The sequence below is a fragment of the Kordiimonas lipolytica genome (genome assembly GCF_042651265.1).
Taxonomy (GTDB): domain Bacteria; phylum Pseudomonadota; class Alphaproteobacteria; order Sphingomonadales; family Kordiimonadaceae; genus Kordiimonas; species Kordiimonas lipolytica.
Map to the genome: position 1 here is coordinate 114071 of NZ_JBHSCR010000013.1, position 47436 is coordinate 161506.

At 58.5% G+C, this 47436-nt stretch carries 42 protein-coding genes (1 of these 42 running past the window's edge); 20 read left to right on the forward strand and 22 right to left on the reverse strand.

What is annotated here, in order from left to right:
* From bufB to ACFO5Q_RS12255, 3 genes are all read right to left on the reverse strand, one after another.
* Positions 1-888: the 5' portion of an MNIO family bufferin maturase gene (gene bufB / locus ACFO5Q_RS12245; protein WP_082719928.1), read on the reverse strand. 84 nt of this gene lie to the left of the window's left edge; the window shows 888 of its 972 coding nt (coding positions 1-888); its start codon is at positions 886-888; the stop codon falls past the left edge of the window.
* On the reverse strand, positions 888-3014 hold the full coding sequence (locus ACFO5Q_RS12250; RefSeq protein ID WP_068149017.1) for a ferritin-like domain-containing protein: 2127 nt from the start codon (positions 3012-3014) through the stop codon (positions 888-890). The genes bufB and ACFO5Q_RS12250 overlap by 1 nt, the downstream gene beginning before the upstream one ends.
* 91 nt (positions 3015-3105) lie before the next feature.
* On the reverse strand, positions 3106-4104 hold the full coding sequence (locus ACFO5Q_RS12255; RefSeq protein ID WP_197421150.1) for a heme-binding protein: 999 nt from the start codon (positions 4102-4104) through the stop codon (positions 3106-3108).
* Between the two features lie 367 nt (positions 4105-4471).
* Between ACFO5Q_RS12255 and modA the strand changes: the two genes are divergently transcribed.
* The 3 genes from modA to modC are packed head-to-tail and all read left to right on the forward strand — an operon-like array spanning position 4472 to position 7013.
* Positions 4472-5230 carry a molybdate ABC transporter substrate-binding protein gene (gene modA / locus ACFO5Q_RS12260; protein ID WP_197421152.1) on the forward strand — a complete coding sequence of 253 codons (759 nt, stop codon included), beginning with the start codon at positions 4472-4474 and terminating at the stop codon, positions 5228-5230.
* Positions 5230-5919 carry a molybdate ABC transporter permease subunit gene (gene modB, locus ACFO5Q_RS12265; RefSeq protein ID WP_068149024.1) on the forward strand — a complete coding sequence of 230 codons (690 nt, stop codon included), beginning with the start codon at positions 5230-5232 and terminating at the stop codon, positions 5917-5919. Before modA ends, modB begins: the two co-directional genes overlap by 1 nt.
* On the forward strand, positions 5916-7013 hold the full coding sequence (gene modC, locus ACFO5Q_RS12270) for a molybdenum ABC transporter ATP-binding protein (RefSeq protein ID WP_082719929.1): 1098 nt from the start codon (positions 5916-5918) through the stop codon (positions 7011-7013). The genes modB and modC overlap by 4 nt, the downstream gene beginning before the upstream one ends.
* Positions 7014-7039: 26 nt before the next feature.
* On the opposite strand, the gene ACFO5Q_RS12275 is transcribed toward modC, so the two are convergent.
* The 5 genes from ACFO5Q_RS12275 to ACFO5Q_RS12295 form a co-directional block, all read right to left on the reverse strand.
* On the reverse strand, positions 7040-7600 hold the full coding sequence (locus ACFO5Q_RS12275; protein WP_068149026.1) for a GNAT family N-acetyltransferase: 561 nt from the start codon (positions 7598-7600) through the stop codon (positions 7040-7042).
* 29 nt (positions 7601-7629) lie between these two features.
* Positions 7630-7980 (reverse strand): DUF6916 family protein, encoded by a 351-nt coding sequence (locus ACFO5Q_RS12280; protein WP_068149029.1) that lies wholly within the window; start codon positions 7978-7980, stop codon positions 7630-7632.
* Between the two features lie 91 nt (positions 7981-8071).
* A complete protein-coding gene (locus ACFO5Q_RS12285; RefSeq protein WP_068149031.1) occupies positions 8072-8695 on the reverse strand; it encodes a phage tail protein in 624 nt (207 codons plus the stop codon).
* A 20-nt stretch (positions 8696-8715) separates the two neighbouring features.
* Positions 8716-9162: a DUF6916 family protein gene (locus tag ACFO5Q_RS12290; RefSeq protein ID WP_068149034.1), complete on the reverse strand. Its 447-nt coding sequence runs from the start codon at positions 9160-9162 to the stop codon at positions 8716-8718.
* 45 nt (positions 9163-9207) lie between these two features.
* Entirely contained in the window at positions 9208-9834 is a 627-nt protein-coding gene (locus tag ACFO5Q_RS12295) for a phage tail protein (protein WP_068149038.1), read from the reverse strand.
* A 478-nt stretch (positions 9835-10312) separates the two neighbouring features.
* Here ACFO5Q_RS12295 and ACFO5Q_RS12300 point away from each other — a divergent pair, with 478 nt between their 5' ends.
* Together ACFO5Q_RS12300 and ACFO5Q_RS12305 are read left to right on the forward strand one after the other, a co-directional pair.
* Entirely contained in the window at positions 10313-17620 is a 7308-nt protein-coding gene (locus ACFO5Q_RS12300; protein ID WP_068149041.1) for a DUF4347 domain-containing protein, read from the forward strand.
* Positions 17621-17715: 95 nt separating this feature from the next.
* On the forward strand, positions 17716-18948 hold the full coding sequence (locus ACFO5Q_RS12305) for a cation:proton antiporter (protein WP_068149042.1): 1233 nt from the start codon (positions 17716-17718) through the stop codon (positions 18946-18948).
* 9 nt (positions 18949-18957) lie between these two features.
* On the opposite strand, the gene ACFO5Q_RS12310 is transcribed toward ACFO5Q_RS12305, so the two are convergent.
* Both ACFO5Q_RS12310 and ACFO5Q_RS12315 read right to left on the reverse strand, forming a co-directional pair.
* Positions 18958-19557, reverse strand: coding sequence for a 2OG-Fe(II) oxygenase (locus tag ACFO5Q_RS12310; RefSeq protein WP_068149044.1), 600 nt, complete (start codon positions 19555-19557; stop codon positions 18958-18960).
* A 4-nt stretch (positions 19558-19561) separates the two neighbouring features.
* Complete coding sequence (locus tag ACFO5Q_RS12315) at positions 19562-19771, reverse strand: hypothetical protein (protein WP_068149046.1); 210 nt, start codon at positions 19769-19771, stop codon at positions 19562-19564.
* A 127-nt stretch (positions 19772-19898) separates the two neighbouring features.
* On the opposite strand from ACFO5Q_RS12315, the gene ACFO5Q_RS12320 reads away from it, so the two are divergent.
* From ACFO5Q_RS12320 to ACFO5Q_RS12330, 3 genes are all read left to right on the forward strand, one after another.
* Entirely contained in the window at positions 19899-20753 is an 855-nt protein-coding gene (locus tag ACFO5Q_RS12320) for a LysR family transcriptional regulator (protein WP_068149048.1), read from the forward strand.
* Between the two features lie 133 nt (positions 20754-20886).
* Entirely contained in the window at positions 20887-23088 is a 2202-nt protein-coding gene (locus ACFO5Q_RS12325) for a TonB-dependent receptor (protein WP_068149050.1), read from the forward strand.
* A gap of 134 nt (positions 23089-23222) precedes the next feature.
* On the forward strand, positions 23223-24698 hold the full coding sequence (locus ACFO5Q_RS12330; protein ID WP_082719930.1) for a TrkH family potassium uptake protein: 1476 nt from the start codon (positions 23223-23225) through the stop codon (positions 24696-24698).
* Positions 24699-24704: 6 nt separating this feature from the next.
* Here the strand turns inward: ACFO5Q_RS12330 and bla are convergent, their stop codons facing one another.
* The 9 genes from bla to ACFO5Q_RS12375 all read right to left on the reverse strand — a co-directional run bounded on the left by bla (position 24705) and on the right by ACFO5Q_RS12375 (position 34287).
* The gene (bla, locus tag ACFO5Q_RS12335) at positions 24705-25454 is read right to left on the reverse strand and encodes a subclass B1 metallo-beta-lactamase (protein ID WP_068149054.1); all 750 of its coding nucleotides are present in this window, start codon (positions 25452-25454) and stop codon (positions 24705-24707) included.
* A 145-nt stretch (positions 25455-25599) separates the two neighbouring features.
* Positions 25600-26607 (reverse strand): Hsp33 family molecular chaperone HslO, encoded by a 1008-nt coding sequence (locus tag ACFO5Q_RS12340; protein WP_068149056.1) that lies wholly within the window; start codon positions 26605-26607, stop codon positions 25600-25602.
* A gap of 64 nt (positions 26608-26671) precedes the next feature.
* The gene (gene argF / locus ACFO5Q_RS12345) at positions 26672-27610 is read right to left on the reverse strand and encodes an ornithine carbamoyltransferase (protein ID WP_068149057.1); all 939 of its coding nucleotides are present in this window, start codon (positions 27608-27610) and stop codon (positions 26672-26674) included.
* A 42-nt stretch (positions 27611-27652) separates the two neighbouring features.
* Positions 27653-28846, reverse strand: coding sequence for an aspartate aminotransferase family protein (locus ACFO5Q_RS12350; RefSeq protein WP_068149060.1), 1194 nt, complete (start codon positions 28844-28846; stop codon positions 27653-27655).
* Between the two features lie 752 nt (positions 28847-29598).
* Positions 29599-29982, reverse strand: coding sequence for a type II toxin-antitoxin system VapC family toxin (locus ACFO5Q_RS12355; RefSeq protein ID WP_068149062.1), 384 nt, complete (start codon positions 29980-29982; stop codon positions 29599-29601).
* The gene (locus ACFO5Q_RS12360) at positions 29979-30236 is read right to left on the reverse strand and encodes a type II toxin-antitoxin system Phd/YefM family antitoxin (RefSeq protein ID WP_068149064.1); all 258 of its coding nucleotides are present in this window, start codon (positions 30234-30236) and stop codon (positions 29979-29981) included. Before ACFO5Q_RS12360 ends, ACFO5Q_RS12355 begins: the two co-directional genes overlap by 4 nt.
* Positions 30237-30430: 194 nt before the next feature.
* The gene (locus ACFO5Q_RS12365; RefSeq protein WP_068149066.1) at positions 30431-32830 is read right to left on the reverse strand and encodes a TonB-dependent receptor; all 2400 of its coding nucleotides are present in this window, start codon (positions 32828-32830) and stop codon (positions 30431-30433) included.
* Positions 32831-33028: 198 nt separating this feature from the next.
* Positions 33029-33397, reverse strand: a complete 369-nt coding sequence (locus ACFO5Q_RS12370) for a hypothetical protein (RefSeq protein ID WP_068149070.1) — start codon at positions 33395-33397, stop codon at positions 33029-33031.
* A 41-nt stretch (positions 33398-33438) separates the two neighbouring features.
* Positions 33439-34287, reverse strand: a complete 849-nt coding sequence (locus tag ACFO5Q_RS12375) for an ABC transporter permease (protein ID WP_068149072.1) — start codon at positions 34285-34287, stop codon at positions 33439-33441.
* Positions 34288-34433: 146 nt separating this feature from the next.
* Between ACFO5Q_RS12375 and ACFO5Q_RS12380 the strand changes: the two genes are divergently transcribed.
* Positions 34434-34850, forward strand: coding sequence for a GcrA family cell cycle regulator (locus tag ACFO5Q_RS12380; RefSeq protein ID WP_068149074.1), 417 nt, complete (start codon positions 34434-34436; stop codon positions 34848-34850).
* 210 nt (positions 34851-35060) lie between these two features.
* The gene (locus ACFO5Q_RS12385) at positions 35061-35531 is read left to right on the forward strand and encodes a c-type cytochrome (protein ID WP_068149077.1); all 471 of its coding nucleotides are present in this window, start codon (positions 35061-35063) and stop codon (positions 35529-35531) included.
* Between the two features lie 67 nt (positions 35532-35598).
* On the opposite strand, the gene ACFO5Q_RS12390 is transcribed toward ACFO5Q_RS12385, so the two are convergent.
* From ACFO5Q_RS12390 to ACFO5Q_RS12400, 3 genes are read right to left on the reverse strand one after another with little or no spacing between them, the layout of a single operon-like run.
* Entirely contained in the window at positions 35599-36231 is a 633-nt protein-coding gene (locus ACFO5Q_RS12390) for a cytochrome b/b6 domain-containing protein (RefSeq protein WP_068149082.1), read from the reverse strand.
* Positions 36232-36240: 9 nt separating this feature from the next.
* Positions 36241-37245, reverse strand: a complete 1005-nt coding sequence (locus ACFO5Q_RS12395) for an alpha-ketoacid dehydrogenase subunit beta (RefSeq protein WP_068149086.1) — start codon at positions 37243-37245, stop codon at positions 36241-36243.
* Positions 37242-38210, reverse strand: a complete 969-nt coding sequence (locus tag ACFO5Q_RS12400) for a thiamine pyrophosphate-dependent dehydrogenase E1 component subunit alpha (protein WP_082719933.1) — start codon at positions 38208-38210, stop codon at positions 37242-37244. Before ACFO5Q_RS12400 ends, ACFO5Q_RS12395 begins: the two co-directional genes overlap by 4 nt.
* A 234-nt stretch (positions 38211-38444) precedes the next feature.
* On the opposite strand from ACFO5Q_RS12400, the gene ACFO5Q_RS12405 reads away from it, so the two are divergent.
* The 10 genes from ACFO5Q_RS12405 (at position 38445) to ACFO5Q_RS12450 (ending at position 47396) form a co-directional block, all read left to right on the forward strand.
* Positions 38445-38915 (forward strand): SUF system Fe-S cluster assembly regulator, encoded by a 471-nt coding sequence (locus ACFO5Q_RS12405; protein ID WP_197421154.1) that lies wholly within the window; start codon positions 38445-38447, stop codon positions 38913-38915.
* 69 nt (positions 38916-38984) lie between these two features.
* A complete protein-coding gene (sufB, locus tag ACFO5Q_RS12410) occupies positions 38985-40454 on the forward strand; it encodes a Fe-S cluster assembly protein SufB (RefSeq protein ID WP_068149098.1) in 1470 nt (489 codons plus the stop codon).
* 15 nt (positions 40455-40469) lie between these two features.
* Positions 40470-41207, forward strand: a complete 738-nt coding sequence (sufC, locus tag ACFO5Q_RS12415; RefSeq protein ID WP_068149101.1) for a Fe-S cluster assembly ATPase SufC — start codon at positions 40470-40472, stop codon at positions 41205-41207.
* A 44-nt stretch (positions 41208-41251) separates the two neighbouring features.
* A complete protein-coding gene (gene sufD / locus ACFO5Q_RS12420) occupies positions 41252-42544 on the forward strand; it encodes a Fe-S cluster assembly protein SufD (protein WP_068149105.1) in 1293 nt (430 codons plus the stop codon).
* Positions 42545-42555: 11 nt separating this feature from the next.
* The gene (locus ACFO5Q_RS12425; RefSeq protein ID WP_068149109.1) at positions 42556-43800 is read left to right on the forward strand and encodes a cysteine desulfurase; all 1245 of its coding nucleotides are present in this window, start codon (positions 42556-42558) and stop codon (positions 43798-43800) included.
* Positions 43801-43826: 26 nt separating this feature from the next.
* Positions 43827-44327: an SUF system Fe-S cluster assembly protein gene (locus ACFO5Q_RS12430; RefSeq protein WP_197421161.1), complete on the forward strand. Its 501-nt coding sequence runs from the start codon at positions 43827-43829 to the stop codon at positions 44325-44327.
* Between the two features lie 26 nt (positions 44328-44353).
* A complete protein-coding gene (locus tag ACFO5Q_RS12435; RefSeq protein WP_068149123.1) occupies positions 44354-44680 on the forward strand; it encodes a HesB/IscA family protein in 327 nt (108 codons plus the stop codon).
* 126 nt (positions 44681-44806) lie between these two features.
* Positions 44807-45487, forward strand: coding sequence for a DUF4433 domain-containing protein (locus ACFO5Q_RS12440; RefSeq protein ID WP_231727275.1), 681 nt, complete (start codon positions 44807-44809; stop codon positions 45485-45487).
* On the forward strand, positions 45488-46534 hold the full coding sequence (darG, locus tag ACFO5Q_RS12445; protein ID WP_068149128.1) for a type II toxin-antitoxin system antitoxin DNA ADP-ribosyl glycohydrolase DarG: 1047 nt from the start codon (positions 45488-45490) through the stop codon (positions 46532-46534).
* 103 nt (positions 46535-46637) lie between these two features.
* Positions 46638-47396, forward strand: a complete 759-nt coding sequence (locus tag ACFO5Q_RS12450) for a hypothetical protein (protein WP_156431986.1) — start codon at positions 46638-46640, stop codon at positions 47394-47396.
* The last annotated feature ends 40 nt before the right edge of the window (positions 47397-47436 follow it).

The following is a 47436-nucleotide window of genomic DNA, read 5'->3' on the forward strand; positions in this document are numbered from 1 at the left end:
TTGGGTTGCGGCCTCGGGCACTGGCTCAATCCCGTCAATATAGGCGCGGGCACGCAACACTTCCGCGTGCACCCGGTCGAATTCCGGCACGTCGCCGTCCCATTCCAGAAGCGTCGCCGCGCCGCCGGTTTTCTGCCAGGCTGTGCGGAACAGGTCCCACACCTCGTCGCACACAGGGCCGTCGTGCGTATCCACAATGTGGGTGCCGCAGTGCTGGTGACCCGCCAGGTGCATCTGCACGACCTTCTCGAACGGGAAGGCCTTCATATAGTCGTCCACGCTGGTGCCGGCGTTGAAGCATGTTACATAGACATTATTGACATCAAGCAACAGCTGGCAGCCTGTCTCTTCGCTGAGGGCCGCCAGGAAATCCGGTTCGCTGATGGTCGACTTCTGGAACTGCACATAGCTGGACGGGTTTTCCAGAACCAGCGGGCGCTCCAGCACGTCCTGCACGGTGCGCACCCGAGCTGCCACATGGGCGAGCGCCTCTTCGGTCAGCATCAGGGGCAGAAGATCATGGCTGTTGAGCCCCATGATCCCGGTCCAGCACAAGTGGTCGCTGACCCAGCGGGCATTCACATCATCCGCGAGCGCTTTCAGCTTATTGAGGTACGCCATATCAAGCGGGTCGGTGCTGCCGATGGACATGGAGACACCGTGCAGCACCAAGGGGTAGCGTTCCTTGATCTGGTCAAGAACCCAGCGCGGCCTGCCGCCTGAATCCATGAAATTTTCGGAAATGGCTTCGAACCAGTCCACCTCCGGCCAGGCCTGAAGGATATGGTCGAAGTGGCTGTTACGCAGCCCGACCCCTAGGCCCAGCCGGTTATCGGCTGAACCCTGGGTTTCTGGCTGCGTAACGGTTTTTGTGACGGAACCATCCATTAGCTGCAGCTGCCCGCGCCGCTCATGCCCGACGCACCGCAGGCAGTCATGCCCTGGCCGCTATAGTCCTGAATCCACTGGATGGTCGGACCATACTGGAACAGATGGGGGTGCGGCACAGATGGCGGCTTGGGCGGCAGGTGCGGCTTCTCCTTGAGAAGCGCCGGATAGGTCTTGGTCTCGAAGATCTCCCGTGCCCGAACCCACACGCTTTTGCCCTGGTTTTCCCCCATGGTGGAAAAACGCTCGGCATTGATCGGTGTGGCGCAAGAACCCTTTGTGGCACAGTCGTTGGCGCCGGGGTTTTTATATTGCTCCTCAGCCGTGCCATAGAGGCCGCAACCGCCCTGGCCCGCGCAATTGTTCTTCACGTGGCAGGTATGGTCTTGCGCCAAAGGTTTGCCCGGATCTGCATAATTGTATGCAAGCGCCGTTGAACAGTAGCCCTGACCGGCGCAGGCGTTGTCACGCGTCCGGCCCTGCCCGGCACAGCTATTGAGCCCCATGCAGGCATGGCGCACTTCACCGGGCTGCACCGCCACGGGCGGGTTGGCCGGGAACATGGGAACGCCTTCATATTTCGATACGTCGCAGCTGCTGCCGGTGCTTGCCGGTACGGCGAATTTCGCCGCCTTCGCCGCTGCGATATTCTTGTCCAGCGGGTCCGCCGGGTCCTTGATACCCCGCCAATAGGGGCTGACGTCAAAGAGCGTCGGGATCAGCTTGATATAATATTGGATGTCGCTGTTGTACCATTGCTCGTTGCCATATTTGGCATCAAGCGCCTTGGCCATGGCCGAAAGGTTGGCGAAAGCCTCGTCCCGTTTGCCCAGGTCGATATTCTCGAACGAAGGCGCAAAGGCCACTTTCTGATCGCCCATGGTTGCCTGCTGGCCGCGCATGGCCTGCAGCACTTTGTCGAGAACCCAGATCATGGACCGGTGAAGGGCCTGGTTGAAATAGAGCTTCTGTTCAGACGACGGCACCTTGAAGATGGTCTCCGTCATGATCAGCATATATTGGTAAAGCCCGTTCACCACATCCGCGCATTCCTTGAAGCCGTCTGCATAGTTTGCTGCAACCGGGTTGGTGGGCACGTTATAGACAAAGCTTTCCAGCTGCTTGTTCGTGATCGGGTTCGCTGGTGCTGGTGGCGGTGTGGGATTCGACTGTGGAATTTTTTCGTGGGTAGGGTGATAGCCTTCCAGGTTCGACTGGAGCGTCAGGAACTTATAGTAGTGCGAAAATTCCTGGTCTGACGGATCGTCGAACTTGGTGAAGTCATAGCCTTCGCCCTGCGCGTCAATCGTCTGAATGGCCAGCAGCGCGTCATGCTTGGTGTTGATTGTCATCAGTTCTACACCGCCTGCGTGGCTGTCGTCGCGGCTGGTGAAATCAGCCACCGTTGCCGCTGACCCCGCCGTGGGCGTCGTCACCGGGCAGGTCTTGTTGAAGCTGCCGGTCGGGAATACGGTGTCGATATTGTTCGGCGAATAGTTGGTGCTCTGAATCTGGTTCAGTTGCTGGCCCTTGGTAAAGTCAGAGTTCTCAACATATTTCGACAGGATCAGGCAGCGCACATAGGAATAGACCTGCCCGATTGTTTCCCAATCACCGCCTTCTGGTGGCGCATCGACTTTGGCTGGATATTCGATCTCCAGGAACTGCCACATCTGCTCCAGCGAAAAGGGCGCCAGCGGGATTTGCACGGGCTTAGAGTCCGGGCCCAGTTTCGCATGCCCCGGCAGGTTTGTTGGGTAAGGCCATGGCGACTTGCCGTAAAGCTCTGGCGGCTGCCCCAGCGAGAACAGGATGTTCGACGCCAGCGACATATGCAGCATTTCTTCCACCGCCACGCTCATGATCATGGCGCCTGCCTCGTCGGCAAAACGGGTCACATGGTCAGACGGGAACCCCTTTGGCGTCCGGTTGATGGAATAATAGGTGTAGAGATAGATCGGCAAGGTCGCCAGCTCGATCTCCACCGCGATCTGAAGATGATCCTTCAGTTCCTGCAGGACCCGGTCCCGGTTCCAGTCGGATGAAGTATTGATTGTGTTGATTACCGTCTTTTCCGCGTCTGTTGGTGGCAGCAGCGGATCGCTACTCTGGCTCTTTTCATACATGAGTGTGTCCTTTACCTCTCTATGGAATACCTCAATTATTGTGTCTGGAAAGCGTGCGCCCTGGCCCCCACCAAGGCGCGCGCCTTTTGTTTTAGGAACCCGGAACTTTGGTCAGTGTGTTGGCGGTGACATGCGGGAAAAGAAGCAGCCTGCCGCCAATCGGAAGCTTCATCAAAATGTTCTGGCTATATTGCAGCTGGGTGTAATTTTCCGTGCCGTCGAACGATTCCAGCCAATAAGTGCAGCCATAGGATTCCACATTGGCATGCTGCTGTTCGAACCCGATGTTGGTCACCGCACCCGTTCCGTTTGTCGAACTCAGCTCCAGTTCCAGGTAATTGGTTGGCGCCCGTGCCGCCAGCGCGTCCGTCAGCACCTGGTTCGGGTTGGCCGTATATTGGGGCTGCGGGTTGGTCACCGGATTCTGGGTCGTATATTCAGGCGGCAAGCCGGAATAGCCCTGCGGAATAACCGAAGCTTGCGGAATAGACGGCACACCCGTGGCACCGGAAACATAATTGCCAAGCGCGAGGATTGAGTTGCCATGGGGCACCGAAACCTGCTTGACGATGTCATAGTCCTGCGTCGGCGGCATGCTGTTATGCACAGTCTTGTCGCAAATGCCGGGCAGATCACCGTTGCCGTACGGCCCAAGCTGCTGAGTGCCGTCTTTGAGGAACAGGAGCGAGCCATTTTCGGCATGTACCAGCGCGTCCTTATTGGGCCCTTCGGCGAAATAGACCCGCTGTTCGTAAAAAGCCGTAAAGGCCGTCTGCGTGCCCACACCACCCCGGTTGGCGGCACTGCCGTGAATGGCCGAAAAGGTCAGCTCTTCATAGTAGGAGAAATTCTTCAGAATGAAGCCGTCCGGCGTTGACGGGTCAACCTGCGGCAATGGCATCACATTATAGGAATAGGGCGCGCCCGGCCCGCCCTTGTCTGTGCCCGCCAGATTTTGGTTGGTCCAGGTGCCGATCAGATGCGCCAGCGGCCCAAGATCGGCAGTCGGGACACCCGGCGACATTTGCGGCGGCTCAGAGATCAGCGGTGTGGAAAGGTCTGGTGCCGTGTTGGCCGGATGGATAGTCATGATCATGTTGCCCTTACAATCATAGAGGCTGCCAAAAGGCAGCTCGTTTGAGCGAATTCGGACCCTGCCTTACGTTTCTGCCCCCGCTTCCCAGAAGGACAGAGGAGCTCAAGAGCATCCCGACGGGGCACCCAATCCTTCTTTCTTTAGTTTTCGGGAACTCAGATACTGATACAGCTAAAGCGACGCGTCATCTACCATAGGGTGTATATCACTGTGCAGAATCCGTGACAATCACAAGCAAGGGCTGCCCGCCGAATTGGGAAAAAGACCGGTTGTATTTTTTGGCCAGGCCCGCCCTTGCCACAACCACCCGCGCGCGCTAGACATTTTAGTATGTCTCACGGGAATGATCGGGCTGACGCCTATGCTGCGCCTTCTTAATCTGCTGCCGCTACTATTGGCCTTGCTGGCTGCGCCCGCTGAGGCTGGCGAAACGCGCATTGCCGTGGCCGCCAACTTCAGCCACGCTGCAAAGGCAGTCAGTGGCGCATTTGAGCGCGAGAGCGGCCACCGCGTGCATTTCAGCTTCGGATCGACCGGCCAGCTTTATGCCCAGATCAGCCAGGGTGCGCCATATGATGCCTTCCTGGCCGCCGACCAGGCACGGCCCATGCGCGCGGAGCACGACGGCCTGGCCGTCCCCGGCAGCCGCTTCACTTATGCGATCGGCAGACTGGTGCTTTTTGGCGGCAACAAAGGCCCTGTCCATGGTGAGACGCTGCAGACAACAGAGCCAACCAGGCTGGCTATCGCCAACCCCGCGACCGCACCCTATGGGGCAGCTGCCATGGAAACGCTGGCGGCGCTGGGCGTCGTTGCCAGATTTGAACCCCGGCTGGTACGCGGCACAAATGTGGCACAAGCCTACCAGTTTATCGCCACCGGCAACGCGGACCTTGGGTTTGTGGCGCTGGCGCAGGTGTTCGACCAGCCCGCCACGGATTACTGGCTTGTGCCAGCGAATCTTCACAGCCCTATCGCGCAGGACGCCGTGCTGCTGACGCACGGTGAAGCGAACGCTGCCGCCCGCGCCTTCATGGCGTTCCTGAAAGGTGATAACGCCCGGGCCATCATCGCAGGCATGGGTTATGAGGCCAGCACCAGCGCGGGAGGCCAGCCCTGATGGACGATGTAAATCTCTGGTCACCAATTTTCCTGACCGCCAAGCTGGCCTTTGTGACCACGCTCATATTGATGCTCCTTGGCACGCCCATCGCCTGGTGGCTGGCGCGGTCCGGAAACCGCTTCAAGGAAGCCGTGGCAGCCGTGGTTGCCCTGCCGCTTGTGCTGCCGCCCACGGTGCTCGGGTTTTACCTGCTGATGGCGCTGGGGCCGGAAGGCCCGGGCGGGCTTATCGCCTCGCTTTATGGGGCGCGGTCACTGGCCTTCACCTTTGAAGGGCTGGTGATCGGGTCGGTGATCTATTCGCTGCCCTTTGTGGTACAGCCGATCAGAAACGCGTTTGAGGCCATCGGCGACCGACCGCTAGAGGTGGCCGCAACGCTGGGCGCGAGCCCCTGGGACCGGTTCTGGAGCGTGGCCATGCCGCTGGCGCGCCCAGGGTTCCTGACCGGCGCTGTGCTGGGTTTCAGCCATACAGTGGGCGAGTTTGGCGTGGTGCTGATGATCGGCGGCAACATCCTGGGCGAAACCCGGGTGCTTTCAGTGGCCATCTATGACTATGTGGAAACCCTCAACTGGGCGCCGGCACACCTGCTGGCGGGCGGCCTGCTGGTATTCTCCTTCCTGGTGATCTTCGCCGTGATGACGCTTGAAAAACGCTGGCGGTTCAGGAACGAGGACCGGTCATGAGCGACAATATGATTCGCGCGGCTTTCCGCGGGCAGGCAGGCGATCTCAGGATCGATATGGATTTCACCATGCCGGGCATGGGTGTGACCGCCCTGTTTGGCGCGTCCGGCAGCGGCAAGACCACGATCCTGCGCGCCATGGCCGGGCTTGCACCGATGCAAGGCATGCTGCGAGTGGGCGACACGGTGTGGCAGGACAGCGACCGCGGCATCTTCAAAGCCCCACACGAACGACCCATTGGCTATGTGTTTCAGGAGGCCAGCCTGTTCCCGCACCTGTCGGTCGAGGGCAATATCCGCTACGGCGAAAAGAGGTCGCTTAAGAAGGGCAAAGTGCCCCCCGTATTCGGCGACATCGCGGCCATGATGCAGATTGAGCATCTTATGGACCGCGCGCCAAAGCACCTGTCCGGTGGCGAGCGCCAGCGGGTGGCGGTTGCGCGGGCACTGATGCGCGGGCCGGAGCTGTTGCTTATGGACGAGCCCCTGTCGGCCCTGGACAGGCGGGGCCGCGACAGTGTGCTGGCCTGCCTTGAGGCCCTGCACCGGGAACTGAAAATCCCGATGCTTTATGTCAGCCATGATTCAGGCGAGGTGGCGCGCCTGGCAGACCATATGGTGATCATCGATGCGGGCCGGAAACAGGCGGAAGGCGCGACGGCCACCCTTTTCGCGCAGCTTGACTTCACACCGCCGGACGGGCGGGCAGAAGCCGGGGCGATCCTGCGTGCCACCGTACGGGACCAGGACAGGGAAAGCCGGACAACCCATGTGAGCGTGGGCGAACAGACCCTGACTATGCCGCAGATCGAGGGCGCGGCTGGCACGGCGGTAACACTCAGGATCAAGGCGCGCGATGTGGCGCTGGCGCTGAAGAAACCCGAAGCCATCAGCATCCGCAACATTCTGGAAGGCCGGATCAGCGAGATTAGGGACTCTGCCGACACGGGCCATGTGGATATATTGGTTGATATCGGCGGCGGGGTGCTCAGGTCACAGATCACGCATGAGGCCTGCCGGGAACTGGCGCTTGAGCCGGGCGTCAACGTCTACGCGCTGGTCAAAAGCATGTCGTTTGATCGCCCCGGCGCTTGAGCCGGGACGTGTTCCAATGGGCGGGCTTAAACCATCCCGCCCGCGGCCTCGCGCGGCCTAATGTCCGAAATACCGGCCATCTCGTCCGCTGTGGGCATCCAGCTCATGCGGGCGAAGACCTGGTCGGACATGGCTTCATCTTCAACGAACCCGTATTTCGTCAAGAACTTGCCCATGGCAAAATCATCACGCCGCGTTGGCACCAGAAGCGGCCTCTTGGTCGTGGCCGCAGCTTTCATCAGCCACAGAAGAATGCCGGAACCGAAGCCCTTGCCCTGTGCCTTCTTGATGAAGTCCAGGTCCACCAGCCGAAGCTCAACCGGCTGGACATCCAGCGTCAGCCGCCCGATGCGCGAGCCGTTCTTTTCCAGGATCAGATAAATGGCATTCGGAAACTGCGACCCATAGCCGCCTGACTGGGCGTCAAGCTGCATCTCGATCACGGTTTCAATATAGTCCTTCTCCGCATCGATCAGGCGCAGGTCGTCGCGGTTGTCCTTATACATTTTGGCAAGGAAATCCTTGTCATGGCGGCCTGCGGGGCGGGCGCTGATGCCGTGCGGCAGGTCAACTGTTCCTTCAATCATGCTCTGTCTCCGTATTCTCTGATACCAGCCTAGTTGAACATCACCTGATAATAAGCGCCTTCCGGCAGGTTCGCCGGGCGCATCATCCGGTGGATCATCAGGCCGTCAAGCGACCCGTCCTCGAGCCCGGCAATGCTGCCTTTGAATTCGAGGGTTTGCTGCATCAGGTGCGCCTCATCCACATCCGCCCGGAAAATCAGGATAAAGGGCGTGCGCTTGCTGTCCGGCCCGGCCGATAGCGGTTTCTCCTTGCATTCCATCAAGGTAACCGGCATGGCCAGGTCACCCGCAACAAACTGATAGTCCTTTTCTATGCCGCCATCGAAAAGCTGCGCATTGGCAGTTGCGATTGAAAGCGATGCTGTTTCTGTGCTCGTCATAATATTCTCCCTAATTGGTACCACCCATGTCCGCCTCCCCGAAGGCGGATGGGCGCCGCGCGGACGCGGCCCCCGATAGCTCATGATCGCATCAGGAACGTGATGGATATAGGCCCTCAAGGCACATGCTATAGTGCACAGCCTGCGTTGGTTGCTGAATCGACACAGCCTGCGTCGCCTGCGGTGTATCCTGGATTGTCAGCGCGTTTGTATTGAAACCGCTGATAGCTGCATTCACACCGCCAATCGTGGCTTTTGTCGTCACTTCTGCCGGTGCCGTGTAGGCATTGCCCAGAGGCGAACCAAGACCACTTGCCGGAACGGCGAGATAGTCACCATCTGCTGGAGTCGCATCCTGGCCCGCGCTTGCAGACACACTAACGTTTACGCTAGCGCCACCACTCCCCGTATAGGTGAAACCGTGGGTGTGGTCCGGCATTTTTGAGAGCGACAGCACTTCATGATGCCAGCCCGGTTTGGCACCCATGACCCATGGCGAAAGGCCTGGGCTTTGCCCCCAGCCCATCGGCACACGCCCCCTCAGGTCAGGTAGGGTAAAGTCGGTCCGACAATCGCCTCCAAATCGACAGCCCAGAAGCGAAAACAGCGCGGAGAACTGGCCGATACTCAGATACTGGCCATTGCAAAGGCCCCATTCGGCTGGCGTAAATTGAAATCCGAGCGCTTTGATAACGCCCATATATTGTTCATACATGATAAATCTCCTGCTGCCCGTTAACCGAAATTGATTTCGTAAAGCACAACAGGGCGCGACTGGGTATCCTGCTCGTTTTCAACGACCGTCGCATCATCGGCTTTCTTCTTGGCTTTCGCGGGTGCCTTCTTCTTGGCAATCGCCGCAGCCTTCTTCATCGCCTCTGTGTTGAAATCGTCGCTTTCAGGATTGTCAGCCTTGTTGTCCACATACAGGCCTTCAAGCACGCCGACCTTCTCAAGCGTCAGGTCATAACAGCCATCAGGGGCTTGGTAGGACTCCGGTCCGCTCAGGACCACCGAGAAGGGCTTCTTACGGCAATCAGAAGGGCGTGCATCGTCCTTCTTCAGCTTGGCCTCATGGACCTCCTCAACCGTCAATTCAATGTCCGGGCCGTCCATGATCGTCAGGGTCACTTTTGACCCGATGAGATCCTTGAAATTTTTTGATGTTACCTTGTCCAGCATAGCTAAACCTCCTTATTTAAGGGCTGGATAATCCGTCCCTTGGGGTTAGCTGCGTGACGGGAACATACCCTGCATGCAGATGGCGAAGTTGATCACCGTGCTTGGTTGAACGATAGCGAACGGATAGTTCTGGCCTGTGTGCTGGATCGCGAAGGCGTTCGAATCGAACCCGCCGCCCCCGGATACGGTTACACCACCAATGGCTGCCGTAGCCGTGACCTCTGCTGGTGCCGTATAGGCGTTGCCGAGAGGCGAACCAAGACCACTTGCCGGAACGGCGAGATAGTCACCATCTGCCGGCGTTGGCTTTTTGCCGCCTGCGGTGGATACCTCAACCTGGACAATATTGGTGCCGCCACCACCACCTGCGTAGGAGTGGGCGTGCGTGTGGGACGGCAGATGGGTTGCGTTCAGCGTAACCGTTTCCGTACCCACCTTCTGGCCCATGGTGTAAGGTGGCAGGCCCGGCCCTGTGCCCCAGCCCATTGGAACGCGGCCACGCAGTTCAGGCAGGCCAAAGGTGCTGCGGCCATCACCGCCAAAGGCAGTCCCCAACAGCGAGAAAAGCGCCGTATTCTGGCTGATTGCGATCAGCGCGCCAGCACACGCCCCATAATGAAGCGGTGTAAAGTTGAAACCAAGAGCCTCAATGACCCCGAGATAGCCTTCCATAGGATTTCCCCTAACATGATTGGAATGTATGTCGAAACTCGAAAAACACACGCATAACAAGAACGTGGATTGAAACCTTAAGATTAGACGCAGTCAACTTATTAGTGCTGAAGTTTTCATGACGTCTCGAAAAACGGTTGTTCTTTTTATGCCACCAATGACGGGAAGGCTTGGAACCCGGGGATTCATGCGGGCACACAAGGCAATCAAACCCAGCCCGCCATGAAATACAACCTGAATACAACGCGTAAATGCTTGGGTTTGTGTAAAATTATTGTTTGCTATGCAGTAATTCTTCACTATTTTGTATCGTGCACATGAATAAGCTCTGCTAAGTCAAAGTTTCGACCGCGCGCTTGTGACAGAAAAACCTGCACGTGTATTTGGGGGCAATGGGTACACTTGGGCATACTGCCAAAAGCTGCACGCGATAGCGCGCTTGGGGTTGTCTGCCAGTTTTCAACAATAGGGAAATATTATGGTAGACGGCTTTGGCGGCGCCACGACAACCAACACTTGTTTCAACCAATTTAGTGAATCCGACAAGGCTGTAGGGGAACAGTACCCCGCAGTATTGATCGTTGATTCGACGGTTGAAGATTCGGCGATCCTGCTTGACGGCCTTGTGCCAGGCACACATGTGGTACGGGCGGAAGCCGGAAAGTTGGCGGAAGTCGCCCGGGAGCTGGAAGCCCTGGCACCCACAAGTGCTGTCCATATCCTGACACACGGTGAACCCGGCGCCTTCACACTGGGGGGCGAGCGGATCGATGCCGCCAGCCTTGAAAGCGGCACCCCAATTGCACGCGCGCTGGCCCATGTTGCCGCCACTGCCAGCAGCATCGCCCTGTGGGCCTGTAATGTTGGTAAAAGCCAAATCGGCGCACGTTTCCTTGACGCCCTGTCAAACCTGACCGGCGCAAGTGTGTATGCATCAGACCAACCTGTTGGTGCCTCCTCTGGCGGCGGCAGCTGGCATATTGGCATACAGTCGCCTTTTACCATGCAGGCACAGACAGCCTATCCGCATACGCTGCCAACCATCGGCACCACCAACTTTGGTACAGGCCTCACCGCACTCTCGACAGACAGTGCCGGCCCAGCCACAAACGTAGGCGGCTCAGGTCTGTCGGCCAGCTATTCCGGCGATACGACAGGGGTTGATATCGTTATCGGTGACCCGCAAAACCTGGCGTCCGTTGATGCTGACGGTAATACCCAATATGGCGAAGGTACCGCGGGTACAGATAGTTCGCTGGTTTTCGGTAATTTCGCCGGAGCTGGCGGCGTCGCAGGCACCGTACAAACCATCAACTATATCTCGCTTAAATCCGACAACGGTACAGACACATTCAATCTGGATGGTTTCTCAATTTATTATCGCGGCACCGCCGGCCAGACCTTCACCGTTACCGCGCACGATGCTTCGGGTACCCAAATTGGATCGGGTATCACCCTCAACAGCTTTACCACTTCTACCGATAACGCTTTTGAAAACTATACAGTTGGATACCAAGCGGTTTCCGACGGTACTCTTGGGTCTAACTTCAACAACATCGTTGAATTTCGCATTACGCCCTCAGACCCATCTACCATGGCGTTCGTCGGACTGGATGATATTGTTGTCTCAGCAGCAATCACCAATAGCGCGCCGGACCTGGGCGGCACGCCGCTAGACGATACAGCCACGGAGGATGTAGCCACCGCGATCGACCTGTCTGCCTACAATGTGTCAGACAGCGACGGTGACACCATCACGCTCACCCTTGCGGTTGACCGGGGCACGATTGCCTCGACCGACGGCAACGGCACAACGGCAGGTGTAACGGTCGCCACCTCGGGCACAACATCGATGACGCTGCAGGGTAGCGCTGCTGACCTGAATACATATCTGAACGACACCACAAAGATCACCTTCACGACGGACAGCAACGACACCACGTCGGCAACGCTGACGGTCACGCCGAATGACGGCACGGAAGACGGCACGGCCGACACCGTCACCATCTCAATTTCAGCCGTGAATGATGACCCGGGCGCCACAGGCGTGCCAACCGATGTGACGGTCACGGAAGACACGGCCTCGAACGTGGACCTTTCCGCCACCAGCTTCAGCGACGTGGACAGCGCTAGCATTACCGTAACGCTAGCCCTCAGTGGCGGCACCTTCAGCTCACCGGCCAACGGCGCAGGCGCTGGCGCAGGCGTCACGGCAACGCTGGTGAACGCCACCACCATTACGCTCGCGGGTGCGCCTGCCGACATCAGCACCTATCTCGATACCGCATCGAACATCCAATATACCGGCGCATCCAACGTGAACGGCAACGATGCCGCCACAATCACGGTTACAGCCAATGACGGTGACGGCTCCGGCAATGTGGCCATGGGCACCGTCAACCTGGACATCACAGCAGTCAATGACGACCCGACCATCTCTGGCCTCGTGACAGATGTGACGGTCACCGAAGACACAGCCAGCAATGTGGATTTTTCGGCCGTTACTTTCGCTGACGTGGACAGCGCCAGCATGACCGTAACCCTGACCGCGAGCGCGGGCACCTTCAGCGCGCCGGGCGAAGGCGCAGGCGTTGGTGGCGGCGTCACGGAAACGCTGGTCAACAGCACCACCATCACGCTGGTAGGCGCACCAGCCGACATCAGTACCTATCTCGATACCGCATCGAACATCCAATATACCGGCGCATCGAACGCGAACGGTAACGACGCGGCGACCATTACTGTGACCGGCAATGACGGCGACGGCTCCGGCGATGTCGCGCTCGGTACCGTTAATGTGGACATCACGGCGGCTAATGACGCGCCGGTTCTGAACCCCGCCTTTACGCCGACCCTGACGGCGATTGATGAAGATGTCCTTGATGCCAGCAACTCAGGTGCGACGGTGGCCGCCATTGTGGCCGACGGCTCGATCACCGATGTGGATGGCGCCGCCCCCGAATCCATTGCTGTCACAGCCGTGGACAACACCAACGGCACCTGGCAGTTCTCCACCGACGGCGGCACAAACTGGACCAGCATCAATTCAGGCACCACGAGCGACAGCAATGCGCTTCTGCTGGACAGCACAGACATGCTGCGCTTCGTCCCGGGCGCGGACTATAGCGGCTCATCCACCATCACCTTCCGGGGGTGGGACCAGACTTCGGGTGCAGCTGGCACTTTCGTGGATGCCTCCACCAATGGCGGCACCACGGCCTTCTCAAGCTCTACTGATACGGCAAGCGTTACGGTGAATGCGGTCAATGATGTGCCTGTCTTCACCGGCCTTGACGGCACGCCAAGCTTCACCGAAGGCGGTAGTGTTGTCGCCCTAGACGGCAACGTCACTATCTCTGACGCCGAACTGGACAGCCTCAACGGCGGCAGCGGCGACTATAGCGGTGCATCGCTCACGGTTTTGCGCAATGGCGGTGCGAATGCCAATGACAGCCTTTCGGTTGTCTCAGGTGGCAACCTGACGGTTGCGGGCGGCCCGAACGGTGGCGGCACCATTACCGCGGGCGGTAGTGTTATCGCGACTATCTCGAACGCTGGCGACGACGATGAGCTGACCATCACATTCCAAGACGTTGGCACCACGCCGACCACGGCGCTGGTGAACGAGGTGATGCAGGCCATTCGCTACTCGAACAGCAGCAACGACCCGGCAGCCAGCGTGCAGATTGACTGGTCGCTCTCTGACGGCAACTCCGCCAACGCGCAAGGCTCGGGCGACAACCCTGGTATCGCCACCGGCTCAACCACTGTATCCATCACCGGCGTCAATGACGCACCGACACTGAGCGCCACGGGCAGCGACCCGAACTTCATTGAAGGCGGCGCCAATAGCGACCTGTTCTCCGGCGTCACAGCAGACACGGTTGAGGCTGGCCAAACCATCACGAGCATGACGCTGACTGTCACCAACGTCAGCGACGGTGCGGATGAAACCTTGACGTTCGATGGCTCTACCATCCAGCTAACGAATGGCAATGTTGTGAATACTGCCACCAATGGCCTGACGGTATCCGTCAGCGTTGTGGGCACCACCGCAACAGTGAGCTTCACCGGCGCCACCCTGACCGAGGCCCAGTTCCAGACGCTGGTGGATGGGATGGCCTATGCCAATGCCAGCGATGACCCGACGACGGCTGGAAACCGTGTGGTTACGATCACCGGCATCGCCGACAGCGGCGGCACAGCGAACGGTGGCAGCGACACAGCGGCACCAAACATCACATCGACTGTGTCTCTCACGGCAGTCAACGACGCCCCGGGCATCGCGAACCTCAATGGTGACAGCGCCAGCGAAATTATTGCCGGACCTAGTGCCCAGGACGTAACAGATCTGAATGACGTTACCGTCACCAACGTGGATTCAGCCGATTATAACGGCGGGTCCCTGACCCTGTCGCAACTCAGTGGCACAGCAAACGGTAACTGGGGTGTTGACGGCACTACTGTGACCTCCGGCGGCGACGGCACCATCGCAGCGGGCGAGACCATCAGTGTGGGCGGCACGGCGATCGGTACGGTCCATGCCACGAACGACGGCCAGGGCGGCAGCACGCTGCAAATCGACTTCGATACCGCCAATGCCACCTCTGCCAATATCCAGACATTGATCCGCGCCCTGACCTTTGAAGGGCCATCCGGCATTGGCGCACGTGCATTCACGCTGACCCTGAATGACGGCGACGGCACCGCGAACGGCGGTGACGAAGACACCGCAGCCACCTTTACGCTGACCGTAACGCCAAATCCACCTGTGATCAGCAATGTGGACGGCGACAGCTTCACCTTCACCGAAGGCGATAGCGCAACCCTAATTGACGTCAGCAGCAATGCCACACTTACGGATGCGGATTCCGCCAACTTTGACGGCGGCAACCTGACAGCCACCTTCCAGTCGGGCGGACAGGCCGCGGAAGACCTGCTGACCTTCGACACGTCCGGCACCGTGTCCCTCGCGGGCACAACGGCAGGCTCCAATGTCTCCGTCGGCGGTACGATTGTTGGCACCCTTGGCAATAATATCGCTGCGGGAAATGACCTGGTGGTCAACTTCAACACCGATGCCACACCGGCGCGCGTTCAGGACCTCCTGCGCGCGATCCAGTATGACAATACGGGCGGGGACAATCCGACAGACGGCGACCGCGTTGTGCGCGTCACCATTGTCGATGCGGGTACGGACCCGGCTTCCGGTTCGGCAGACATCACGATCAATGTTGATCCTGTCAACGACAACCCAACAGGCGCCACCCTGCCAACGGATGTGACTGTCACAGAAGACACGGCCAGCGATGTGGATCTTTCCGCCGCCAACTTCACGGACGACGATAGTGCCTCCATTACCGTGACGCTCACGATTGATGACGGCACCTTCAGCTCACCCGCCAGTGGCGCGGCTGTCGGCGCAGGCGTCACGGCAACACTGGTGAATGCCACCACCATCACACTGGTCGGCGATGCGGACGATATCGACACCTATCTCGATACTGCCTCCCGCATCCAGTATACCGGCTCGTCAAACACCAACGGCAATGACGCGGCCACCATTACAGTGACGGCCAATGATGGCGACGGCTCTGGCAATGTGGCCATCGGCACCGTCAATATCGACATCACGGCGGTGAACGACGACCCAACGGGCGCCACGCTACCAACGGATGTGACCGTAACAGAGGACACAGCCAGCAATGTGGATCTTTCCACCGCCAACTTCGGCGATGTGGACAGCGCCAGCATCACCGTGACACTCACGATCGATGACGGCACCTTCAGCACACCGGCCGACGGCGCGGGCGTGGGCGCAGGCGTCACCGAAACACTGGTGAACGCTACCACCATCACGCTGGTGGGTGCGCCAGACGATATCGATACCTATCTCGATACAGCGTCCCGCATTCAGTATACCGGCAGTGCGGATACCAATGGTGACAATGCAGCGACCCTTACCGTGACCGCAAATGACGGTGACGGCTCCGGCGATGTGGCCATCGGCACCGTCAATATCGACATCACGGCAGTCAATGACGATCCAACGGGCGCAACCTTGCCAACAGATGTGACCGTCATAGAGGACACGGCCAGCGATGTGGATCTGTCTGCCGCCAACTTCGGCGACGTGGACAGCGCCAGCATCACCGTGACGCTCAGCATTGATGCAGGCACCTTCAGCACACCGGCCGACGGCGCGGGCGTGGGCGGCGGCGTCACGGCAACACTGGTGAACGCAACTACCATCACGCTCGCAGGTGCGCCGGACGATATCGATACCTATCTCGATACCGCCTCCCGCATCCAGTATACAACGGCTGCGGACGTTGATACTGCAGATGCCGCCACCATTACCGTTACGGCAAATGACGGCGACGGGTCGGGCGACGTTGCCATCGGCACGGTCAGCGTGGATGTCACTGGCGTCAACGACCTGCCAACCAGCAGCGGCGGCTCGATCGCGACGGCTGAGGACACCAGCAAGGCCTTTGCGGAAAGCAACTTCAACTTCAGCGATGTAGACACGGGCGACACGCTCCAGAGTGTCCGGATCGACACGCTGCCAAGCACCGGCACGCTGAAGCTTTCCGGTGTCGCTGTCACGGCTGGCGACGTGATCGCCGTCGCCGACATCGGCAACCTGACCTACAGCCCACCATCGAACCAGTCTGGCTCCACCAGCTTTACCTACACCGTCAATGACGGCACGGGCTTTGCGACCAGCACAGCGACAATGAATGTTTCTGTTTCGGCCCGCAACGACGCGCCAAACAACATCAGCCTGTCAAACAGCAGCGTGAAGGAAACTGTCCCGGGCGCCGTGATCGGCACCGTAAGCGCGACCGACGTGGACGACAATGTATTGACCTACACTGTCAGCGACAGCCGCTTCATCATCGATGCGAACAACCAGCTGAAGCTGAAAGCTGGCGAGACACTGGATTTCGAGACCGAAAGCACGGTTACCGTGACACTCACTGCCACCGACGACGAAGGCGCATCCGACAGCGACGACTTCACCATCACTGTTATTGATGTCAACGAAATTACGGGCGGCAATGACCCTGACACCCTTGATGGCGGCGACGATGATGACTTCGTCCTGGCCCTTGGCGGCAACGACCGCGTCAACACCGGCAACGGACGTGACACGATCGACGGCGGCGATGGCAACGACGATATCAACGGCGGCGGCGACGACGACTTCCTCAAGGGCGGCACCGGCAACGATACAGTCGATGGCGGGTCAGGCAATGACCTTGTTTATGCCGGCCTGGGTGACCTTGGCAATGACACGGTGCTCGGCAGCGGCGGGTTCGACAGCCTTGGCGGTGGCGCCGGGGACGATTCCATCAACGGCGGCGACAATGACGACCTCCTGTGGGGCCGGTTTGGCAGCGACACCGTTGACGGCGGCACCGGCGACGACATGCTTTATAACGGTGAAGGCAGCGACACCGTCATCGGCGGCTCCGGTGATGACACCCTTTGGGCCGGCAACGATGACGACTTGCTCTCTGGCGGCGACGGCGATGACGTCTTCATCTTCGGCGCCAACTCCGGCAATGACACCATCACCGACTTCGAAGTCGCAAACGACGCCCTGGACCTGCAATATAGCGGCGCGGGCTTTGGCGCGCTGGCGGATGTCCAGGCAGCCGCAAGCGATGTCACGCAGAACGGCCAGGACGGCCTGTTGATCGATCTTGGAAACGGCCAGAGCGTGTTCCTGGTCGGCCTGGATACCGGCGATCTGGCGAGTATGACTATCACGATATAGCCTAAACGCTCGGGACTGGCGGCACTTTGTCGCCGGTCCCTTTTTTACCCCACACATATCTGGCTTCAGGCTGAAAAACGCGTCATGATGACATCATGAATGTGATGCTCGCGCTTTTCCTGTTCCTTCTGCTGGCCCGCTTTGGCGGCTTTGTCGCAGAGCGCGCACGCCTGCCCGTGTCCGTGGGTGAAATGATGGCCGGCGTGCTGATCGCCATGGCCGCCAGCAATTTCGGCGACAGCGTTCCTTTCCTGCCTGCCATCATCAAGGATGAATTCGTGGCCGCTGCGGCTGATATCGCGGTGTTTTTCCTTGTGCTGTTGGCGGGTATTGAGCTGGAACCGCGTGAGATCGCACAGGCCTCGGGCAAGGCCTTGTGGATTGCCCTCGGGGGGGTGCTGGTGCCGCTGGTGGGCGGTGTGTGGCTGGCGTGGGAATGGCTGCCCATGGGGCCGGAACACCATAGCCAGGCTCTGGTGACCGGTGTTGTGCTTTCGATCACTGCGCTTCCGGTGGTGGTCAAGGTGCTGACCGACTTCAACAAGCTGAGAAGCAGTGCCGGTGAAATGGTCATCACCGCCGCGCTGTTTGACGACATTATCGGGCTGGTGCTGATCGCGCTCCTGCTGGCGATTGTGGAAACAGGCGGCCTGCCTGCCCCCGCCGACCTGGGCCTGATGGCGCTGAAGGTGGCAGCCTTCTTCACCATCACCATGCTTCTTGGGGTTCATGTCTATCCCCGCGTGCAGAAGGGCCTGAAGCTCATGAAGGCTTCGGCGATCGAGTTCAGCGCGCTTGTCACCGCGGCTCTCGGGTATGGCTGGCTCGCCGAAACCATGGGGCTGCACTGGGTGATTGGCGCTTTCATGGCAGGCCTGTATTTCGAAAAATCGCGGGTTGGCGGGCGCAGCTACACTGAAATTCTGGCCATTGTGAACACCATGGTACAAGGCGTTCTGGGGCCGCTCTTTTTCCTGTCGATGGGGCTTTACGTCGATATTGGCGCCGCCGGAGATATGCCTGCCCTCCTGGTCGGGCTGTTGGTGTTTGCACTGCTGAGCAAAATCGTTGGCGCCGGGGTGCCCGCGCTCTTTTTGGGCTTCAACCCCCGCGACGCCGTTATCATCGGCACCGGCATGGCCGCGCGGGGCGTGGTGGGCCTTGTGGTACTTGGTATCGCTGTGGACGCTGGTGTATTTAACGGCGCGGGCGATAACCCTGCCGGCACACCCCTGTTGACGGCGCTTGTGCTCGTCAGCGTGCTCACCACCGCACTTACGCCGCTCTTGTTGCAGCTGGTGCTCAGGAAAAATCAGACCAGGGGCTGAAGACCCGCCTCAGCGGAAGGCCGGGCCATGCGCCCAGGCAGCGAGTGAATAGCGCCGCCCCGCGGTCACAGGCGTCACCCGGTGGAGCACATAACTCGGGAAGGCCGTCAGTGTGCCGCGCGCGCGCACCTGCGCCGCCGGTGTGCCGTCAGCATTCACCTCAAGGCATCCGCCTTCATAGTCCGCCGGGTCCGAAAGCTGCAGCACCAGGCTGAGCTTGCGGCTGGCATTCAGGCCCTGTCGGCCAATATCGATATGCCAGTCATAGAAATCGCCGCCCTCTGCCGTCCCGTCATACCGCAACAGCTGGAAGCCTTCATCAAAGCCCATGAGCGCGAAATCGAACCAGCGCCGATTGAGAAGCGCGAGGCCCTCGATCAACCGGTCACCAAGCCACGGCAGGGTGTCATCATCCAGCCACAGGGTGCTGGCGGAGCGAATGCCTGATACCATCACGCCGCCGGTCAGACGCCCTGGCGCCATGCCTGCGGTCTCGCCATAGGCAATCAGGCGGTCACATTCCTCAGCGCTCAGAAAGTCAGGCAAACTAACAACCGCCTCCCTGCTGGACACGGCAGGCATGAAGCCGATATCGCCGCGCGGAGCCATGGTCTCAGCGGTCCAGATCGTAAAGGTCGATCAGGTCGGCGACGTCACCGACACTGACGCTGTATTTGCTGGCGATCTGGCCCATGGTGCGCCCACGCTTGAGCGCCGCCGCGAGTGTCGCTTCGTCGATCGGCCATTCATCGTCGTAGGAATCGCTATAGCTGGGCTCATAATCCAGCCCCAGCTCATCGTCAAAAAATCCAGACCGCGTCATCGCATTGCTCCAGAAGGGACTCGGCCCCGCATGGGACCGTTCATTTTTCTTCTGCGCTTGCGCTTTTCATTTGAAAAGCGGATAAATTAGATAGTTTATATCGAAAAAATCGATACATGAGGCAGTCATGGACATCATGCAGGCACGGACATTTCTGGCGGTTCTGGAAACCGGCACTTTCCTTGGTGCCGCCGAGAAGGTGAATGTGGCACAAAGTACAGTCAGCGCCCGGATCAAGGCGCTTGAGGACATGCTTGGGCAGGAGCTGTTTGTGCGCAACAAGACGGGCGCCGCACCCACACGCGCCGGCCAGGCGTTTGCCCGCCATGCCCGCGCCATCCAACGCCAGTGGGACCAGGCAAAACTGGCGGTCGCCATGCCCGAAGGCCAGCAGAAGATGCTGACAATCGGCGGCCAGCCCAGCCTGTGGGATGGCTTCCTTCTGCACTGGCTGCCCTGGATGCGGAGCCACGCGCCCAAAGTGGCCATTCGCGCCCAGATGATTGCATCCTCAAGCCAGCTGATGCAGCAGCTGGTCGATGACACGCTGGACCTTGTGGTGCTGTATCGTCCCGAAGCCCGCCCGGGAACGGAAATCCGGCAGATATTTGAAGAACAGCTGGTGCTGGTGAGCAGTGCTTCTCCGCCCGAGCGTGGCAAAGAACCGGAATATGTCTATATTGATTGGGGGCCGGAGTTTGAGGCGGATCATGCGCTTAATTTCCCCAATGCCACGATGCCCAGCCTGAACCTGAATGTGGGGTCTCTCGGGATTTCCTTTCTGCTGAACAACATTGCATCGGGCTATTTTCCCATGCGCATCGCCGCACCCTACCTGGCGGCAGGCACCCTCACGCGTGTCGAGGGTGCGCCCATATTCACCTACCCGGTCTATGCAGCCTTCCCCGAGGATCACGACAGCGCCCTGATCGGCACAGTGCTTCAGGGGCTTCGGCAGATTGCCGCCGAAAGCCTTTCCTGACCCGCCCGTTTCACTACTCAACCGGCTATTGCCCGCATAATTTGTGTAACGTTTGCCGCGGTCGCAGCTTTTTTCTATAGTGGCCGCGTCCATTCGGGGAGGAGGGGACATTTCACGCCAGGGGAGCCTCACTGTGTCCATTTTCCGCCACACCCGCCTGCCTACCCTCATCTATGCCGCATTGACTTGCACCGTTGCTGCACCCGTATCTGGCGATGATACCGAAGGGGCGATGGAAGAAATCATCGTGCATGCCCGAAAGCGCGAGCAGGCCCTGACGGACACGCCGGTTTCCATCAGCGTGGTTGGCATGGCGGCAATCGAGGACTGGACACTGGTGTCGCTTGAGGACCTGGAACTGGCGGTCCCGAACCTGCGCACCGCGGCCCAGTTTGCCTACAATAATACCGTCTCATTGCGCGGCGTCGGCTCCTTCAGCCGCAACATCGGCTTTGACGAACGCGTCGGCCTGTATCTGGACGGCATCTATCTGGGGCCGTCTTACGGCCTGAACCAATCGCTGCTGGATATCGCGCAGGTGGAAGTGATGCGCGGACCACAGGGCACGTTTTTTGGCCGAAATTCCATCGCCGGGGCGGTGACGCTTGTCAGCCAGAAGCCGGGCCCCGATCTGGCCGGGCGGTTCCTTGCCCGCTATGGTCGGTTCGACACCCGCACTCTTGGCGGCAGCATCAATGTGCCGCTGTCGGATACGCTCTCTGCGAGCTTTTCTGCCAACCTCCATAAGCGCGACGGGTTAACCACCAATATTTTCGATGGCTCAAAAATCGATAACCGCAACAGGAACAGCCTGCGGGCACAAATGCTGTACCGTCCGTCAGACCAGTTCGAGGCGCACCTGAGCCTGGACCGGAACGAAATTGATGAGAGCATGCTGATCGGCGACCCGAACTCCGATACCTTCGGCATTTTCCCTGAAACAGCAGCCCCAAACGCCTTTGAGGTGGACTTCAACCGCGTACCCCGCCAGAGCGTGGTAACCAAAGGCGCGGGCCTCAGCCTGGCCTGGACCTTCGAGAGCGGTTTGGAGCTTCTCTCCCTCACCGGCCTTCGCGCCAATGATACAGGGCATTCCTACGACACGGACTATTCCAGCATTGATATCCTCTATCTGGATTACCGCGAAGACTATGGACATTTCTCGCAGGAACTGCGGCTGACATCACCAGAAGACAAACCGCTCGGCTATGTATTCGGCCTAACTTACCTGGACCAGAAAGGCGAGACCGACCGCCACGCCATCGGTGGGGCAGCAGCTTTCCTCCTGGGCGCCGCAGAGGGTGCTGATATGGCGAGCGTGGGGCGCGTAGACACTGAAGCCTGGGGGCTTTATGGCAGCCTGGACTACCGCCTCAATGACACACTCACCCTGTCGGCGGCGCTCAGATGGTCCCGTGACGAGAAGGCCGTGGACTGGGGCATCGACACAAGGGGCGCACCCGCTTTCGGGCTGGCAACAGGAACCCTTTTGGACACCAGGCACGATAGCGACATATCCCCCACCATCAGCGTAACCTATGAACCTAACAATGATTTCACTGCTTTCCTGCGCTATGGTGAAGGCTTCAAAAGTGGCGGCTATAACCTGGATTATGTCAGCGCCGCCATCTTCCCCGACCAGCTTGAATTCGACAAGGAAAGCGCCCGCAGCTATGAGGCCGGCCTCAAGGGCAACCTGTGGGATGGCCTTGGCTGGTTCAGTGCCACGGCCTTCTGGGTGGATTATCGGGACTTTCAGGTCAACCAGTTCCTGGACCAGGGCGGCGGCAGTACGGTTATCGTCATCGCGAACGCGGCCAAGGTGCGCACCAAAGGCATGGAGTTTGAACTGACGGCGACACCTGCGGAAGGCCTTTCCGCCTCAGCCTCGCTCGCGCTTCTCGATGCAGAATATCGCCAGTTCACCGATGGCGGCGTGGGTGCCACGGATGTTTCCGGCAACAAGCTTGAAGCGCCGGACGTGGAAGCCAGCTTGAGCATCGCTTATGAGCGCGCGGTCACTGAAGCCCTGATGGGCTTCTTAAACCTGAACGCTTCCTTCGCTGACGGCTATTTCATCACGCCGGACAATGTTTCCGAACAAACGCTTCTGGGTGGCAGCAAGGTGCCGTTCGGGCGGATATCCAGCCGGTCCCAACTGAACGCCAAGGTTGGCGTCAGTAGCCCGGCGGGCGGCTGGACCGCGGCATTCTGGCTTCAGAACGGATTTGGGGACGGCGGCACCGCGGCGAGCCTGAGGGACTTTTTCGGCACCATTGTGGAAGCCCAGACCGCCCCCAGAAGCTATGGGCTCGAGCTGACATACGCTTTCTAGCACGCTTGAGAGGCTTGACTTGAGCCTCCTCAGTTTCTAGCGTTCGTCGTGTAAAGGCTTGCCAAGAAAGGAAAGCGCCTCACACACTGCGCCAATGGGCCCTTAGGGCCCTGCCCACACTGTGACGGCCAATCATGCCCATGACTTTCCGCATCGACTTCCGCCCCATCGTTCAGGTTATCGGCCTCCTTCTGGTGGCGCTTGCCTTCTTCATGATGGTTCCGGCCGTGGTGGAAGCCCAGATGGCAGGCACCACGCCTTGGGAGTTTATCTTCTCATCTGCCTTTACCGGCTTTATCGGGCTGGCCCTTGTGCTGGCAACGCGGGATGACGAGCCAGTCAATCTGGACATCAAGCAGGCTTTCCTTCTAACCGCCACAACCTGGCTGGTGCTGCCCATCTTTGCGGCCCTGCCGCTTCTGGGGCTTGGCCTGCCTGAAGATGCCACGCATTCCTACACTGACGCGGTGTTCGAGACCGTCTCTGGGATCACCACCACCGGGTCCACGGTTCTGTCGGGGCTGGATACCATGCTGCCGGGCATCCTTTTGTGGCGGTCGCTCCTCAACTGGATCGGCGGCATCGGCATTGTGGTGATGGCCATCATCATGCTGCCGTTCCTGCGCATCGGCGGGATGCAGCTTTTCCGCACCGAAAGCAGTGACAAATCCGAAAAAATTGTGCCCAAGTCTGCCCAGCTGGTGAAATGGATCACCGGCGTTTATGTGGCACTGACCGCCCTTTGCGCTATCGCCTATTACCTGTCCGGCATGTCCATGTTCGACGCGGTCAACCACGCGCTCGCGACCCTGGCGACAGGCGGCTTCAGCACGCATGACAGCTCGTTTGCCGGCTTCGGCATGGGGGCACAGTGGGTTGGCATTCTTTTCATGCTGGCAGGCAGCATTCCCTTCATCGCCTACATCAAGTTCGCCCGGGGACGAAAGCACGCCTTCGCGCGCGACCCGCAGATCAAAGCCTTCCTGCGCTTCCTGGCCATTATCATCCTGGGTTCCACCTTCATGCTGATGGCCGACCGGGACTGGGACTTTTTCCATGCGCTGACCATGGCGGCCTTCAACATCGTCTCCATCGTCACCACAACGGGGTTCGCCTCCACCGACTATACACTGTGGGGCACAGGAGCGGTGGCCGGCTTCTTCCTGCTGACATTCGCAGGCGGCTGCGCCGGATCAACGTCGGGGGGAATCAAGGTTTACCGGTTTCAGGTTCTGTGGATCACGCTTCGCGAACAGCTGCTCAGGCTCAACAGCCCGAACCGGGTGGTGATCCTGAATTATCACGGTGCGCGCATGCCCACCGACCTGCCGCTGTCGGTGCTGGCGTTCCTGGCGGCCTTCTTTGCCTCCATCGCCATCGTCACGCTCATGCTGGCCATGATGGATATCGATTTTGTCACCGCGCTATCTGCCGCGACCACCGCCATCACGAACGTGGGGCCAGGCTTTGGCGACATCGTCGGCCCGTCGGGCAATTTCGCCAGCCTGCCGGACGCCGCCAAATGGCTGCTCAGTTTCGCCATGATCCTGGGCCGGCTGGAGGTCTTTACCCTGATCATGCTGTTCGACCCGCACTTCTGGCGGGACTAGGCACGGTTAGTCCGGCATTCCAGCCTTCTTCATCAGGTGCTTGGTAGCCAAGGTGGCCGTGTGGTCCAGAAGGCTGGTGTTACTGACCGTGCCGTGGCCTGGCACAACAATCGTTGCGCTTCCGTAATGATCCTTCGCAAGCGCCATCGCAGCACCCCAATTGCCAGGGTCGCCTTCCTTATAATAGCCAAGGTTGCGGGCAGAAGCCTCGCGGACCGCGCAGCCGCCGAACAAGAGCTTCTCGCGCCCCAGCCACACGATAAGATTATCGGTGGTATGTGCCGTGCCGGGGAACATGACCTCCAGCGGGCCGAGCTTTGTGGTGGCGCCCGCCTCGTCCGCAAGATCAAGCTCATACTCGGGCGGCACTTCGCCGCGGGCAATCATCAACTGGCGGGTCTTGCGCGACGCATAAAAGCGGATGCCGCGGGCTTTCATCACCTCTGCCCCCGCCGCGCGATCGGCGTGCGAATGGGTGGCCACCGCCATGGTGACCTTGAGCCCGATTGCGGCTTCGATTTCATCGAGGAGCGTAGCGGTCGCAGCCGCGCCCCAAGCGCTGTCCACCAGCACAAGATGGCCGCGGTCGCGCACGATCAGGCCGTTCGATGTGGCGCTGTAGCCGTTTTCGAACGTGTGGCTTGAGACATGCAGCCATACACCGTTCACGAGCGGGCGGATGCGCACGCCTTCATCTTCCGCGCGCCCCACCGGGGCGATAAGCATAAGGAACAGAAACAACACAAGCACGCGCACAGAGACCTCCTCGGACAAACATCGGCTGCCCATCCTTGTGGCATGGAATGACGGCGAAAAATGGACAAAGAAAAAGGCGCGCCGGGATCAGGTTCCTCTGGGCACGCCTTTTGCTGAGTCGGCCGAGTCGGGCCCGAGTCAGACCTTAATTCTTATCTGAAGTCTCGTCGGATGTCTCTTCAGGAACGCCTTCCGCCGCTGCGGCGTGGGCCGCGTGGGCCTCTTCCGGCGTGAAGTCATAGGTGGAATTGCAGAACTGGCAGTGCACGCTGATCTTGCCGTCCACCGTCATATGATCGATATCGTCGTCAGAAAACTGGCTGATCACGGTGATCAGGCGCTCGCGGCTGCAGCGGCAGGCGTGGACAAGGGCCACGCTGTCGAACACGCGCACGCCGTCTTCGTTATAGAGCCGGTAAAGCAGCTGATCGAGCGTCAGCTGCGGATCGAGAAGCTCTTCCGTCTTGACGCTGTGCATCAGAACGCTTGCCCGGTTCCATTCCTCGGCAGTGTTGCGCTCAAGAATACGCTCTTGGCCGGTTTCACCCCGCGCCAGATGCTGCACCATGATGCCGCCCGCGCGCCAATAGTTGGTCACCGGGTCATGATCACACCGCAGGCGAATTTCCGTGGGCGTCTGCTCGCTGTTCTGGAAATAGTTGCGCGCCACTTCCGACAGCGTCTCGCCCTTCAGCTCAACAATACCCTGGTAGCGGTCCATGTCCTCGCCCTGGTCGATGGTGAGCGCCAGATAACCGTTCTTGGACCCAATCAGGCCGTGGAAGCTTGGGTTCTTGCCATATTGGGCCATGGTCTCTGCGTTAATGTCCGCGTAGCCGCGCAGGCGGCCAACCCCGTCTTCCTTGAGCTCATAATCCGCAACCATCATCGGCACCGGGCCGCCGGATTTGGTCTGGATTGTGACAATGCCATTAAATTTGAGCATGGAACCAAGCATGGCGGTGAGCGTGAGCAGTTCGCCCAAAATCTTCGCCACAGGTTCCGGATAGTCGTGCGCCTTCAGGATCTGGTCCACCACCGTGCCAAGCCGCACGGCGCGGCCGCGCACGTCCATGCCTTCAATGGCAAAGGGGCGGATTTCATTGTCCCGGCTGCCTGCCGGGTCTTTGACAACGATCGGGGTTTCGCTCATGGGACCGCTTTCCAAACTCAACTAAAAGGCCAAAGGGCCCCTTGGGGCCCGTTTCCCGGCGCTTTTATATCTTTCCGAGGCACCAGGCAAGGATTGCCTTTTGGGCATGCAGGCGGTTTTCCGCCTCGTCCCACACCACGCTTTGGGGGCCGTCCATCACATTGTTGGTCACTTCTTCGCCGCGGTGGGCGGGCAGGCAGTGCAGGAACACGGCGTCATCCGCCGCCTTTTCCATCAGCGCCCGGTTGACCTGGAAGGGCTCCAGCGCACGCACGCGGCTGCCTGTGCGGTCATCGCCCATCGACACCCAGGTGTCTGTGAACACGGCGTCAGCATCCCACACGGCGGCCTCGGCTTCCGTCACCACATGGATGTCGCCGCCCTCAACTTCTGCCCATTCAAGCACATCGTCATAGGGCGCAAAGTTTTCCGGGCAGCCCAGCATCAGCGTGAAGTCGAACTTCACCGCCGCTTCGATGAGCGACGTGGCCACATTGTTGCCGTCGCCTACCCAGGCAAGCTTCTTGCCCTTGATGGGGCCCAGACGCTCCTCAATCGTCATGATATCAGCCATGATCTGGCACGGGTGCGACCGGTCCGTGAGCGCGTTGATCACCGGCACATCACCCTCTTCCGCAAGCTCGATGACCGCTTCATGGGTGTTGGCGCGGATCATGATAGCGTCCACATAGCGGCTGACCACGCGGGCGGTATCGCCGATGGTTTCGCCGCGCCCGAGCTGCATACTGCCGCCCTGCAGCACAACGGCCTTGCCGCCCAGCTGGTGCATGGCCATCTCGAAGCTGATGCGCGTGCGGGTGGAGGACTTCTCGAAAATCATGGCAAGCGCATGGCCCGCGAGCGGCGCGCCTTCATCCACCGCACCCTTGGGGAGATGACGTCGTGCCTCTTTCCATTCCTTGGCCGTATCGAGGATATGCCGAAGCGTCTCCGCCGGGATATCCTTCAGGTCAATGAAGTGGCTGTTGGGTGTGCTCGTCATCTCACTGTTTCCTCTTCACTAAGATACAGGGTTACTCGTTGGCTATTTGCCCGGCAGGCCGTTGGCCCGCCAGTCGTTCATGGCCGCGTCCAGCTTGTCCATGGCCTCATCCAGATGCTCGTCTTCGATAATCAGCGGCGGCAGCATGCGCATAACCATGTCGCCCGCCACAGCCGGCAGCATGCCCCGGCCAATCATGTCCACCACCGCATCGCGGGTTGGCACCTCCGGCAGGCGGATACCGGCCATCAGGCCCATGCCACGCACTTCGGAAATATAGTCGCCGTGGCGCTGCTGCAGGGCGCCCAGCCGCGCCTGAAGCTTGTCGCCCATGTCGCGCACGCGCTCGAGGAAGCCCGGGGCCAGCATTTCGTCCAGCACCGCGTTGCCGACAGCCATCGCCAGCGGGTTGCCGCCATAAGTGCTGCCGTGGGTGCCGACCGTCATGCCCGAAGCGGCTTCTTCAGTCGCCAGGCAGGCGCCCAGCGGGAAGCCGCCGCCGATGCCCTTTGCGGCTGTCACGATATCCGGCTTGATGTCAGACCATTCGTGGGCGAACAGCTTGCCCGTCCGGCCCATGCCGCACTGGATTTCATCAAACACCAGCAGAAGGCCGTGCTCATCACACAGGGCGCGGAGCGCCTGCATCTGCTCTTTGGGGATCGGGCGGATGCCGCCTTCGCCCTGCACGGGCTCAACCATGATGCCGCCGGTCTCTGGCCCGATGGCGGCCTGCACGGCTTCAATGTCGCCAAAGGGCACCACATCAAAGCCGTCCGGCAGGGGCTCGAACCCCTTCGTCAGCTTTTCCTGGCCCGCGGCGGCAATGCCCGCCAGCGTGCGGCCATGGAAGGCGTTCGACATGGTCACAAGGCGGTATTTGCCCTTGTTGCCTTTGTCATAATGATACTTGCGCACCATCTTGATGGCGCATTCGATTGCCTCAGCGCCCGAGTTGGTGAAGAAAACAGTGTCAGCGAAGGAGGCCGCGCACAGGCGCTCGGCCAGCTTGGTGCCAAGCGGGATTTCATAAGTATTGGCCGTGTGCCATAGCTTTGCGCCCTGCTCGGCAAGCGCTTTCACAAGAGTGGGGTGGCTGTGCCCCAGGCACATCACGCCGATGCCGGAATAGAAATCCAGATATTTCTTGCCGTCGGTGTCATATAGATACATGCCTTCGCCGCGCTCGAAAGCGACAGGAATACGGGCGTAGGTTGGCATCAATGGGCTAATCACGTCTTCTCTCCATCCGGCCTCTTGTGAGGCTCTGTTTGGGTGATATGGCAGGGCTATATAAATGCGTTGAGCCGAGCCCTTATCCGGCCCGGCTTTTCAGGGTTCAGAGGATGCCCCTACGGCACGACCAAGTCAATGGCCGCCCACCGCAGGAAACACGAAAAAAACTGGGCTATCCGGGAAGTTCTGTTGAATTGGGGGAAGAGGGGATTACAGACATGCCTAGTAGTTCCGGCACAGAGGTTTACGGTGATGAGATCTGCAATATCTAACCGGCTGCTAAATAAATTGCTGCGGAAGCGCGTGACACAATCCATAAACTCGCAGAACCAATAAGAACCGAGCGCTGCCATTTATACATTTTGATACTAGCCGCGTTCGCATTCTCTTTTTTCCGACCCCTATCGCTACACGAAGGACTATCAAAAGCGTCCCCAGGATTTTTACCAGCGGCTCTTTCGGCTGCGTTAGAGTGTATTAGAGAGGATTGGCGGAACACCTCGATTTCTGAATGCTTTGCTTTGATTCCGCATATACCTGCGGCTAGGAATGCTCCCCACACCGCAATTTCGAGACCTACAAAGACAATATGTCGGGGGTTTTCGAAAGATGATATGGCGATGCTCTAGAGAGCGAAAGGCAGTGAAAGCATGTAATACGATAGCTGCTTACGGGACTCCTTAAAAGCCTGCCTACTTTCGTCACGCAACAATACATGACGCTTTTCATACTCATCGCTCATAATATGTCCTTTATTGCAAGGCCACACCCACATCCGTCTGGCTGAAATCATCACCGACGAACAAGAGCGGTACAGCCATGCTTTTTGCCGTGGCGTAGGCAAAACAGTCGCCGAAGTTCAGCGATGCCGGATGCCGCCCCTTGCCCCAGGCCAGGAAAGCTTCCTGCACGCCTTTGGCGATAGCGCCGTCGACATTGGCAATCTCCATCCCAATGGCCTCCAGCGTGTCGTTCAGCTCATCAGCCAAGCCTCTCGCGGCAGCCACGATCATCAGCTCAGACAAGGTACCCGCCGACATGCAGAGGTCATTGTCTGACAAACACCGGATAATCTCGTCCGCCCTCGGCTCACTCAGCAACACAGCCATAATCGCGGAGGTATCGACAACAATCACGAAGGCATCCCCGTGTCGTCATAGAGGAAGTCGGCGGCGTGGGCGGCATCCGCACCCTGGGCCTGTTTGTCCCTAGCCCGCAAGGCGATCGCCATCAACGCCTCCCGCTTTTCGGCAGCTGTCTTTGGTGCGATAAGGGGTTTGATTTCCGCCACAGGCCGTCCGTGCCTAGTCAATACCACGTGTTCCCCTGTTTCGGCGGCTTTAATAAGGCCGGAAAGCTTGCCCTTAGCTTCGTGAATAGCGATTTCCATATAACACTCCTTTGTGGACCATAATATAGTCCAAATTTGAAATGTCAAGATTATGGACCATAATGTGGTCCAAACTCCTTCCTCAAGCGGTAGAAAAAAGGGGACCCGACAGATGTCGGCTCCCCTGTTCGGGAAGGGTTACCCGCATGGGAAAGCATTGCGGGTAACCCTTCCCTCAGTCTCTTGGTCCGCCCTTAGAAGCGGGTGCGGAACTTCACACCGATGGTGCGAGGCTCGTTGGTGCGGAACGCCAGACGGGCGCGGCCGCCACGCTCTCGGTCGAACGACAGGTTGGCGTTTTCATCAAACACATTGTTGATGTAGGCCACAACGTCCCAGCGCTCCATCTCTACACCGAACGACAGGTTCATGGTCTGGTAGCTGTCGAGCTCCAGATCAAGAACCGTGGTGTCCGCGCCCGATGCACCACCGAACGGCAGGCCGGATGTGAAGCTGCCTGCGCCTGCTTCCTGGTCAGACGGCTGCGTGAAGATGCTGCCGCGATGCTGGAAGGTGGCGGAGAAATAGGCTTCCGCGCCGTTTGCGATGAAATCAGCAGGGAAGAAGTAAGTGGCCGTGGTGCCAAACTGAAACTTCGGCACGGATGGCAAACGGTTGCCGTCGCGCACGCCGCCCAGAACCGCGTTAGTGCTGTCAGTCACGGTCGAATCAAACTCCGATTCGATCAGGCTGCCCGCGAAAGTGAACTCGAAGTTGTCGGTTGGACGTGCCTTGAACTCTGCCTCAACGCCCATGGTGTGGGCTTTCGGCACGTTAAAGCTGATCCGCGACGAACAGGAGCCCGCGTCCAGCGTGACCTGCAGGTTCGAGATATCGGTATAGAAGGCAGCGGCGTTGAAGGACACCTTGCGCTTATTCACCTTGATGCCTGCTTCATAGTTCCACAGCGTTTCGTCTTCATAGTTCTGGAAGCCGCCGAAGATCTCCAGGTCAGATGCGTTACAGAGCGCTGTATTGAGCGGGTCATTCACGCCGCCCAGACGGAAGCCCTTGGACACCTGCGCGTTCACTGTGACGTCGTCAGAAACGTCATAGCGTGCCAGCACCCGCGGCGTGAAGCCGTTGGCGGATGTCTCATCAAGCTGGTCAACAACACCGTTACCGAACAGGCCAACCTGGGTGACATAGCGCTCTTCGCTATAGTCATAATAGCGCCCACCGGCTGTCAGTTGCAGGCGGTCTGTGATGTCGTAGGTCATCTCACCAAAGAGGGAGATCTGCTCGATCGAGTATGGCAGTTCGCTGTAGAATGGCGAATCAACTGGGCCAACACCCATGGACGTCGCAGCAGCCGTACCCGCGCCCAGAACGGCGTCTGTGAAACCGTCATAGCCCGGCGTTGGCAGGAACTGTTTATAGAAGCGGTCGGTGTCGGAATAGAAGGCACCCACAACCCACTGCAGCGGGCCGTCACCGTTTGACGACAGGCGCAGCTCCTGGGTGAAGCTTTCCACCTTGGTGGTGTCACGCAGGTTCGATGGCAGCATCACAGCTTCGGTTGGGTAGCCAAGGTCAACCGACACACTGCCGGTCAGCGCAGACGCATCGCGGGACACCAGGATATCGCGGTCGGTGTAGCTGGTCACGGACGTGATATCGACACTGTCCAGGCTGATCTCAAGCGTGGCGTCGGCGATCATGGTCTGGTCTTCGAACGCTTCGTCCAGGAGCAGGAACTGCTGGCGCTCATCAAACGATACAGGCTCGCGGCCACCGGCCACGGATGCATCAGTGAACGGGTTGGCATAGAGGTTGAACACTTCCTGCCGGTTGAAACCGTTCATGTCGATTTCCTGATACACCACGCGCGGCGTGAAGGTCACGCTGTCGGATGGTTGGAACGTCAGGGCAAAACGGCCGCCGGTGCGGTTGCCGCTGTTGACGTCTTTGTCAATTGAGCCGCCTTCGCGGATGGCATCGATAAAGCCGCCATATTCCGTGTGGTAGGCCACAGCGCGCACAGCGATAGTGTCGGAAAGCGGCACGTTGATCATGCCCTTCAGGCTGCCGCCAGTGCCGCCACCCTTGACGGTATTGAGGTCAGCTTCAAAGCTGCCTGCGATGCCGTCGAAGCTTGGCTGGTTGGTGATGTAACGGATGGTGCCGCCGATGGAACCGGACCCGAAAAGTGTGCCCTGTGGGCCACGCAGCGTTTCAACGCGGTTCAGGTCATAAAGGTCAAGGTCTGGCGTAAAGAGCGAGAGCGAGATGACGGATTCGTCCAGGTAAACGCCGACTTGCTCTTTCACGCCCGGCTGGTCGCGCACGATCTGGCCGGCAGATACGCCGCGGATGGCAACCTGGCTCTGGCCCGGCCCCAGGTTCTGGATCTGGAGGCCGGCAACGTTACGCGCCAGGTCTTCCAGATTGCTCGCGCCTGTGCGCTTGATGTCGGTCTCGCTCATGGCGTTGATCGAGAAAGGCACATCCTGGATGGAGGACGCGCGCTTGGTTGCCGTCACAACGATTTCTTCAAAGGTGAAATCGCTGTCTTGTGCGATTGCCGTGCCCGCGGACGCGCCCACAAGCGCGGCAACAGAGGAGCTCAGCAACAGTGTTTTCTTGGATATCATAAAGAATACCTCCCTGGTTCGGCACTTTGCGCCGATGTTTTTTTAAGCAATCGGCGGGCACCCATCTGCCCGCTGACACTCTCTATGACGAAGAGCGGAAGTGTTTTAGGAATAAAATAGTTAATAAAATCGAACGATTGGACGATTAATGTAAAAACCCCCGGAAAACCGGGGTTTGCTTACAACTATAGCAATAGTTTATCTACAGAATGGTTGATAGGGAGATGTTCCCTTCAATTGCTCTCTTCGGACATCAATATTCACTGTCCCCAAATATGCTTTGAGCTTGGAATAACCGTCATCAAAGCCACCCAATGGCGTTGACAAAAACTCTATATATGAAGGGATATCTTCTGGAACCAGCAGGTTCATATCCAACATATCCAACTGTGCTAAAACTTCATTCGAGACCGAGTTTTCTTCTTGATCTTCACGATCCTCAAAATCATACGCACGGTTCTGATAGTGCTGCCCCGCCCAAGCATGCACTTCCTCAGCAGACAAGGTGCCTTCGGCCCACCTTTCAAGAACTTCTTTGATATTAGCTCTCGAAATTATCTGCGTCATTCGAATCCAACATATTGACCGATCAATAGAAACTCGCCGTTTTACGCCTTCAGGCGGTAGCCGGTTTTGAACACGCGGTAGACCCACAGAACAAGTACGGTGTTGAGCACCAGCGTATAGATAATGCCGGTCATGAGGTCACTGTCGGCCCGGTCGATAAAGCCGTAGCGCACGCCGTCGATCATATAGAAGAAAGGGTTGATCTGGCTGAAGACCTGCCAGCCAGTCGAGAGGCGCTCGATCGAATAGAAGGTGCCTGACAGAAGGCTGAGCGGCGCGATCACAAAGTTGGTGATGGCCGCCGAATGGTCGAACTTTTCCGCCCACACACCGGTGAGCACGCCGATGAGCGACAGCATGATGCTGGCCGCCAGCGCGAAATAGACCACCGCCCAGATGTGGGCAATTTCCATGGTCACGCCGGGCATGGCCCAGAAAGCAGTGCCCACGGAAAGCCCCACCAGAAGCCCGCGTGTAACCCCGCCCGCGACAAAACCGATAGTGAGCTCAAGCGCGCTCAAGGGTGGCATCAGCGTGTCGACAATATTGCCCTGCACCTTTGCGATCAGGATCGAGCTTGAGGTGTTGGCGAAGGCATTCTGCAGGATCGCCATCACAATCAGGCCCGGCGCCAGGAACTGGCCGTAGGGCATATCCGCCACCATGCGGCCGCGGCCGCCAAGCGCCAGCGTGAAAATGACCATGAACAGGATGGTGGTAACCGCCGGTGCCGCCAGCGTCTGCGCCCATACTTTCATGAAGCGGCGCGATTCGCGCATATAGAGCGTCCATAGGCCCACCCAGTTGACAGCCCCGATGGTCCGGCTCCCCAGTTCCGGGTAGCTTTCGTTGGCGTCGTCTGGCGTGATACTGGATGTGGTCGATTCCATGGGCTGACTCCGTAAAAAATTGCGGGCCTCACCATATGGTGTCGTTTGTCCCCTTGGCAAGAGGGGTCGTTGGGCGATATAAGCTTTAGGGAATCGGGTGACTCGGGAGTCACCGGCACCCAAAAAAGAAATACAGGGAAAAGACCATGGCATGGACGGATGAGCGGATCGACAAGCTCAAGAAACTTTGGGACGATGGCCTGAGCGCCAGCCAGATCGCGAAGGAACTGGGCGAGGGTGTGACCCGCAACGCCGTGATCGGCAAGGCCCACCGCCTTGGCCTGAAATCGCGCCCATCTCCTGTGAAGGCCGACAAGGACAAGAAGAAAGCCGCGCCCAAGAAGGTCGCAAAAAAGGCTGATAAACAGTTAGTTACGCTTCTGGACCTGACGGACCGCATGTGCAAGTGGCCGATTGGCCACCCCGGGGACACGGACTTCCATTTCTGCGGCAAGCAGGCCGAGGCGGGCATGCCTTACTGTGCTGGCCACTGCGCTGAAGCCTATCAGGCACAGCCGCCGCGCCGCGACAAGCGCCAGCAGCCACCGCGCACCATTCTATAGAACGCGCGCGCTGCTCAAACGGGCAGAAAACCGAATCAGAATTTGCGACTCGCAGGTGGGCACCCTGCGGGTCTTTTATTTTGGGGCCGCGTCGCACCGATCACAAAATCGCGATTGGGAAGGCGCTTGCCCTTAATCGCGGCTTGGGTAATGCTTGGCCAGAGAACACCCGGTGCGTCATCACCGCTCAAGATCAACAGGGAGAGATACATGACCAAAAAGCTTCTGGTAGGCACTGTTGCTGCAGCGCTTATGCTGGGTGCAGCCGTCCCAGCCACTGCACACGGCGAAGGCAAGCGCTTCAAGGAATCGAAAGTGCGCCACGATATCATGGAAGTGTTCGGCAAGGGCTTTGGCAAGATCAGCAAGATCATGAAGGGCGAGGAAGGCACGCCTGCCGAACTGCCGACCATTGCGAAAAAGATGGCCGAAGCGTCTACCAAGACCAAGGCGTCCTTTGAAAAGGACACTCGCGGCATGGAAGGCTTTACCGAAGCCAAGGACGAGATCTGGGACAATTGGGAAGATTTCGCCGACCGCCTCGACAAGATGGAAGTTGACGCCCAGGCTTTCGCAGCCGCCACGGAGACCGGCGACATGGCGCAGATCGGCCCGGCCATGAAGCAGCTCGGATCAAACTGCAAAAGCTGCCACGACAAATATAAAGCCGACCTGGACTAGGTTGGTCAGTTTAACCGACACAGAAAGGGTGCCCTCCGGCGCCCTTTTTTATTGGCCGTTTCTGTTCCTAGCCCAGAATGGCGAACCAGAGGGTGGCCGCCACGGGGACCAAAACCCCAAGCGCCAGCCAGGGTGACGCCATCCTTGGCGCTTTCTTCGCTTCCGCCTTGGTGCCGGTGATCATGGCGCGCAGGATGCCCGCCTTCTTGATCAGCGTATAGTAAAGCACCACCAGCACGTGGAAAGTGGCAAGGCCGATCAGCACCAGACCGAGTTGCTTGTGCAGCCGCGTCAGCGTCCCCGCCCAACTGCCTGCCTCACCGTTCAACGGGCCGGAGAAGAACATGTCATCGGTGGCGAAAAGCCCCATCACCGCCTGCGCCAACAATAGGAGAAGCATTGCAACGACGCTGAGCGCCCCCAGCGGGTTATGCCCGGCGCATTTCGCAGTGTCGCCATGCCTCAAGTATCCCATGATGGCCTTGGGGCCTCGCACGAAGCTGCTGAACCGGGCGCTTTCAGAGCCCACAAGCCCCCACAGGATGCGCCAGACCATCAGGATCAGGATCGTCACGCCCGCATAGGTGTGCATATCGGCATAGATGCCGAATTTGTCCTGAAACGCCGAATAAGCCGCCATGACAAACGCAACGACCAGCGTCCAATGGAAAAGTCTGATGGCAATGTCCCAGATTTTCATAAGCCCTCCTTATGCGGATGCCAGCGTGCGAGCCGCATTCAGAATTTCATCCACGCCCGGCAGCCATACGGCTTCCGCCTTGCGGCCATAGGGCACCGGCACGTCCGGCGGTGTGACCGAAACCGGCGCCGCCGTCAGGCTGGAGAAGGCGCTTCTTGCCACGAAGGCCGTCAGCTGATCGGCGAACCCGCCAAAGGCTGCATCTTCCGCCGCAACCAACAGCCGCCCTGTCTTTTTCACGCTCGCCAGAATCATGGCTTCATCAAGCGGCTTGATGGTGCGCGGGTCGATAATCTCGACGCTGATACCCTCTGCCGCGAGCGTGTCGGCTGCCTCCACAGCCTTGTGCACGAAGGCAGAGACCGCCACAACGGTCAGGTCTGTGCCCTCACGCATCAGGCGCCCCTTGCCGATCGGCACAGGCGGTAGCTCGTCCGGAACATCCTCAGCAAAATCATAAAGGCCCTTGTGTTCCATGATCACGGTTGGGCCCTTGGCCTTGACCGCAGACTTCAGAAGCCCTGCCGCATCCGCAGGTGTGCTGGGGCATACGACGGTCAGCCCCGCGACGGATGCCAGCATGCCGAAGGTGGACTGGCTGTGCATGGCGCCTGAGCCGTCCCCCGCGCCCATGGTGGTGCGGATGGTGAGCGGAAGATCAAACCGCCCATTAGAGAGAAAGCGCGCCTTCGCCGCCTGGTTCATGATCTGGTCAAAGCAGACGCCCATGAAATCACAGAACATTACCTCGACAATCGGCTTCAAGCCGGTCATGGCCGCACCCGTGGCCATACCGACAAAGGCGGTCTCCGATATGGGCGTGTCGATCACCCGGCCTTCGCCGAATTTGGCTGCGAGACCGCTGGTCACCCCGAACACGCCGCCGAGCTCAAGCCCGCCGTCAACCCCGCTGCCGCCGCGGATGTCTTCACCGATCACCAGCGACCGCTCGTCTGCAGCCATGATGTCATGGTGGGCGCGGTTCAGCGCTTCGGAAATGCTCATGCGGGTCATGACTGTGCCTCCTTGATATAGGCATCAAGAGCCGTGTCGCTGACATCGGGCGCCGCGATGGCTTTATCAATAACGGCACAGGCCCGTTCATGGGCGCGGTGCTTCATGTCCTCAACGAGCCCTGAAGGCACATCGCGGTTCAAAATCATCGCCTCCAGCCGCTGCAGCGGGTCAGCCGCCTGGCTGTCTGCGGCCCGGTATTTTTCCTCATCCCCATGATAGTGGCCGGACAGGCGCGGCACGCTGGCCTCAAGGAAGGCGGGCGAACCGGATGTGCGCACCCAGCTTACAAGCCGTTCAGCCGTCTTGGCGGATTCAACCGGGTCCGTGCCGTCTACATGATCGGCGGCAAGGCCAAAGGCGCGCGCGCGCCCCAATAGGCTTGTGCCGCCCGCCGAATAACTGGAGGCAGTGGACTGGCCAAAGCCATTGTTTTCGCACACAAACAAAATGGGAAGCTTGAGCACAACAGCCAGATTGAGCGATTCCATCACCGCGCCCTGGTTGGCCGCCCCGTCACCAAAATAGCTGACGGCGATACCGCCGGTCTCAAGCGTTTTGGCGCTGAGCGCGGCACCAAGTGCGAGCGGCACCTGCCCGCCAACAATGCCGTTTGACCCCAGAAAACCGCTTTCGGGCGCGATCAGATGCTGCGTGCCCCCAAGCCCACGCGAAAGCCCGCCTTCGCGGCCAAGGATTTCACATGCCAGCGCCTGCGGGTCTACCCCGAGTGAAAGCGCGATGCCGTGGCTGCGGTGCGAGCCGGTCACCTGGTCTTTCTTGGGGTCCAGCGCGGATGCGACCGCAAGTTCAAGTATCTCTGCCCCGTTTGAAAGGTGCACCAGCCCCGGCACCTCGCCCGCGTCCGCCGCAGCCGCCAGCGCGCCTTCGAACGCCCGAATGAAATGGGCCTTTTCAAACAGCGATGTCAGGTCTTCAAGTTCCATAAACGGTCCGTATACCATACGCTTCCCTACCCGGGGTTTAGCGAAATTTGTCGGCCTTAACCACAGTTTTACCCATGTCCTGCATTAAATAGGTGTAATTTTGTCAGAAATGCGCAATAAGGCGCTGTAAATCTGTTGACTCCTTAGCCAGACATGCCCATATGTGTGTCAATTCAGAGTAAATTGGTAAGAATTTACCGATATGGTTTGAACTGGCGCCCCGCAACGGGGTGAGAGAGCAAGGACAAGACAGTGATCCGGCTAACCAATCTAGCAGACTATGCCGTCGTGTTAATGTGCGAAATGTCGCATGCCGACGCGCGCCTCAGCGCGCAAGACCTTTCAGGTGCCACCAGCATCCCGGCGCCCACTGTTGCCAAAATCCTGAATGCCCTTGGCAAGGCCGGGCTTCTTGCGTCGCATCGCGGGCTCAAGGGCGGTTTCTCATTGTCAAAACCCGCGGATGAGATTTCTGTCGCTGACATTATCGAAGCCATCGATGGCCCGATTTCGCTGACGCACTGCGCCGAAACGGGCTCAAGCGACTGCAGCTTCGATGATATCTGCCACATGCGCCCGCGCTGGCAATTGATCAACAATGCAGTCCGCGGCGCGCTTGAGGACGTAAAGCTCTCTGCACTCGCAGGCCCCGAAGGCACTTTTGACCTGGCCTCGCGCTTCGAGCAGAAGGCACAGGCCGACAAGAAGGCCGCAACGGCCTGAGGCCACTGAAACGAAGCGCCAAGCGAGTCGTCAGTTTATTGAGTATGGATAACGTAAGGAGCCGCCACCATGGCCGGAACCGCTGAAGCCCAAAAACAAGTCCAGGACGTTACGGGCGAGTATAAATACGGGTTTGTCACCGATATCGATATGGATATGGCACCCAAAGGCCTGTCCGAAGACGTCATCCGTTTCATTTCCGCCAAAAAGGAAGAGCCGGAGTGGATGCTGGAATGGCGCCTGAAGGCTTACCATGCCTGGCTGAAGATGGATGAGCCAGACTGGGCCAAGGTGAACTACCCACCGATCGACTATAACGACAGCTATTATTTCGCCGCCCCGAAGAAGAAAGACGGGCCGAAGAGCCTGGATGAAGTAGACCCGGAGCTGCTGGCGACCTACGAGAAGCTGGGCATCCCGATCCGCGAGCAGGAAGTGCTGGCGGGCGTTGAGGGCGCGGCCAAGGTTGCTGTGGACGCCGTGTTCGACAGCGTGTCTGTTGCCACCACCTTCCGCGAGGAACTGAAGAAAGCCGGCGTGATCTTCATGTCGATTTCCGAAGCCATCCGCGAATATCCGGACATGGTGAAGAAATATATGGCGAGCGTGGTGCCTGTGCGCGACAATTATTTCGCCGCCCTCAACTGCGCTGTCTTCACCGACGGTACGTTTGTTTACATCCCCAAGGGCGTGCGCTGCCCGATGGAGCTCTCGACCTATTTCCGCATCAATGCGGAAAACACCGGCCAGTTCGAACGCACGCTGATCGTGGCCGACGAGGGCTCGTATGTATCCTATCTTGAGGGCTGTACCGCGCCGATGCGGGACGAGAACCAGCTGCACGCCGCCGTGGTTGAGCTGATCGCCATGGACGACGCCGAAATTAAATATTCCACTGTCCAGAACTGGTATCCGGGCGACAAGGAAGGCAAGGGCGGCATCTATAATTTCGTGACCAAGCGGGCACTCTGCAAAGGCAAGAACTCGAAAGTCAGCTGGACCCAGGTTGAGACCGGCTCCGCCGTCACCTGGAAATACCCCAGCTGTGTGCTGGCAGGCGACGGGTCTGTGGGCGAGTTCTACTCGGTTGCCGTCACCAACAATTACCAGCAGGCCGACACCGGCACCAAGATGATCCACCAGGGCAAGAACACCCGCTCGACGATCATCTCGAAGGGTATATCGGCGGGCAAGAGCCAGAACACCTACCGCGGCCTCGTGAAAGTGATGTCAGGGGCCGATAATGTGCGCAACTATACCCAGTGCGACTCGCTTCTGGTGTCATCCGAATGCGGCGCGCACACCGTGCCCTATATCGAAGTGAAGAACCCGTCCGCCACGATCGAGCATGAGGCGACAACCTCAAAGATTTCGGAAGACCAGCTTTTCTATTGCCGCGCGCGCGGCCTGGATGAAGAAGAAGCGGTCGCCATGATCGTGAACGGTTTCTGTAAGGAAGTAATGCAGCACCTGCCCATGGAATTTGCCGTGGAAGCCCAGAAGCTTCTTGGCATCTCCCTTGAAGGCAGCGTTGGCTAAAGTGGATAGATAAAGATGCTTAAGATCAAAGACCTCCATGTAACCATCGCCGACAAGGAAATCCTGAAGGGCGTTTCCCTTGAGATCAAGGCCGGTGAAACCCACGCCATCATGGGCCTCAACGGCGCCGGCAAATCCACGCTCGCCAACACCATCGCGGGCCGCGACGATTATGAAATCACCTCTGGCTCCATTGAGTTCATGGGCAAGAACATGCTGGAAATGGATCCGCACGAGCGTGTGGCCGCCGGCCTGTTCCTGGGTTTCCAGTATCCGGTGGAAATCCCTGGCGTGTCGAACCTGAATTTCCTGCGTACTGCCCTCAATAGCGTGCGCAAGCAGAATGGCCAGGATGATATGTCTGCGGCGGACTTCATGAAGCTCGTACGCGAGAAAGCCAAGCTCCTGGGCATGGACCCGGACATGCTGAAGCGCTTTGTCAACGTGGGCTTCTCAGGCGGCGAGAAAAAGCGGAACGAGATGGTGCAGATGGCCGTTCTCGACCCCAAGCTCGCCGTACTGGATGAGACCGACAGTGGCCTTGATATCGATGCGCTCAAAACCGTGGCGGAAGGCATCAATGTGCAGCGCCGCGAAGACACGGCAGTGCTTCTGATCACTCACTATCAGCGCCTGCTTGATTACGTGCAGCCCGACCATGTGCATGTGATGATCGACGGCAGGATCGTGAAATCGGGCGGCAAGGAACTGGCGCTTGAGCTTGAAGAAAAAGGCTATGCGGACGTGGCCTAGGCCACACCGTACACAGCCATCCACAAATGGGTTAGGGACCATTTATGAATGACGCGGTAACAAAAAGCTACCAAGACCAAGCCGAAAGCCTGAAGGGCTCGATCGCGGGCATGGACGGTGCGCGCGCCCAGGCAATGAGTGACTTCGTCGCCCACGGTTTCCCGACAGCCCGGTCGGAAGACTGGCGCTACAGCGACTTGCGTGACCTGCGCGGCAAGGCCTTCGCGCCCGCCACCCACGCAGGCGAAAAACCCACGATCCCGGAAGCCTTCGGTGAAACGGCGGCGCGCTTCGTGTTCGTGAATGGCCGCTTCAGCGAAAGCCGGTCCGACATGGGTGACCTGTGGCAGGCAGCATCCGTGCGGCCGCTGGCGAACCATTTCATGGCCAACCCGGACCGGGCGAACGAACTGGTGCGCGGCCGCGACGGTGTCTCGCAGCTGAATACCGCGCTTGCCAAAGACGGCATGGTGATTGCGATCCCCGCAGGCGTGGAGATCGACGACCCGGTTGAGATCATCCATATCATGACAAATACGGCAGACCGCGCCGCCCATACCCGCCATATCATTGAGCTGGGTGAAGGCGCGAGCGCCCATATTGTTGAGCGCTTCATCGGCGACGACGGCGCATATTGGACCAACAGCATCCTGCAGGGGCGCGTGGCTGAGGGCGCGAAGCTGAGCCACACCCGGCTGCAGGAAGAAGGCGCGGCTGCCATCCACACCGGCAAGGTGTTTGCGGGCGTAGGCGCGGGCGGCCAGTATCACGCCTGTAACCTGTCGCTTGGCGGCAAGGTTGCGCGGTTTGAGGCGCATGTGCGCCTGATGTCTGACGAAAGCCGGGCCACGGTGGACGGTGTGGCCCTTGCGGCCACCGGCCAAAGCCATGACACGCTGACGCACATCAGCCACACCATGCCGCACACCACCAGCGACCAGATTTTCCGCACGGTGGCCGACAGCCGCGGCAAGACCAGTTTCCAGGGCAAAGTGACTGTAAACAAAGACGCGCAGAAGGTGGAAGCCGACCAGAGCTTCAAGGCGCTGGTGTTCGACCGCACGGCGGAAGCAAACGCCAAGCCCGAGCTTGAAATTTTCGCCGACGATGTCAAATGCAGCCATGGCGCCACGGTGGGTGACCTGGACGCGAAAGCGATCTTTTACCTGACCAGCCGCGGCATCGACCCGGTGACCGCGCGCCAGATGCTGGTGGAAGCCTTCGCAGCCTCCGCGCTTGAGCGCATAGAAAACGAGCCCGTGCGCGACGCCCTGATGGCGCGTGTGGGCGACTGGATGACGGCGCGCGCGGACAAGCCCGTCCCTGAGAGCAAGTAAAGAGTAAAGCGATGATTGAGGCAGCACCGATAATTCAAGGCCTGGATGTGGCGAAAGTCCGCAAGGATTTCCCGATCCTCAGTGAAACCGTCTACGGCAAGCCGCTGACGTTCCTGGATACTGCTGCGTCGGCCCAGAAGCCGCGCGTTGTGATCGAGGCGGAAAAAGAGCTCTATGAGCATTATTATGCCAACATCCACCGCGGCGTTTACAAGTTCAGCCAGGATGCGACCGAGGCTTACGAGGCCACGCGCGAAACGGTGAAGGATTTCATCGGTGCGGCCAAGTCCAAGGAATGCATCTTCGTGCGCGGCGCGACCGAAGGCATCAACCTTGTGGCCCAAGCCTGGGGCCGGACGTTCTTAAGCGAAGGCGATGAGATCATCCTTTCGGAGATGGAGCACCATTCCAACATCGTGCCGTGGCAGATGATCGCCGAAGAGCGAGGCGCGAAGATCCGCGTGATCCCGGTTCATGACGACGGCTCGCTGGATATGGACGCCTACAAGGGCTTGCTCTCAGGCCGCACCAAGATGGTCGCGGTGGCGCATATCTCCAACTCCATCGGGGTCGTGAACCCGGTCAAGGACATCATCCGCATGGCGCACGACGCGGGCGCCGTGACGCTGATTGACGGCTGCCAGGCCGCCCCGCACCTCAAAATCGACGTGCAAGACCTTGACGCTGATTTCTACGCCTTCTCCGCCCACAAGGCCTACGGCCCCACCGGCATCGGCGTGATTTACGGCAAGGAAGACCTGCTGGACAAAATGCCGCCATGGCAGGGCGGCGGGGACATGATCTCCACCGTCACGTTTGAAAAAACCACCTTCAACGACCTGCCGCACAAGTTCGAGGCAGGCACGCCCAACATTGCAGGCGGCATCGCCATGAAGCATGCGCTGGATTACATCACCGCACTTGGGTATGAGAACATCCACGCGCACGAGCAGGCGCTGCTGGAATACGCGACACGCGAGCTTGGCGCCTTCAACAGCCTGCGCATCATTGGCACGGCAGCGGAGAAGGGCGCGCTCATCAGCTTCACCATGGAGCACGCGCACCCGCACGATATCGGCACCATCCTGGACCGCCAGGGTATCGCCGTGCGCGCCGGCCACCACTGCGCCCAGCCGATCATGGACCGCTTCGGCGTGCCGGGCACCGTGCGCGCCAGCTTCGGCATCTATAACGACACATCAGACGTGGACCGCCTGGTTGCGGGCCTTAAAAAAGTAACGGACATCTTTGGATGATGGATACAGATAAAGAACGCGATATCATGGACCTTTCAAGCCCTGCTGCGGGCGCTGAAGTGCCGGATGAGAACCAGCCGAAAGCGGCGGTTGAGCGCCCGACTGTGAGCCCACAGGAAGGCGGCTATTTCCTCAACAAGTTCCTGGAGCAGGACCGCAATGAGGAAACGGCTGAGGACGCAAGCACGCCTGCAAAGGCTGGCGGCACCCCGCCTGCGTCAAAAGACGAGCTTGAAGCGCGCATTGTTGAAGCGCTCCGTGAAATCTATGACCCGGAAATCCCGGTCAATATCTATGAGATGGGCCTGATTTACGGCATCGACATCGATGACGACTGGAACGTCAAGGTGACCATGACGCTCACGACCCCCCACTGCCCTGTGGCCGAAAGCATGCCCGGCGAGGTGGAGCTGAAGGTGAACAGCGTTGAAGGCGTGAACGGCACCGAAGTGTCGCTGGTGTGGGAACCGGCATGGGATATGTCCAACATGTCAGACGAGGCCCGGCTTGAACTGGGGCTTCTTTAAGCCCACATTCGCTATAGGAGAAAATGATGGCAGTAATCCAGATTACAGACCGCGCCGCAGAGCATATCAAGGCGATCCTGGCGAAAAACGAAAGCGCCGTGGGCATCAAGCTGGGCACCAGCACCCATGGCTGCTCGGGGCTTGGATACACGGTCGATTATGTCGAGGAACCGGTGGACGACTTTGAGCTTGTCGAAGACAAGGGCGTGAAGGTGTTTGTGGACAGGAAATCACTTCTGTTTCTGCTGGGCACCGAAATGGACTGGGAAGACAGCATGTTTTCAACCGGCTTCAAATTCACCAACCCGAACGAGAAGGGCCGCTGCGGCTGCGGCGAAAGCTTCCACGTTTAGAAGAGCCAATGCCGCTCTACCTATCCATTTTATTTGGCGGATATTTCATGTTAGTGGGTAAATAAAGTTCAACTTTGCAGTATAGGCTCAAGCAAGAAATTTATGAACCACCGTCACATATTCAGGATGACATACTTTCAAAATATACCAATATTCCTTCGTGATGGATTTGTTGGCTCAAAAAATCATATGCCACTTCAAAGGTGTTTTCAGACCTCTTACGCCAACATTGTACAGAGAAGAAATTCAACAGATTTTTTCACCCCATGCAATAGTTCCGTGAATGATTTTGTCCCATTTTATTTCTCACCTCTAACGAAGATGGCCTATACTATTCATGCTGGAAACGTGCACCTGGTTAATCCCAACGGACTTGATTTAGGTATCGCCAACATGCAGGACCTTGTCTTTCTTGTCTGTGACGTCACCAAAATTGCAGCCAACAATCTACACTTTTGGTTTTCTGACGTAGCCTGCAACACACTCTCGCAAATACCCAAATATGATAATGATCTAAACAACCTTGATGCACATGTAGACTGGCACGTCTTTGACGAACAACCAATCCGAGCTTCCATCCCACAAATTGGTTACCCTGGCGTGTGCCAATGGCAACACGACACAGACTCTCGGCCAAACCGGGCATCGAAAAGAATGGCAGAATTTCTCGTTAAAGATGTTTTGCCATTGGAAGTCCTGGAGTGTATCGTTGTAAAGAGGGACGAGATCAAAATCCAAATTGAGAACTGGCTGTCTGAATCCGATATAAACATACCGGTTTATACGAACACTGGATGCTATTATTAAATGCCCATCATCTACAAAAAAGGGAATATGTTTGACGATCCGTCTGAGGCGATCGTGAACACCGTTAACTGTGTAGGTGTAATGGGTAAGGGTGTTGCCTTAGAATTCAAACGTCGCTGGCCTGAAAATTTTAAAGCCTATAAAAAATTGTGCGATCAAAAGCAGCTCTCCCCTGGCCATATGTTCATTTACGACAATGGCGGTATGCTCGTCGAAAGCGGTCCTAGGTATTTGATCAACTTTCCAACCAAGCAACATTGGCGGGCTAAGTCGAAAATGTCCTATATCAGTGAGGGTTTAGACGACTTTGTTATCCAAGTCCAAAAGCTAGGTATTAAGTCTGTTGCAGTCCCACCTCTTGGATGTGGCAACGGAGGACTTCCTTGGAACGATGTCCGCAAAGTCATTGAATCAAAACTAGCCGGTATTGACGGTGTTGATTTCGTTGTCTATGCGCCCAAAAATCACTTTAGTTCTCCCGAATACGAGAATATTCCACCTAAGATGACATTGGCACGCGCAGCCTTAGTCAAGGCTGTGGGAGATTTCGAAGTATTCTTTGGTGGCCACTTAACACGCATAAGCCTTCAAAAGATTATTTACTTTCTTCAAGCTCTTGGAGTGCCATTTAATCTTAAATTCACTCGGAACACCCACGGTCCATATTCAGAGTCTTTGAATACAATATTGTCTGAGTTCGAACGCCTGAATTACATTAGTGGTTTCTCCAAAGCGGAGGCAGAAATTCAAGCGACAAGAGCCGCTTACAGCCAAGCAGATGAATTTTTGTCGTCAGAACGAGATACATCCACTAATGAGATTATCCAAAAACTCGGGCTCTTAATTGAGGGCTATGAAAGCCCGTTTGGCATGGAGCTTTTAGCTAGCGTTCATTATCTCCACGAGGTTGAAGGCATTCATCGCAAAGCAGAGATTATCAGCGCGATTAAGTCGTGGAATGATCACAAAAGCAGAAACTTTACTGATGCTTCAATATCGACTGCCTTCTTAAGACTCAACGAAGACGGACTAATTCAAGCCCATTAGTAACAAACAACACCTCCCCCACTGCGACCATTTTACCCCCTGACAGATAGTTGAACGCACGTTAAGCTAACTCATTGATTTGTGGGCTAGTGGAGGCGCGTTCATGGGACGCCATAGAAAAAATTACCCCCTTGCACGGCTATGCGGGGCGGTGGGGCTTGTGGCATCGGCTTTGCCCGCGCAGGCGGAGGACGACTATAAGCTCGGGCAGGGCGTACGGTTTGACGACATTCATGTCTCTGGCTACCTGGTGGTGGAGGCCGAAGCGCCAAAGGGCGGCGACGCCGAATTGTTTGTCGATGACCTGGCGATTTTTGTGCAGGGCCGTTTCAACCGCTTCTTCAACCCCTTCTTCGAGGGGGAGGTCGCGGGCATGCCCGTGTTGAAGGAAAACCACGACCCCTTCACGGGCCGCACCGCCAAGCTGGTGCTGGAGCGCCTCTATAACGACACCTACCTGAAGGACAATCTTGTCCTCAGGCTCGGGAAAAGCCTGACGACGGTCGGCGAGTGGAACACCATCCACGCCGGGCCGTTGGTGCCCAACACCACACGCCCGCTGACGACACACCGCAGCTTTTCCGAATTCACAAGCGGCGCGTCCTTGATTTACACGCCGCGGGATGAGGCCTGGCCCACCGTGACAGCCTATTGGCAGCCCGACGGGGGGCTGGCGAAAGATATCGACGCGATCGAAGACCGCATCTTCCACAATATCAAGGGTGTGAACCTTTCCTGGACCAAGGATTTCGAGAACACCATCGGCCTGTCGTTCCAGACTGCGGATGTGACCGACAGTAGCGAGAGCCAGACGCTGATTGAACCGCCCCGGGATTGTCGGAGGCAGGTTGGTTTAAGTTAAGCGGCCATGGGGCGTTCGTCCAGCATGGCGTAGTAATTTC

Bases quoted from the DNA above. Each gene is read 5' to 3' on its own strand.
- ACFO5Q_RS12250 (WP_068149017.1), bottom strand. From the start codon at position 3,014: ATGTATGAAAAGAGCCAGAGTAGCGATCCGCTGCTGCCACCAACAGAC.
- ACFO5Q_RS12255 (WP_197421150.1), bottom strand. From the start codon at position 4,104: ATGACTATCCATCCGGCCAACACGGCACCAGACCTTTCCACACCGCTG.
- modA (WP_197421152.1), top strand. From the start codon at position 4,472: ATGCTGCGCCTTCTTAATCTGCTGCCGCTACTATTGGCCTTGCTGGCT.
- modB (WP_068149024.1), top strand. From the start codon at position 5,230: ATGGACGATGTAAATCTCTGGTCACCAATTTTCCTGACCGCCAAGCTG.
- modC (WP_082719929.1), top strand. From the start codon at position 5,916: ATGAGCGACAATATGATTCGCGCGGCTTTCCGCGGGCAGGCAGGCGAT.
- ACFO5Q_RS12275 (WP_068149026.1), bottom strand. From the start codon at position 7,600: ATGATTGAAGGAACAGTTGACCTGCCGCACGGCATCAGCGCCCGCCCC.
- ACFO5Q_RS12280 (WP_068149029.1), bottom strand. From the start codon at position 7,980: ATGACGAGCACAGAAACAGCATCGCTTTCAATCGCAACTGCCAATGCG.
- ACFO5Q_RS12285 (WP_068149031.1), bottom strand. From the start codon at position 8,695: ATGTATGAACAATATATGGGCGTTATCAAAGCGCTCGGATTTCAATTT.
- ACFO5Q_RS12290 (WP_068149034.1), bottom strand. From the start codon at position 9,162: ATGCTGGACAAGGTAACATCAAAAAATTTCAAGGATCTCATCGGGTCA.
- ACFO5Q_RS12295 (WP_068149038.1), bottom strand. From the start codon at position 9,834: ATGGAAGGCTATCTCGGGGTCATTGAGGCTCTTGGTTTCAACTTTACA.
- ACFO5Q_RS12300 (WP_068149041.1), top strand. From the start codon at position 10,313: ATGGTAGACGGCTTTGGCGGCGCCACGACAACCAACACTTGTTTCAAC.
- ACFO5Q_RS12305 (WP_068149042.1), top strand. From the start codon at position 17,716: ATGAATGTGATGCTCGCGCTTTTCCTGTTCCTTCTGCTGGCCCGCTTT.
- ACFO5Q_RS12310 (WP_068149044.1), bottom strand. From the start codon at position 19,557: ATGGCTCCGCGCGGCGATATCGGCTTCATGCCTGCCGTGTCCAGCAGG.
- ACFO5Q_RS12315 (WP_068149046.1), bottom strand. From the start codon at position 19,771: ATGACGCGGTCTGGATTTTTTGACGATGAGCTGGGGCTGGATTATGAG.
- ACFO5Q_RS12320 (WP_068149048.1), top strand. From the start codon at position 19,899: ATGGACATCATGCAGGCACGGACATTTCTGGCGGTTCTGGAAACCGGC.
- ACFO5Q_RS12330 (WP_082719930.1), top strand. From the start codon at position 23,223: ATGCCCATGACTTTCCGCATCGACTTCCGCCCCATCGTTCAGGTTATC.
- ACFO5Q_RS12340 (WP_068149056.1), bottom strand. From the start codon at position 26,607: ATGAGCGAAACCCCGATCGTTGTCAAAGACCCGGCAGGCAGCCGGGAC.
- argF (WP_068149057.1), bottom strand. From the start codon at position 27,610: ATGACGAGCACACCCAACAGCCACTTCATTGACCTGAAGGATATCCCG.
- ACFO5Q_RS12360 (WP_068149064.1), bottom strand. From the start codon at position 30,236: ATGGAAATCGCTATTCACGAAGCTAAGGGCAAGCTTTCCGGCCTTATT.
- ACFO5Q_RS12365 (WP_068149066.1), bottom strand. From the start codon at position 32,830: ATGATATCCAAGAAAACACTGTTGCTGAGCTCCTCTGTTGCCGCGCTT.
- ACFO5Q_RS12370 (WP_068149070.1), bottom strand. From the start codon at position 33,397: ATGACGCAGATAATTTCGAGAGCTAATATCAAAGAAGTTCTTGAAAGG.
- ACFO5Q_RS12375 (WP_068149072.1), bottom strand. From the start codon at position 34,287: ATGGAATCGACCACATCCAGTATCACGCCAGACGACGCCAACGAAAGC.
- ACFO5Q_RS12380 (WP_068149074.1), top strand. From the start codon at position 34,434: ATGGCATGGACGGATGAGCGGATCGACAAGCTCAAGAAACTTTGGGAC.
- ACFO5Q_RS12385 (WP_068149077.1), top strand. From the start codon at position 35,061: ATGACCAAAAAGCTTCTGGTAGGCACTGTTGCTGCAGCGCTTATGCTG.
- ACFO5Q_RS12390 (WP_068149082.1), bottom strand. From the start codon at position 36,231: ATGAAAATCTGGGACATTGCCATCAGACTTTTCCATTGGACGCTGGTC.
- ACFO5Q_RS12395 (WP_068149086.1), bottom strand. From the start codon at position 37,245: ATGACCCGCATGAGCATTTCCGAAGCGCTGAACCGCGCCCACCATGAC.
- ACFO5Q_RS12400 (WP_082719933.1), bottom strand. From the start codon at position 38,210: ATGGTATACGGACCGTTTATGGAACTTGAAGACCTGACATCGCTGTTT.
- sufB (WP_068149098.1), top strand. From the start codon at position 38,985: ATGGCCGGAACCGCTGAAGCCCAAAAACAAGTCCAGGACGTTACGGGC.
- sufC (WP_068149101.1), top strand. From the start codon at position 40,470: ATGCTTAAGATCAAAGACCTCCATGTAACCATCGCCGACAAGGAAATC.
- sufD (WP_068149105.1), top strand. From the start codon at position 41,252: ATGAATGACGCGGTAACAAAAAGCTACCAAGACCAAGCCGAAAGCCTG.
- ACFO5Q_RS12425 (WP_068149109.1), top strand. From the start codon at position 42,556: ATGATTGAGGCAGCACCGATAATTCAAGGCCTGGATGTGGCGAAAGTC.
- ACFO5Q_RS12430 (WP_197421161.1), top strand. From the start codon at position 43,827: ATGGACCTTTCAAGCCCTGCTGCGGGCGCTGAAGTGCCGGATGAGAAC.
- ACFO5Q_RS12435 (WP_068149123.1), top strand. From the start codon at position 44,354: ATGGCAGTAATCCAGATTACAGACCGCGCCGCAGAGCATATCAAGGCG.
- ACFO5Q_RS12440 (WP_231727275.1), top strand. From the start codon at position 44,807: ATGACATACTTTCAAAATATACCAATATTCCTTCGTGATGGATTTGTT.
- darG (WP_068149128.1), top strand. From the start codon at position 45,488: ATGCCCATCATCTACAAAAAAGGGAATATGTTTGACGATCCGTCTGAG.
- ACFO5Q_RS12450 (WP_156431986.1), top strand. From the start codon at position 46,638: ATGGGACGCCATAGAAAAAATTACCCCCTTGCACGGCTATGCGGGGCG.